The organism is Chromohalobacter sarecensis, from assembly GCF_023061135.1.
Classification (GTDB): Bacteria; Pseudomonadota; Gammaproteobacteria; order Pseudomonadales; family Halomonadaceae; genus Chromohalobacter; species Chromohalobacter sarecensis.
Map to the genome: position 1 here is coordinate 286,878 of NZ_JAKGAN010000003.1, position 57,671 is coordinate 344,548.

The 57,671-nt window shown below is 60.4% G+C and carries 50 protein-coding genes and 4 tRNA genes (2 of these 54 cut by a window edge); 38 read left to right on the top strand and 16 right to left on the bottom strand.

The genetic code is table 11. The features are described 5' to 3' along the window. The 5 genes from L1071_RS07135 to L1071_RS07155 form a co-directional block, all read left to right on the top strand. Nucleotides 1–495, top strand: the 3' portion of a protein-coding gene (locus L1071_RS07135) for a carbohydrate ABC transporter permease (protein ID WP_246970643.1). 384 nt of this gene lie to the left of the window's left edge; 495 of the gene's 879 nt are visible here — the last part of the coding sequence; its start codon lies beyond the left edge, outside the window; its stop codon occupies nt 493–495. A 1-nt stretch (nt 496) separates the two neighbouring features. Next, entirely contained in the window at nt 497–1,393 is an 897-nt protein-coding gene (locus L1071_RS07140; RefSeq protein WP_425531233.1) for a carbohydrate ABC transporter permease, read from the top strand. Nucleotides 1,394–1,405: 12 nt separating this feature from the next. Then, nucleotides 1,406–1,678 (top strand): DUF2160 domain-containing protein, encoded by a 273-nt coding sequence (locus L1071_RS07145; protein ID WP_246970645.1) that lies wholly within the window; start codon nt 1,406–1,408, stop codon nt 1,676–1,678. A 57-nt stretch (nt 1,679–1,735) separates the two neighbouring features. Then, nucleotides 1,736–3,478, top strand: a complete 1,743-nt coding sequence (locus L1071_RS07150; RefSeq protein WP_246971157.1) for an ABC transporter substrate-binding protein — start codon at nt 1,736–1,738, stop codon at nt 3,476–3,478. 290 nt (nt 3,479–3,768) lie between these two features. Then, nucleotides 3,769–5,010 (top strand): uracil-xanthine permease family protein, encoded by a 1,242-nt coding sequence (locus tag L1071_RS07155; RefSeq protein ID WP_246970648.1) that lies wholly within the window; start codon nt 3,769–3,771, stop codon nt 5,008–5,010. 3 nt (nt 5,011–5,013) lie between these two features. On the opposite strand, the gene L1071_RS07160 is transcribed toward L1071_RS07155, so the two are convergent. From L1071_RS07160 to L1071_RS07170, 3 genes are read right to left on the bottom strand one after another with little or no spacing between them, the layout of a single operon-like run. After that, a complete protein-coding gene (locus L1071_RS07160; RefSeq protein ID WP_246970651.1) occupies nt 5,014–5,601 on the bottom strand; it encodes a cupin domain-containing protein in 588 nt (195 codons plus the stop codon). A 58-nt stretch (nt 5,602–5,659) separates the two neighbouring features. Further along, entirely contained in the window at nt 5,660–7,756 is a 2,097-nt protein-coding gene (locus L1071_RS07165; protein ID WP_246970658.1) for a sensor histidine kinase, read from the bottom strand. Next, a complete protein-coding gene (locus L1071_RS07170) occupies nt 7,753–9,114 on the bottom strand; it encodes a sigma-54-dependent transcriptional regulator (RefSeq protein ID WP_246970661.1) in 1,362 nt (453 codons plus the stop codon). Before L1071_RS07170 ends, L1071_RS07165 begins: the two co-directional genes overlap by 4 nt. 205 nt (nt 9,115–9,319) lie before the next feature. Here L1071_RS07170 and L1071_RS07175 point away from each other — a divergent pair, with 205 nt between their 5' ends. From L1071_RS07175 to L1071_RS07220, 10 genes are all read left to right on the top strand, one after another. Next, nucleotides 9,320–10,168, top strand: a complete 849-nt coding sequence (locus L1071_RS07175) for an ABC transporter substrate-binding protein (RefSeq protein ID WP_246970664.1) — start codon at nt 9,320–9,322, stop codon at nt 10,166–10,168. Between the two features lie 15 nt (nt 10,169–10,183). Further along, nucleotides 10,184–10,891 carry an ABC transporter permease gene (locus tag L1071_RS07180; protein ID WP_246970679.1) on the top strand — a complete coding sequence of 236 codons (708 nt, stop codon included), beginning with the start codon at nt 10,184–10,186 and terminating at the stop codon, nt 10,889–10,891. 29 nt (nt 10,892–10,920) lie between these two features. Continuing rightward, nucleotides 10,921–11,583, top strand: a complete 663-nt coding sequence (locus tag L1071_RS07185; protein ID WP_246970696.1) for an ABC transporter ATP-binding protein — start codon at nt 10,921–10,923, stop codon at nt 11,581–11,583. Between the two features lie 96 nt (nt 11,584–11,679). Then, on the top strand, nt 11,680–12,279 hold the full coding sequence (gene mobA / locus L1071_RS07190; protein ID WP_246970713.1) for a molybdenum cofactor guanylyltransferase MobA: 600 nt from the start codon (nt 11,680–11,682) through the stop codon (nt 12,277–12,279). Nucleotides 12,280–12,424: 145 nt separating this feature from the next. Next, entirely contained in the window at nt 12,425–12,991 is a 567-nt protein-coding gene (mobB, locus tag L1071_RS07195; protein ID WP_246970733.1) for a molybdopterin-guanine dinucleotide biosynthesis protein B, read from the top strand. Further along, nucleotides 12,988–14,259 (top strand): bifunctional molybdopterin-guanine dinucleotide biosynthesis adaptor protein MobB/molybdopterin molybdotransferase MoeA, encoded by a 1,272-nt coding sequence (locus L1071_RS07200; RefSeq protein WP_246970749.1) that lies wholly within the window; start codon nt 12,988–12,990, stop codon nt 14,257–14,259. The genes mobB and L1071_RS07200 overlap by 4 nt, the downstream gene beginning before the upstream one ends. Then, complete coding sequence (gene moaC, locus L1071_RS07205; protein WP_246970765.1) at nt 14,256–15,035, top strand: cyclic pyranopterin monophosphate synthase MoaC; 780 nt, start codon at nt 14,256–14,258, stop codon at nt 15,033–15,035. The genes L1071_RS07200 and moaC overlap by 4 nt, the downstream gene beginning before the upstream one ends. Before the next feature lie 10 nt (nt 15,036–15,045). Further along, complete coding sequence (gene moaE / locus L1071_RS07210; protein WP_246970768.1) at nt 15,046–15,504, top strand: molybdopterin synthase catalytic subunit MoaE; 459 nt, start codon at nt 15,046–15,048, stop codon at nt 15,502–15,504. Beyond that, the gene (gene moaA / locus L1071_RS07215) at nt 15,501–16,490 is read left to right on the top strand and encodes a GTP 3',8-cyclase MoaA (RefSeq protein WP_246970771.1); all 990 of its coding nucleotides are present in this window, start codon (nt 15,501–15,503) and stop codon (nt 16,488–16,490) included. Before moaE ends, moaA begins: the two co-directional genes overlap by 4 nt. A gap of 176 nt (nt 16,491–16,666) precedes the next feature. Then, nucleotides 16,667–16,966, top strand: a complete 300-nt coding sequence (locus L1071_RS07220; RefSeq protein WP_246970773.1) for an H-NS family histone-like protein — start codon at nt 16,667–16,669, stop codon at nt 16,964–16,966. Nucleotides 16,967–17,027: 61 nt separating this feature from the next. Here L1071_RS07220 and L1071_RS07225 read toward each other — a convergent pair whose 3' ends face one another. After that, nucleotides 17,028–18,710, bottom strand: coding sequence for a ribonuclease J (locus L1071_RS07225; protein ID WP_378110408.1), 1,683 nt, complete (start codon nt 18,708–18,710; stop codon nt 17,028–17,030). Nucleotides 18,711–18,880: 170 nt separating this feature from the next. On the opposite strand from L1071_RS07225, the gene purU reads away from it, so the two are divergent. Next, nucleotides 18,881–19,735 (top strand): formyltetrahydrofolate deformylase, encoded by an 855-nt coding sequence (gene purU / locus L1071_RS07230; protein WP_246900668.1) that lies wholly within the window; start codon nt 18,881–18,883, stop codon nt 19,733–19,735. A gap of 7 nt (nt 19,736–19,742) precedes the next feature. On the opposite strand, the gene dinB is transcribed toward purU, so the two are convergent. Both dinB and lexA read right to left on the bottom strand, forming a co-directional pair. Further along, nucleotides 19,743–20,789: a DNA polymerase IV gene (dinB, locus tag L1071_RS07235; RefSeq protein WP_246970789.1), complete on the bottom strand. Its 1,047-nt coding sequence runs from the start codon at nt 20,787–20,789 to the stop codon at nt 19,743–19,745. Nucleotides 20,790–20,807: 18 nt separating this feature from the next. After that, on the bottom strand, nt 20,808–21,446 hold the full coding sequence (gene lexA / locus L1071_RS07240) for a transcriptional repressor LexA (protein WP_246970798.1): 639 nt from the start codon (nt 21,444–21,446) through the stop codon (nt 20,808–20,810). A 194-nt stretch (nt 21,447–21,640) separates the two neighbouring features. Here lexA and L1071_RS07245 point away from each other — a divergent pair, with 194 nt between their 5' ends. The 6 genes from L1071_RS07245 (at nt 21,641) to L1071_RS07270 (ending at nt 27,025) form a co-directional block, all read left to right on the top strand. After that, a complete protein-coding gene (locus L1071_RS07245) occupies nt 21,641–22,300 on the top strand; it encodes a TetR/AcrR family transcriptional regulator (protein WP_246900675.1) in 660 nt (219 codons plus the stop codon). Next, nucleotides 22,300–22,818 (top strand): L,D-transpeptidase, encoded by a 519-nt coding sequence (locus L1071_RS07250; protein WP_246971163.1) that lies wholly within the window; start codon nt 22,300–22,302, stop codon nt 22,816–22,818. Before L1071_RS07245 ends, L1071_RS07250 begins: the two co-directional genes overlap by 1 nt. Nucleotides 22,819–22,901: 83 nt before the next feature. Then, nucleotides 22,902–23,924, top strand: coding sequence for a beta-N-acetylhexosaminidase (gene nagZ / locus L1071_RS07255; protein WP_246970801.1), 1,023 nt, complete (start codon nt 22,902–22,904; stop codon nt 23,922–23,924). Nucleotides 23,925–23,975: 51 nt separating this feature from the next. Further along, nucleotides 23,976–25,289, top strand: a complete 1,314-nt coding sequence (locus L1071_RS07260) for a mechanosensitive ion channel family protein (RefSeq protein ID WP_246970805.1) — start codon at nt 23,976–23,978, stop codon at nt 25,287–25,289. Continuing rightward, nucleotides 25,282–25,863, top strand: a complete 582-nt coding sequence (locus L1071_RS07265; RefSeq protein ID WP_246970807.1) for a hypoxanthine-guanine phosphoribosyltransferase — start codon at nt 25,282–25,284, stop codon at nt 25,861–25,863. The genes L1071_RS07260 and L1071_RS07265 overlap by 8 nt, the downstream gene beginning before the upstream one ends. 58 nt (nt 25,864–25,921) lie before the next feature. Further along, a complete protein-coding gene (locus L1071_RS07270; protein WP_246970810.1) occupies nt 25,922–27,025 on the top strand; it encodes an enoyl-CoA hydratase/isomerase family protein in 1,104 nt (367 codons plus the stop codon). Nucleotides 27,026–27,051: 26 nt separating this feature from the next. Here the strand turns inward: L1071_RS07270 and ppsR are convergent, their stop codons facing one another. Further along, nucleotides 27,052–27,885, bottom strand: a complete 834-nt coding sequence (gene ppsR, locus L1071_RS07275; RefSeq protein WP_246970813.1) for a posphoenolpyruvate synthetase regulatory kinase/phosphorylase PpsR — start codon at nt 27,883–27,885, stop codon at nt 27,052–27,054. A gap of 266 nt (nt 27,886–28,151) precedes the next feature. Between ppsR and ppsA the strand changes: the two genes are divergently transcribed. Then, on the top strand, nt 28,152–30,542 hold the full coding sequence (gene ppsA / locus L1071_RS07280; protein ID WP_246970831.1) for a phosphoenolpyruvate synthase: 2,391 nt from the start codon (nt 28,152–28,154) through the stop codon (nt 30,540–30,542). A 115-nt stretch (nt 30,543–30,657) separates the two neighbouring features. On the opposite strand, the gene L1071_RS07285 is transcribed toward ppsA, so the two are convergent. The 4 genes from L1071_RS07285 to acnB all read right to left on the bottom strand — a co-directional run bounded on the left by L1071_RS07285 (nt 30,658) and on the right by acnB (nt 36,860). Next, nucleotides 30,658–32,472 (bottom strand): glycerophosphodiester phosphodiesterase, encoded by a 1,815-nt coding sequence (locus tag L1071_RS07285; protein WP_246970834.1) that lies wholly within the window; start codon nt 32,470–32,472, stop codon nt 30,658–30,660. Nucleotides 32,473–32,704: 232 nt separating this feature from the next. Next, complete coding sequence (gene rraA, locus L1071_RS07290; RefSeq protein ID WP_246970850.1) at nt 32,705–33,193, bottom strand: ribonuclease E activity regulator RraA; 489 nt, start codon at nt 33,191–33,193, stop codon at nt 32,705–32,707. 162 nt (nt 33,194–33,355) lie between these two features. Next, nucleotides 33,356–33,958, bottom strand: a complete 603-nt coding sequence (locus L1071_RS07295) for a porin family protein (RefSeq protein WP_246970853.1) — start codon at nt 33,956–33,958, stop codon at nt 33,356–33,358. 298 nt (nt 33,959–34,256) lie between these two features. Next, nucleotides 34,257–36,860 (bottom strand): bifunctional aconitate hydratase 2/2-methylisocitrate dehydratase, encoded by a 2,604-nt coding sequence (gene acnB, locus L1071_RS07300; protein WP_246971179.1) that lies wholly within the window; start codon nt 36,858–36,860, stop codon nt 34,257–34,259. 266 nt (nt 36,861–37,126) lie between these two features. Here acnB and L1071_RS07305 point away from each other — a divergent pair, with 266 nt between their 5' ends. Genes L1071_RS07305 through L1071_RS07315 form a run of 3 tightly spaced genes read left to right on the top strand, consistent with a single transcriptional unit; the run spans nt 37,127 to nt 42,174 of the window. Next, nucleotides 37,127–37,594, top strand: a complete 468-nt coding sequence (locus tag L1071_RS07305) for a DUF1289 domain-containing protein (RefSeq protein ID WP_246970856.1) — start codon at nt 37,127–37,129, stop codon at nt 37,592–37,594. A 34-nt stretch (nt 37,595–37,628) separates the two neighbouring features. Beyond that, nucleotides 37,629–38,255, top strand: a complete 627-nt coding sequence (locus L1071_RS07310; protein ID WP_246897861.1) for a MiaE family protein — start codon at nt 37,629–37,631, stop codon at nt 38,253–38,255. Nucleotides 38,256–38,298: 43 nt separating this feature from the next. Further along, nucleotides 38,299–42,174, top strand: a complete 3,876-nt coding sequence (locus L1071_RS07315; RefSeq protein ID WP_246970859.1) for an ATP-binding protein — start codon at nt 38,299–38,301, stop codon at nt 42,172–42,174. 17 nt (nt 42,175–42,191) lie between these two features. Here L1071_RS07315 and L1071_RS07320 read toward each other — a convergent pair whose 3' ends face one another. Continuing rightward, entirely contained in the window at nt 42,192–42,920 is a 729-nt protein-coding gene (locus tag L1071_RS07320) for a UDP-2,3-diacylglucosamine diphosphatase (RefSeq protein WP_246970862.1), read from the bottom strand. A gap of 83 nt (nt 42,921–43,003) precedes the next feature. Further along, complete coding sequence (locus L1071_RS07325) at nt 43,004–43,498, bottom strand: peptidylprolyl isomerase (RefSeq protein ID WP_246970865.1); 495 nt, start codon at nt 43,496–43,498, stop codon at nt 43,004–43,006. 167 nt (nt 43,499–43,665) lie between these two features. On the opposite strand from L1071_RS07325, the gene L1071_RS07330 reads away from it, so the two are divergent. Both L1071_RS07330 and cysS read left to right on the top strand, forming a co-directional pair. Continuing rightward, complete coding sequence (locus L1071_RS07330; protein ID WP_246970868.1) at nt 43,666–45,345, top strand: glutamine--tRNA ligase/YqeY domain fusion protein; 1,680 nt, start codon at nt 43,666–43,668, stop codon at nt 45,343–45,345. Between the two features lie 12 nt (nt 45,346–45,357). After that, a complete protein-coding gene (gene cysS / locus L1071_RS07335) occupies nt 45,358–46,743 on the top strand; it encodes a cysteine--tRNA ligase (protein WP_246970871.1) in 1,386 nt (461 codons plus the stop codon). Between the two features lie 101 nt (nt 46,744–46,844). Here cysS and mtnN read toward each other — a convergent pair whose 3' ends face one another. From mtnN to folD, 3 genes are read right to left on the bottom strand one after another with little or no spacing between them, the layout of a single operon-like run. Beyond that, on the bottom strand, nt 46,845–47,552 hold the full coding sequence (gene mtnN / locus L1071_RS07340) for a 5'-methylthioadenosine/S-adenosylhomocysteine nucleosidase (protein WP_246970887.1): 708 nt from the start codon (nt 47,550–47,552) through the stop codon (nt 46,845–46,847). Nucleotides 47,553–47,579: 27 nt separating this feature from the next. After that, nucleotides 47,580–48,047, bottom strand: a complete 468-nt coding sequence (locus L1071_RS07345; protein ID WP_246970905.1) for an S-ribosylhomocysteine lyase — start codon at nt 48,045–48,047, stop codon at nt 47,580–47,582. Nucleotides 48,048–48,107: 60 nt separating this feature from the next. Then, nucleotides 48,108–48,971 carry a bifunctional methylenetetrahydrofolate dehydrogenase/methenyltetrahydrofolate cyclohydrolase FolD gene (gene folD / locus L1071_RS07350; protein ID WP_246970924.1) on the bottom strand — a complete coding sequence of 288 codons (864 nt, stop codon included), beginning with the start codon at nt 48,969–48,971 and terminating at the stop codon, nt 48,108–48,110. A gap of 209 nt (nt 48,972–49,180) precedes the next feature. Between folD and L1071_RS07355 the strand changes: the two genes are divergently transcribed. From L1071_RS07355 to L1071_RS07400, 10 genes are all read left to right on the top strand, one after another. Continuing rightward, nucleotides 49,181–49,257, top strand: a tRNA-Pro gene (locus L1071_RS07355). A 56-nt stretch (nt 49,258–49,313) separates the two neighbouring features. Next, nucleotides 49,314–49,390 (top strand) — tRNA-Arg (locus L1071_RS07360). Nucleotides 49,391–49,455: 65 nt separating this feature from the next. Beyond that, nucleotides 49,456–49,530 (top strand) — tRNA-His (locus L1071_RS07365). Between the two features lie 33 nt (nt 49,531–49,563). After that, nucleotides 49,564–49,638: transfer RNA gene (locus tag L1071_RS07370), tRNA-His, on the top strand. Nucleotides 49,639–49,931: 293 nt separating this feature from the next. Next, complete coding sequence (gene tig, locus L1071_RS07375; RefSeq protein WP_246970940.1) at nt 49,932–51,284, top strand: trigger factor; 1,353 nt, start codon at nt 49,932–49,934, stop codon at nt 51,282–51,284. A 96-nt stretch (nt 51,285–51,380) separates the two neighbouring features. Then, nucleotides 51,381–52,001, top strand: a complete 621-nt coding sequence (gene clpP / locus L1071_RS07380; protein WP_246970943.1) for an ATP-dependent Clp endopeptidase proteolytic subunit ClpP — start codon at nt 51,381–51,383, stop codon at nt 51,999–52,001. A gap of 89 nt (nt 52,002–52,090) precedes the next feature. Further along, nucleotides 52,091–53,371 (top strand): ATP-dependent Clp protease ATP-binding subunit ClpX, encoded by a 1,281-nt coding sequence (gene clpX, locus L1071_RS07385; protein ID WP_246970946.1) that lies wholly within the window; start codon nt 52,091–52,093, stop codon nt 53,369–53,371. Nucleotides 53,372–53,543: 172 nt separating this feature from the next. Then, nucleotides 53,544–55,952, top strand: coding sequence for an endopeptidase La (gene lon, locus L1071_RS07390; protein ID WP_246970959.1), 2,409 nt, complete (start codon nt 53,544–53,546; stop codon nt 55,950–55,952). A gap of 176 nt (nt 55,953–56,128) precedes the next feature. Next, nucleotides 56,129–56,401, top strand: coding sequence for an HU family DNA-binding protein (locus L1071_RS07395; RefSeq protein ID WP_246897884.1), 273 nt, complete (start codon nt 56,129–56,131; stop codon nt 56,399–56,401). 232 nt (nt 56,402–56,633) lie between these two features. Continuing rightward, nucleotides 56,634–57,671: the 5' portion of a SurA N-terminal domain-containing protein gene (locus tag L1071_RS07400; protein ID WP_246970976.1), read on the top strand. It continues 771 nt past the right edge of the window; the window shows 1,038 of its 1,809 coding nt (coding positions 1–1,038); it begins with the start codon at nt 56,634–56,636; the stop codon falls past the right edge of the window.

A 57,671-nucleotide genomic window follows, 5' to 3' on the forward strand; every position in this document is an offset into this window, starting at 1 on the left:
GGCTTGATGGGCTGGAGCCTGCGCGAGCTCGGCTATGGCTACAACATCACTGCTAACCCGGTGGATGCTTGGGCGACAATCATCCTGATGGATGTCTGGCACTGGACGTCGCTCATTGCCTTGCTCTGCTACAGCGGCCTGCGCTCGATTCCGGATGCTTACTATCAAGCCGCCCGCATCGACCGCGCCTCGAAATGGGCTGTGTTCCGTTATATCCAACTGCCCAAGCTTACCAACGTACTGGTGATTGGGGTGCTGCTGCGCTTCATGCACTCGTTCATGATTTATGCCGAGCCTTTCGTGCTGACCGGCGGTGGTCCGGGTAATTCCACGACCTTTCTGAGTCAGTCGCTGACGACCATGGCCATTGGCCAGCAGGACCTCGGGCCATCGGCGGCGTTTTCGCTTATCTATTTTCTGATCATTCTACTGGTCACCTGGGTGTTCTACACCGCGATCATGAACATGCAGAAAGACAACAACAAGGGGGCGTGAGATGAGTGCTTCGTCATTGCCGAAAACACCTGAAGAAGTGCGTCAGAGCGCCGCAGCTGCCGATAATCGGCGTCGACGAAAGGCTCGCTCGGCTCCCCGTCAATGGCGACGCCGGGGGCTGATGCTCGCCTACATCGTGTTCGTACTGCTGCCGATCTATTGGCTGCTCAATATGTCTTTTCAGTCCAATACCGAGATTCTCGGCGGGCTGACTCTGTGGCCGCAAGACTTTACCGTCGAGCACTACGCCAAGATATTGACCAGTTCCAGCTGGTACATGGGCTACATCAATTCGATCACCTACGTGTTGATGAACATGTTGATCAGTATCGTCGTTGCTCTGCCGGCGGCCTATGCCTTTAGCCGCTATCAGTTTATCGGCGACAAGCATCTTTTCTTCTGGTTATTGACCAATTTGATGGCGCCGCCGGCGGTTTTCTTGCTGCCGTATTTCCAGCTGTATTACACCGTCGGACTTTTCGATACCCACGTGGCGGTGGCGCTAGCGCATTGCCTTTTCAATATTCCGCTGGCCGTGTGGATTCTGGAAGGCTTCATGAGCGGTGTACCCAAGGAGATCGACGAGACTGCCTTTATTGATGGCTACAGCTTTCCGCGCTTCTTCGTGAAGATATTCATTCCTATGATCAGCTCAGGCATCGGTGTGACTCTGTTCTTTCTGTTCATGTTCTCTTGGGTGGAACTGCTACTGGCCAGCACTCTCACCTCTACGGGTGCCCAGCCCATCGCCTCGGTGATGACCCAGACAAAGGGCGCCTCGGGAATCGATTGGGGAACACTGGCCGCTGCCGGCACTCTGACCATTCTGCCGGGTATCGTGGTGGTCTATTTCGTTCGCAATCACATCGCCAAGGGCTTTGCCCTGGGCCGTACCTGAGGAGGTCGTGACATGGGATGGATGGTCTGGACGACACCCACGATGGTCTTCTTCGTGGTCATCGCCGCCATGTTGGCGGTGATGACGAGCTGGGAGGTTATTTCACCGACGGTTGAGCGCAAGGGCTTCTTGCCGATCTCGACCACCCGTGGCGATCGGTTCTTTATCGGGCTTCTATCGGCGGCTTATATCCACCTGATCGTCGTGGGCTTTACGCCGTTCAGTATCTGGCTGGCTCTGGGGGCATCGGTACTGTGGTTATTGGTATTGATGCGCTGGGGCTGAAAGAAAGGGATGGAGCTAAATGTCCAGGGACGGACGACAACAACCAAAGAGGTCAATATGAAAACGACAACAATGCGGCTCTCTCTACTCGCAGCCGGTGTCATGCTGGCATGCGGTGCTGTGCACGCCGATGAAAAAGATACTCGAGCTATCGCCGAGCGATTGGTAGATGAACACTTTCAAGAATCGACACTGACACGTGAGCAACAGATTGAAGAACTGATGTGGTTTGCCAAGGCGGCCAAGCCCTTTCAGGGAATGGAGATCAACACCGTCGCCGAGGGGCTGACCACGCATGTCTATGAGAGTGAGGAGCTCGCCGAGGCCTTCAGTGAGCTGACCGGCATCGAAGTGACGCATAACATCATTGGCGAGGGCGATGTCGTCAACAATATGCAGACCCAAATGCAGTCGGGTCGCAATATCTACGATGGGTACGTTAATGACACGGACTCCATCGGCACGCATATTCGTTATGGCACCACCGTCAATATTTCCGAGGCTATGAAGAACGAGTGGGCGGACTATACCCTGCCGACCCTGGACCTCGACGATTTCATGGGTTTGCAGTATGGCACGGGCCCTGATGGCAGTGTCTATCAGTTGCCTACCCAACAGTTCGCCAACCTCTACTGGTTCCGTTATGACTGGTTCCAGCGCGAGGATCTGCAGAAACAGTTCCGCGAACTCTATGGCTATGATCTGGGCGTACCGACCAACTGGACCGCCTACGAGGACATCGCTGAGTTCTTCACTGAGCATGTTGGCGAGATCGATGGCACCAAGGTATATGGCCACATGGATTACGGTCGTCGTGACCCCTCGTTGGGATGGCGCTTCCACGACTCCTGGCTCTCCATGGCGGGGATGGGGAGCCCCGGCGTACCATTTGGGAACCCGGTGGATGACTGGGGTATTCGCGTCAACGAAGAGAGCCAGCCTGTCGGGGCCAGCGTATCTCGCGGTGGGGCTACTAACTCGCCGGCCTCGGTCTTTGCCGTGACCAAGATGGTCGATTGGCTGAAAAAGTATGCCCCGCCTGAGGCGAGCGGCATGACCTTTGGAGAAGCTGGGCCGGTGCCGGCTCAAGGAAATGTCGCTCAGCAGATCTTCTGGTATACCGCTTTCACGGCGGATATGACCGACTCTGGTTTACCGGTCACCGACGAAGAAGGTAACCCGAAGTGGCGTATGGCGCCGTCACCGACAGGCCCTTACTGGGAAGAGGGCATGAAGGTGGGGTATCAGGACGTGGGGGCTTGGACTTTCTTCGACTCCACACCTGAAGACCGGCGCACGGCTGCCTGGCTTTTTGCACAGTTCACTGTTTCCAAGACGGTCTCGCTTGAGAAGTTGTTGGCGGGTCTCACTCCGATTCGTGAGTCTGATGTCTTCTCCGACAAAATGACCGAAATGGCCCCCAAGTTGGGTGGTTTGGTGGAGTTTTATCGCAGCCCCAACGCTGCCAATTGGACACCATCGAGCACTAACGTTCCGGACTATCCGCGCATGGCACCGTTGTGGTGGCAGAACCTGTCACCGGCTGTCAGCGGCGATATTTCGCCGAAGGAGGCGCTCGATAACTTGGCCGGCGATCTCGACAGCATCATGAGTCGCCTGGCTCGGGCAAAGGTCTTCGAGACGTACGCCCCCAACCTCAATGAGGAACGTGATCCCCAGTACTGGCTCGACCAGCCGGGTTCGCCCAAGGCGAAGCTGGATGATGAGATGCCGCAGGGGACCACCGTTCCCTACGAAGAGATGATGGAGGCGTGGATGGCCGCTGGTTCTCGCGAATGATCGGCGAGCGGGTCATCTGACTCGCCTACCGTTCCTCCGGGTCCGCCCGTGGCAGTGCAAGATCGTGTAGCCGGTTGCCTGAACGGGACCTGAGGCCCTGCTCGATGCATATCGAGCGGGGCCTTTCGCTTCGCAAACAAGGGCCAGACATGCAATTCAAAAAAGAACGAACTCCGTAGGTTTCCCGCCAGCGCTTTGATGCTTGGTGGCTGCGATTTAACGCTTGGGATTGCTAGAATACCGCGCGTTTTCTTTCTTACTTCCGCCAATGCTACTAGGAGTGGCTTTTCATGACCGACGAGAGGGTGGCTTCAGCCACGCCAGCCGATACCCCGCTGCGCACCCTGCTGGTAGGCGCACAGATGCTTTTCGTGGCGTTCGGGGCCCTGGTGCTGGTGCCGCTTTTGACGGGGCTGGACCCGAGTGTGGCGTTATTCACGGCGGGTATCGGCACGTTGATCTTTCAGTTCGTCACGCAACGTAGCATCCCGGTGTTCCTGGCATCCTCGTTTGCCTTCATCGCGCCCATTCAAGGCTCGGTGGCCAGCTATGGCATTCCCGCCACGCTGGGCGGACTGTTCGTTGCGGGGCTCGTTTATGTGGTGATCTCGCAAATCGTGCGCATGAAAGGCACCGCCTGGTTGCATCGCTTGCTGCCGTCGGTGGTGGTGGGGCCGGTGATCATGGTTATCGGTCTGGCATTGGCGCCCGTCGCGGTGGATATGGCGACGGGCGAGAATAGCGACATGGGATACGCTCAGGCCATCACGCTGTCGATGGTGAGCCTGCTGGTGACGCTTATATTGGCAGTCTTCGGGCGTGGCCTGATTCGCCTGATCCCGATCATGGGCGGGGTCGTCGTGGGCTATGCGCTGGGACTCGCGATGGGCGTGGTCGACCTGACACCGGTACAAGGCGCCGCCTGGCTGGCATGGCCCGAATTTGTGGCGCCGACGTTCAGCATGGCGGCGATCCTGTTCATGATCCCGGTGGCCATCGCGCCGGTGATCGAACACATCGGCGACATGGTGGCCATCGGTTCGGTGACGGGGCGCAACTATCTTGAAAAACCAGGGTTGAAACGTACCTTGCTCGGAGACGGCTTGGCGACTTCCGTGGCGGCGCTTTTTGGGGGGCCGCCGAATACGACGTATTCGGAGGTCACCGGGGCGGTGACGCTGACCCGCAATTTCAACCCGGCGATCATGATCGTCGCGGCCTGTACCGCCATCGTGCTGGCGTTCGTCTCCAAGCTCGGGATGTTACTGCAGACCATTCCCACGCCGGTGATGGGCGGCATCATGACGCTGTTGTTCGGTTCCATCGCGGTGGTGGGGATGAACTCCCTGGTGCGTGGTGGCCAGTCTTTGACCGCGCCACGCAATCTCGTGGTGGTATCGTTGATCCTGGTCTTCGGGATCGGTGGCATGCAGCTCGGCAGTGGCGAATACGCCTTGCAGGGCGTGAGCCTAGCGGCCCTGGTGGGCATTGTCCTCAACTGGGTCTTGCCGCCGGCCGCCGAGCATGAATGACGCCTAGCGGCGATGATGAGTGCTCGCGCCGCCCTCGGAGAAGCCCGGTGGGGTGTTGGCGCTGACGATGACACAGTCCGCGTCGCCGGTATTGCGAAAGCGGTGTGGCAATCGCGAGTCGAAATAATAGGCGTCGCCCGCGTGAAGGCATTGCGTGTCGTTGTTGACGGTAAGCTCGATCGTGCCGGTAATGACGACGCCACCTTCTTCGCCCTCGTGTTCGAGCATGTCTTCGCCGGTATCGGCGCCCGGTGGGTAATGCTCGTGGATGATCGACATGCCACGACTGGGGTGGCGTGCGGCCACCAGGCGCCAGGAAAGGTTGCCGTCGCCGATTTCCGTCAATTCCTCGGCTCGATAGAAGACCTTTTCCTGGGGGCTGATTTCCTCACCGGCGAAGAACTCGCTGATCGAGACCGGCATGGCGTCGAGGATCTTTTTCAGCGAGCTCACCGAAGGGCTCACGCTATTCTGCTCGATGAGCGAAATGGTGCTGTTGGTCACGCCGGCACGTTTCGCCAGCTCGCGTTGCGATAAGTCACGCAACGTGCGCAATTGCTTGAGACGTGCGCCGACGTCGAATCCGCTCATGGATGATCCTTTGTGATGAGAGGTTATCGCGCCATGATAGCGCCTCGGCGCGGCGATCTTAACCGCCGCGTGAGGAAGGTGAGGTCATGTCGCTGAGCGACGCGATCAGTTTGCGCGTGGTGGCTTCCTCGGCGCCGCTAGGGAATGCCCGGCAGGGCAGCCAGACGTGGAAGATCGTGCCGCGACCGCGTGCCGAGACGACCCACATCTCACCGCCGCTGCGGCGTACGATGCCTGCGCTGATAGCCAACCCGAGCCCGGAACCGGCTTCGCGCGTGGTGAAAAATGGATCGAAAATTCGGTCGCGTAGCTCGGGCGGAATGCCTGGCCCTCGATCGGCGACGCGAATTTCCACGCCGTCGAGGCAGCCGTGCCCTGGGATTTCGCGTACGGCGTCGCGTGTCGCTAGATGAATGCTCATCGGCGAGGTGCTGGCTTGGGTGGCATTGAGCAGCACGTTGATCAGCACCTGCTGCAGTTGGCCGCGGTGACATTCGGCGCGCCGGGTGGCGTGCAGCGAACTGATCAGCCGATGATCGTGCTTGTCGAGGGCGTGGCGGATCAAGAGTTCGGTGCCGGCGGCAATGGCGTTGATGTCTTCGGCAACGAAAGAGGGCTCATTACCGCCAGCCCGGGAATATTGCAGCAGGTTGTCGATCAGCGCACGAATACGCTCGACCTGGGCGATGATGGTGTCGATTTCGCCGCGCACGGGGTCTGCATCGGGGCCGAGGCTGTCGGCGAGCAACTCCACATGGCCAAGGATCACGGCGGCGGGATTGTTGATTTCGTGCGCGATTCCGGCGGTCATCTCCCCCAGAGCGGCGAGCTTTTCCTGAGTCATCAGGCTTGCGCGAGCCTGCTTGAGCAAGGCCACGTGTTCTTCGAGTGCACGCGTTTTCTCGGTCAGTGACTGGGTGCGTGTTTCGACACGTCGTTCGAGGGTCTGGGCGGCACGTTGCAGTTCGTTCTGATGGGTATCCAAACGGTCGAGCATGGCATCGAATTCATGTGCTAGCTCGGCCAGTTCATCTTGGCTATCCAGATGACCGATGCGTAGATGACGACCCTCGCGGATGCCATGTATGACGCGATGCATCCGGCGCACCGGGCTGGCAAGTGCATCGACGCCGCGAATTACCATCAACCCCGAAATCAGGATGATGATGAGTAACACCGCGCCTATCTGCAGCAGTGTGTCTCGGTAGAGAGCTTGATAGGGCGCCAAGGGAAAACCGGCGTAGATCATGCCGATACGTTGGCCGGTCAATGACTCGAGCGGGGCATAGGCGGCGACGTACCAACCACTGACCACGAAGGCGTTGTCGATGAAGCGCTCGCCGCGTCCCAGAACCTGGCGACTGACCGGTTCGGAGACGCGTGTGCCGAGGGCGCGCTCGCCGTTGGCCAGATGCACATTGGTGGCGATGCGCACGTCATCGAGGAATAAGGTGACGCTTCCGGTGCTGCCTTGGGGAAGCGTGCCCGGTCCATAGACTAGATCACGAATGTCATCCACCGGGTCGGCAGTGCCGTTGAGCAAACGTCCGCCATCCAGGAGCAGGCGCAGGTTGCCTTGTTCATCATGGATGGGATAAAGAGTGCGCATTACCATGCCGCGCGTCTCGCGCTGTCGATCGCTTGGGGCCGCTTGCGGTGTGTCACGCAGTGGCAGGCGTGCCCGTCGAGCAAGTTCGGGGGCCAGTGTTTCGAGTTGCGATGCCTCGAGCACATCCAGGCCGGACACGCCTTGGTCGTCGCTTGGCGATAGCAATCGTCGTTGTAGCTCGGGAGTGTCGTCTAGCGAAGCGGGCGGTACCACGCGCAACCAATCCAGCTGCATCGCGTTTTGCGTTTCGTCGAGCAGTGCGTCAAGGGATTGCGAGCCTTCGCCATGCAGTGCCGAGGTCAGCGCTTGGCTGTGGGCCAATTCCTCGAGGCGCGCTTGTTGTTGCTGGCTCACACCGTCCAGCACGCGTGAAGCGACGGCCAAGTCGGCGCGCACTTTCATGTACAGCTGGCGGTCGTTGTATGTCGAGGTCCAATACGCAGTAAGTCCCGCCAAGGCGAGTATCAGCAACGCCAGCGGGGCGAAAGCGAGCCACAACAGTCGGCGTCGAATCGAGGCGCGCAACCAGCGGCGTAGGCCTTTCATGCGTCCAGGTCTTGCCAGGCGTTGAGCTTACGATCGAGTGTCTTGCGCGACACGCCCAGCACGCGGGCGGCGCTGGATTTATTGTGACCGTGGGCTTCGAGCACCTCCAATATATGCGCGCGCTCGACGGTTTCCAGTGGCCAGTCGCAGGGGTAGCCATTTGCGGCAACGGTAGTGGGCGCGGTCGTCGCCTCGTCGAGCATGTCGCTCGGGAGTTGACCGAGCAGAATGCAGCGCTCGATGAAATTCTTGAGCTCGCGGATGTTGCCGGGCCAAGGGTAATGCGTCAGGCGCTCGAGGTCGGCATGTTGCCATGGCAGGGCGGCGAGCCCCAGATCGCGAGACAGCTGCCGAGAGAAATGATGGGCCAGGGCAGGGATGTCTTCAGGGTGTTCGCGCAATGCGGGAAGCGTCAAGGTGAGGACGTTGAGGCGAAAATACAGATCCTCGCGGAAACGGCCCTCGTTGACTTCTTGCTGCAGGTTACGGTGAGTGGCGGCGAGGATACGCACATCCACGGGCTGCTCTTGTTCGCTGCCCACCGGGCGAATGCGCTTGCTTTCGAGCACGCGCAGCAGTTTGGCTTGCATTGCCAACGGCATCTCGGCGATTTCATCAAGGAATAGCGTGCCGCCATCGGCATAGGTGAACAGCCCTTCGCGGGTCTTGACCGCGCCGGTGAACGCGCCTTTGACGTGACCGAAGAGCTCCGATTCCAGCAGGTCGCCGGCGATGGCGCCACAATTGAGGGGCACGAAGGTACCGAATCGCCCCGAGAGGCGGTGCAGGTCGCGCGCCACGAGTTCCTTGCCGGTGCCCGATTCGCCATGGATCAAGACCGCCGAGGGTGTCGGCGCGACGCGCTCGGTGATCGTTCTGACCTGCGCCATGGCATGGCTATCCCCGATCATGCTCTCGTCGGGGCGGTGCAAGCGCTGGGTCTCACGTTTGAGCACGAAGTTCTCGCGCGCCAGGCGACGCTGGGCGAGACAACGGTCGACGGCGCTTTGCAACTGCTCGAGACGAAACGGCTTGATGATGAAGTCGCTGGCCCCGGCACGTAGTGCTTTGACTGCCATATCGAGGTCAGCGTAGGCGGTCATGAAGATGATATCGCTGCGTCGTTCGGGGCCGAGTGCTTCGTGCCATTCGATGCCCGAGCGGTCAGGAAGCCGGATGTCGACCAGTAGAAGATCGAAGTGCAATCGCTGACGCAAGGCTTCTGCGGCGCTAAGTGAGTCGGCGACCTCGACCAGCGCGAAGCGCGATGCCAGGGCCTTGGCAAGATAGCTGCGCATGCCGGGTTCGTCATCGACAATCAGCACGGAGGCGGTCGGCAGTTCGGTGGATGCGGTCATGAGTGACGTTCCCTGCGTAGCGGGACATAGTGTCCCGCCATTGGGTCAATTTGTTACATTCGTTGCGCACCTGGATTATTTTCATGGTAAAAGGCGCGATGCAATCCGGCAATTGTCACCGTTTTTGGCCGCGCGGTCACGTCAGGCATGCCAATTGCAAGAAGAGTTGGGTACGTCCATGACTCGACAATAATGAGGGGTTCCCATGTTGACACGCCGTCTCTCGCTGTTCGCCACCCTGGCGCTATCGTTGCTGTTGGTATCCGGGGCGCAGGCGGCCGATACCGTCCGTTTGGCGACCACCACCAGTACTTATAATTCTGGGTTGCTCGACTACCTGTTGCCCAAGTTCGAAGAAGATCATCCCTACCAGATTCAGGTCATCCCCGTGGGCACCGGCAAGGCACTACGCCTGGGGCGCGACGGTGATGTCGACCTGGTGTTGACGCATGCGCCCGCTGCGGAGAAAGCCTTCGTGGACGCTGATTACGGCGTCGAACCGCATGGCGTGATGTACAACGATTTCGTGATAGTGGGGCCGTCCGACGACCCTGCCGGGCTCGAGGGTGGCGAGGATGCCACTAACGCGTTTGCCACGCTGGCCGATGAAGGTGCGACGTTCATTTCACGCGGTGATGACTCCGGCACTGACAAGAAAGAGAAACATCTCTGGGAAGAGGCGGGTGTAACGCCTGATTTCAAGGGCTTTCGCGCTGCGGGACAAGGCATGGGTGAAGTGCTGAAAATGGCCAGCGAACTGCAAGGCTATACGCTGACGGATCGCGGTACCTGGCTGGCAATGAAAGATAAGCTCGATCTTGAGATTATGGTCGAAGGCGATACAGCGTTGTTCAACCCGTATCAGGTCATACTGGTCAATCCCGAACGCTATGACGGCCTCAATACCCAGGGCGCGCGGGCCTTGGCCGAGTGGCTGATTTCCGATGAAGGGCAAGACCTGATCGACGCTTTCCGGCTCAATGATAAGGCCTTGTTCCATGCCAGCGCCGGCGAGAAGATCGATCCCACGAGCGCCGTCCATGAAAGCGACTGACGCGCGGAGGCGTCGATGCACGAGCTCATGAACACCGCGAGAGAGGCGCTGCACTTGCTGATCTCCCTCGACCCGGCCTTGTGGGAAATCATCGGTGTCTCGTTTCGTGTTTCGCTGACGGCGATACTCGTGGCCTTGCCGCCTGCGTTGTTGATTGCCTTGTTGCTGGCGCGTGTTGCCTTTCCGGGGCGTTGGTTCGCGATATCGCTGGTCAATACGTTCATGGCCGTGCCCACCGTCGTGGTGGGGCTGGTGCTGTTCATGCTGCTATCGCGGAGTGGCCCGCTGGGGGAACTGCGCCTGCTGTTTACCCAGCGGGCCATGATCATCGGCCAGATCCTGCTGGCGATGCCGGTATTGACCGCGATGTTACATAGCACGCTGCAAAGCATCGATCAGCGTGCCTGGGAAACGGCGCGACAACTGGGTGCCGGATGGTGGCAGTCACTGTGGGTGTTGATCCGCGAAGCGCGCTTTGGGGTTATCGCCGCCGTGCTGGCTGCGTTCGGGCGTATCATCGCCGAGGTCGGCAGTGCGGTGATGATCGGCGGCAACATCGAGCATTTCACGCGTACTATCACCACGGCGATCGCCCTGGAAACGCTCAAGGGTGAATTCGCTCAGGGACTGGCTCTGGGGCTCGTCCTGTTGCTGCTGGCGCTGGTGCTCAATGTACTACTGGGCGTAATGCGCGGACGCGGTCATCAAACCGTGAGCGTCTGATTGCATAGCGTCCATCCAGGAGAATGTTCATGCTCGAGGTGAGCCAGCTCGCCCATGGCTTCGACCGCCAACCGGCGCTTTGGGAAATCCCCCACCTGCCGTGGCAGGGGCTTTCGTTGGTGCATCTGCGCGGCGATAATGGCAGCGGTAAAACGACGTTTCTGCGCCTGCTGGCGGGCTTGGAGACGCCTCGCCAAGGCAGCATACGCTGGACGCTGGGGGGCACGTCTGTATCGCCGCCATGCCCTGGGCACGTGCTTTATCTACATCAACAGCCCTATCTCTTCGATACCAGCGTCGCCGGCAATCTGCGCTATGTCGCTCGGTGGAACGGCTGGCGTGGAGCCACGGCGCGCGACCGCGTGGCGGCGATGCTGGAACGCTGCGGGCTGGCCGCCCATGCCCAGCAGCGGGCCCGCTCGCTGTCCGGGGGTGAGCGCATGCGGCTGGCGTTGGCGCGGGCCTGGCTATTGTCGCCACGTGTGTTGCTGCTCGACGAACCCACCGCTAGCCTGGATCGTCAAGCGATTGCCGATGTCAGCACATTGATCTCGTCGCTGCATGAGACGGGCTGCGCCGTCGTGCTCAGTGCCCATCAACCGAGTGTATTGACCGAGCGCTGCGACGAGTACTGGTGTCTCGAACAACGAAGTCTGCAGGTAAGTGTCTTCAAGCAGGGAGTGGCTGTGTGACGCGGTCATTGCCGTACGCACTTGGCAAGTGGCTCGGCGTGTGGGTCGAAGCCGAGTATGATGGTGGTAGTGACAGCCAGTGCGGGAGCGATAGGCATGCACGAGGACGAAGTAACCGCCGTGGTATTGGCGGGAGGAGAAGGGCGTCGCATGGGCGGCCGCGATAAAGGCTGGGAGTCGTTTGCGGGCGAGCCCTTGATTGCGCACGTGGTGAAGCGTTTGGCACCTCAGGTCGGGCGTATCGCGATCAACGCCAATCGCAGTTTGGAGCGCTACCGTGCGCTGGGCTACCCGCTGATCAGTGACCGCGAGGCCGGCTATCACGGGCCGCTTATGGGTATGTGGAGCGCGTTATGTGCCGTGGATACCCCTTGGGCATTGTTCGTACCCTGCGATTCTCCGGCGCTGCCAACCGATCTGGTGAAGCGTCTGCAGGAGGGACGCGGTGAGCAGCGTATCGCGGTCGCACATGACGGCCAGCGGGCGCATCCGGTAGTGGCCTTGATCGATACCGCGCTGCGCGACGATCTCGGCGCGGCCCTACGCGATGGTGAGCGCAAGATAGATCGTTGGTATGCGCGCCACCCTTGGTGCCATGTCGATTTTTCTGATCAACCCGAGGCGTTCGCCAACCTCAATTCCCCCAATGACCGTGACGTTATGGAGCGGCGCTGGCGCTCTGATGGGTCATTTTGACCCGGCGGCTGCCTTTCCGTGCGATTGTCGGAGAGCCAAGGCGATTCGCTATCGCGTCAATGGCGATTCCTCGGCATGTTTGTTGCGTCCTGTTATCTATTGAGGGTTCTCCCCTGACGACTTGGCATGAGGACGACGAGACGCGATGACCTTATCGCTCGATGCGCTAGACACGCCACTGCTGGGTATCGCCGCTTGGAGTGGGACCGGCAAGACGACGCTGCTTGAGGCACTTTTGCCCAGGCTGGCCGAGGCAGGCATGCAAGTGGCGGTGATCAAGCATGCCCATCACGCCTTCGATGTCGACCGTCCCGGCAAGGATAGCTACCGTCTGCGTCAAGCCGGTGCGACGCCGATGCTGGTGGCGTCGGGCAAGCGTTTTGCCTTGATGATGGAAACGCCCGAACGCGAGGAAGCCGATCTCGCGGCGCTGATTCCCCATGTCCTGCCCTTGGCGCCGGATCTGATTCTGGTCGAAGGCTTCAAAGCCTGGCCGCTGCCCAAGCTGGAGCTGCATCGCCAAGCAGTGGAAAAGCCGCTGATGGCGGCTGATGATCCCTGGGTACGCGCGGTGGCGACGCCCGACGATATCGCGCTGCCGAACGGTGTCGAGCGCTTGTCGATGGACGATCATGACGCCCTGATCGACTGGCTGCAGGCCTGGCCGCAACGTTGGTTCGAAATGCGTCGTGGCCCCCGGGAGACGTCATGACCTTATCCTGTTTTGAGCTAGGCGAGCGCATGCTCAGCGTCGACGAGACGCTCGAGGCCCTGGCGGCGATGACGCCGCCATCGGTCGCTACGCATCGAGTCAGCCTGGCGGCGGCTTGCGATCGGGTGCTGGCGGAGGATGCCGTCTCGCCGATCGACGTGCCGCAGAATACCAATGCCGCCATGGACGGTATCGCGCTGGCATGGCTCGACGATGTGCCAGCAGGCGATTTGTTCGTGGACGTGGTCGGCGATGTCCTGGCGGGTACGCGGTTGGCGACAGCGTTGGCGCCGGGCCAGGCGGTACGCATCACCACCGGGGCACCGCTGCCCGCTGGCGCGGATACTGTCATCATGAGCGAGCAGCTCGCTGATGCCGGCAGCCCAGAGCGTGTGCGTATCGAACGGTCCGAGCGGGTGCGGCGTGGGCAGAATGTGCGCCAGGCCGGCGAGGATATCGCGCGCGGCCAACGTGCCTTGAGTGCTGGGACACGCTTACGGCCGCAGCACTTGGGACTGCTGGCCTCGCTGGGGTACGCGGAGATCGAGGTGTTTCGTCCGCTGCGCGTGGCGGTTTTTTCCACCGGTGATGAAGTCACGGCGCCGGGCGAGGCGCTGCCGCCCGCCGGCATCTACGATACCAACCGTTTTTCGTTGCAGGGCCTGCTGAACCGCTTGGGCTGCGACGTTATCGACCTGGGCATTCTCCAGGATGATCTCGACAGTATGCGCGACGCCCTTGCGGCGGCGGCCCGCGAGGCGGATATGGTAGTGACCAGCGGGGGCGTCTCGGTCGGTCAGGCCGACTGGGTCAAGCCCGCGCTGACGGCCATCGGCGAACTGGGGCTATGGCGAATCGCCATGCGCCCCGGAAGACCCTTGGCGTTCGGGCGTATCCATCAAACGGATGGCGTGACGGTGCCTTTCTTCGGACTGCCCGGCAATCCCGTGGCGGTCATGGTGACTTTCCTGCAATTCGTGCAGCCGATGTTGCGGCGCATGCAGGGTGAACATGACTGGCAACCGTCACGTCTCACGGCGCTGGCCGCCGAGCCATTGAAAAGCCGCGAGGGACGCGTCGATTACCATCGCGGTGTCTATACCTGTGATGGGGCCGGCCAACTGTGGGTGCATACCACGGGCCGTCAAGGATCGGGCATTCTCAGCTCGATGGTGGCGGCCAATTGCCTTATCGAAATCGGTGACGGATGTGCCGCCGTCGAGGCGAGTGCGCCGGTGACGATACAACCGTTCGGTGACCTGACATGAGTTTGACCCATCTCAATGCACGTGGCGAAGCCCACATGGTGGATGTCGGCGATAAGGCCGAAACGCAGCGCGAGGCCGTGGCCAGCGGACGCATCATCATGCGCCCGGAAACACTGGCATTGCTGGCCGAGGGCGGCTTGCCCAAGGGCGATGTGCTGGCGACGGCGCGCATCGCCGGTATTCAGGCCGCCAAGCGCACGCATGAATTGATTCCCCTGTGCCATGCGTTGCTGCTGTCCAAGGTGAGTGTCGATTTTCGCCTCGATGAAGCGGCATCCTGTGTGCATGTCGAATCGCGTTGCCGTCTGGCGGGACGTACAGGTGTGGAGATGGAGGCGCTGACCGCCGTCTCGGTCGCGTGCCTGACCCTCTACGATATGTGCAAGGCGGTCGACAAGGACATGACGATCGAAGGCGTGCGTCTGGAACACAAGACAGGCGGCAAGTCCGGTGAGTGGCATCGCGCCTCTGCGGACGTATCCACGACGCGCGACGCGTCTGAACCCCCGTCCGTCGACAGCGCCGCCATACGCGTCAAGTTTCTCGCCGAATTGCGCGAGCGACTCGATATCGAAGAAATTGAAGTGCCGGTCGCAGCGCTGAAAAGCCCCGATGTCGCCAGTCTCAAGGCCGCGCTTGAGGCACAGGATTCTCGCTTTTCGGCCTTGTCGGCCGCGCGCATTCTATGCGCCGTCAACCATGCCATGGCGAATGAGGAAACGTCGCTCTCCGAGGGGGATGAAGTGGCGTTTTTTCCGCCGGTTACCGGTGGATGAGGAGGCAATCATGATCGATGTGCGTGTGCAGTCTCCGGTCTTCGATGTGGGCGAGGAGCAACGCCAATTGCTGGCGGGGCGTCGCGATATCGGTGCCGTGGTGACCTTCACCGGCTTGGTACGCGATTTCAATGAACGTCCGGACGTTCAGGCCCTGTCGCTGGAGCATTACCCCGGCATGACCGAAGCGGCGCTGCGTGACATTGCCGAGCAGGCGACGGCGCGCTGGCCGCTCGATGGGATACGCGTCGTGCATCGTGTCGGCCGCTTGTCGCCGAGCGACCCTATCGTCATGGTCATGGTCGCGAGTGCCCATCGGCGCGTGGCATTCGATGCCTGTGATTTTCTCATGGACTATCTCAAGACACGTGCGCCATTCTGGAAGAAAGAACACACTGCAAGCGGGACGTATTGGGTCTCGGCGCGTGACAGTGACGCGCGGGACGCGGCCCGTTGGGAGGAAGCATGACCGAGCTGATCGACAACTTTCAGCGCCAGATTCGCTATGTGCGTATCTCGGTGACGGATCGCTGTGATTTTCGCTGCGTCTACTGCATGAGCGAGGACATGACGTTTTTGCCGCGCGCACAGATATTGACGCTCGAGGAGATCGAGCAGGTAGCACGTGCGTTCGTCGAACTGGGCGTAGAAAAGATACGTTTGACCGGCGGAGAGCCGCTGGTGCGGCGTGGCATCGACGACCTGGTGTCGCGTGTCGGCGCGCTGCCGGGTCTCAAGGACTTCGCCATGACCACCAACGGCGCGGGATTGGTCAAGCATGCCAAGGCACTGCGCGAAGGCGGTATGCAGCGTCTCAATATCAGCATTGATTCACTCGATCCCGAGCGCTTTCGCAGTTTGACGCGCACCGGCGATCTCGAGAATGTCATCGCTGGTATTCGTGCCGCGCGCGATGCCGGGTTCGAGCGTATCAAGCTCAATGCCGTCGTGCTCAAGGGGCGTAACGACGATGAGGTTCTCGATTTGGTCGACTTCGCGCGCCAAGAAGGCGTGGATATCAGCTTTATCGAGGAAATGCCGCTGGGTGACGTTTCCGATCATTCGCGTGAAGAAACCTTTTATTCCAGTGATGATGTCCACGCAGCCATTGCTTCGCGTTATGCGCTGTTGCCGACGACGGAAAATACCCTAGGGCCATCACGTTATTTCCGGATGCCGGATAGCGATTCGCGCATCGGGTTCATTTCACCGCACAGCCATAATTTCTGCGACACCTGTAACCGCGTCAGGGTGACGGTGGAAGGGCGTTTGCTACTCTGCCTCGGCAACGAGCATTCGGTCGATCTACGCGAGGTTTTACGGCGTTATCCGGGTGATATGGAGCGTCTCAAGCAGCGCATCGTCGAGGCCATGCCCTTGAAACCCGAGCGCCATCATTTCCGTACGGATGGTGATGTCGATATCGTGCGCTTCATGAATATGACGGGCGGATAATGTTTTGTGCGTGCTCTTTATTCGCGGTAGCGTGATGCACCTCCTGACCATAAAGGTATAAGATTCAATTTGGATTGAGGAGATTATTTTCTTGCTAAACCAAGTTCGAGTCATATACTTTTCAGAAACGCCAAGGCGTTATGCTGCAGGTTGGTTATTTTAAATGGAGGAGGCGAATGTCCACTGATACTCTGGAGCGCATTGCGCGAAATAAAAACGTGGCTCGCGCTGCCGCGCGACAGCTCAGCATGGAGCAGCTCCACAAGCTGTCGGAAGTCATCGGTGAAGTGATCGAACAGAAGCAGCAGGAAGATCATAAGCGCCAAGCCGAAGAAGCCGATAAAGAGCGTAAGTTGGCGGAAATTCGTGAAGCGATGAGCGATGCCGGTCTTTCTTTGGACGACTTGATGTCCGAACAGCCCCGCAAGCGTCGCGGGCGCCCGCCGAAGAAAGACAAGGAACGCAGCAAGAAGTAAGTAAGTGCCGCATATAGAACGATAAAAAACGGACCTCAGGGTCCGTTTTTTTAATGCTGAATCATGAGTCGAGAGGCGATGTCTCTTCCGCCGCCATGATATGCAGATGGACATCGGGAAGATGACGCAGGTGCGCGTCGAGCCAACGCATCAAAGGGGCATGCAATTGTTGGCGTAACGTGGCGATGGTGTCCGCCTCATGCATGCCCAACTGATCATCGAGCCAATCGGCGAGAGCAATGTCGTCGAGTGCCAGGTTGTGACTGGTATCCCACAATAGGCGTCCTACGCGAGCCCACCCCGACGCCTGTCGAACGACCGGAAGCGTCAAACTCAAGATGCCGCTGCGGCGGTGCATGCTCGACATGGCGGGAGCGTGCAATCCTTCCAGCGGATGAATGCGGTTCTGGGTGACGATATGCGGTGCCAGAGAGTGTCGGGCAAGGCAGGTCAGACCTTCGTTATCGAAGCGGAGCATGTCGCCGTTGCGCGGGATCCAAGGCACCTCGATGCCCAGCGATTCCGCCAAGTCACGGTGCGCTTGTTGGTGTTGAAATTCGCCATGCACGGGCAGCAAGTGTTTGGGGGTAAGCCATCCATAAAGACGCTGCAATTCTTCCTGTGCGGGATGTCCTGAGGCATGCAGCTCGGGATGATTGCGTTCATCGTAAAGGGTGACGTGGGCGCGCTTGAGTCCCGCCTGTAACCGCTCGATCAGCAATTCGTTTCCCGGGATCGCCTTGGCCGAGAAAATCACGCTGTCGCCTGGCTGGAGTTCGAAATCGGCGTGCTGTCCCTGAGCCAGGCGGGACAGTGCGGAACGTGGCTCTCCCTGGCTACCGGTAGCGATGACCAACACCTCTTCGGGCGGCAAATAGCCAAGGTCGCGAACGGGGACCAGCGAGGGGAAGTCCTCGAGATAGCCAAGCCCTCGGGCGACATTCACCATGCGCTCCATCGAACGCCCCATGAGGCTGACGCGGCGTCCGCAAGCCTTGGCGGCACGGCCAAGTGCCAGGATGCGCGCCAGGTTACTGGCAAAGCAGCTGACGATCACGCGGCCGGAACAGGCGCCGATCGTCGTCTCGAGCGCGCGCGCGACGTCGCCTTCACTGCGGGAATGACCGGCGACAGGCGCATTAGTGGAATCGCCGACGACGAGGTCAATAGGCGCCAGTGCCTGGAAACGCTGCGGGGATACGGGGTCACCGATCAAGGGCTCGGGGTCGAGTTTCCAGTCGCCGGTATGCAGGATCCGGTGAGCGGGGGTCGCCAATAGTAGAGCACAGCTTTCAGGAATCGAGTGCGGCAGTGGCAAGAAGCGTATATCGAAAGGACCGCTTTGTGTGGCCTCATCGGGCGTGATGACGTGGATCGCATCGGTGGGCAGTTGCTGCTCGGCGAAGCGTAGGCGCAGCAAGCCGGCGGCCAGTGGCGTGGCATGGATGGGGCATTGCCAACGTGGCCACAGCCAGGCAATCGCGCCGATGTGATCTTCATGCCCGTGCGTCACGAGGATCGCCTGAGGGACGATACCCAGAGAAGGCAGGAGGTCGACATTGGGGACTTGCAAAGGCGCCTGCGGAAGATCCTGGCGAATCATCATGCCGCAGTCGACCACGATCCAGTGATCAAGGTGCCCGTAAAGAGTGAAATTCATGCCGATTTCACCGCAGCCACCGAGGGGCAGTATCTGAAGGGGCGGCTTGCGGCGGGGGCGTATCTGGATGCGTGGTTGGGACATCGTTATCCCTTAACGTGGAGATGCCCATTACTATACGGGATGCCCCGGCGCGGCCACAATCGAGGCTTCTTGTGGTGATCGAATTCGCTACAATAGACGCCCTCTGGTGAGACGTGCCGCCCTCAAGGGGCGCCGATCACCGCTTCATTTCAGGATTGATGGTAGCGCGCATGTCCCATTCTTATCGTCTTATTGTCTCGTGCCCCGACCGCGTGGGCATCGTTTCCCGTGTATCCAGTTATATTGCCGGTCACGGAGGCTGGATCACCGAGGCCAATCAGCACTCGGACTTGGCCACCGGGCGCTTTTTCATGCGCTACGAGATCAAGGCCGAGTCGTTGCCGCTGAGTATCGATGCGATGCGCGACGACTTTTCCACCATTGCCAGTGAGTTCTCGATGGACTGGGCACTGAGCGATACTGCGAAGCCCAAGCGCGTTGTCCTGATGGCCTCGCGTGCGTCGCATTGCCTGGTCGATCTGCTGTATCGCTGGACCGCGGGTGAACTCGATTGCGAGATCCCCTGTGTGATCTCCAATCATGAAGCGCTGCGAGCATTGGTCGAATGGCATGGCATTCCGTTTCACCATGTGCCGGTCGATGCGAACGACAAGGCGGCGGCATTCGCCCAGGTCGAGGCGCTGGTCGAAGAGGCGCGGGCGGATACGGTGGTGCTGGCGCGCTACATGCAGATTCTGCCGCCCAATCTGTGCCAGCGATACGCGGGGCGTATCATCAATATCCACCACAGCTTCTTGCCCTCGTTCGCCGGTGCCAAGCCTTATCATCAGGCCTACGCGCGCGGCGTCAAGCTGATTGGCGCGACGTGCCACTATGTGACCGAAGAGCTCGACGCGGGGCCTATCATCGAGCAGGACATCCAGCGCGTGACGCACTGCCATACCGCCGATGATTTGGTGCGTCTGGGGCGTGACGTCGAGAAAGCCGTGCTGGCGCGGGGACTACGTTGGCATCTGCAGGACCGGGTCTTGATTCATGGCAACAAGACGGTCGTCTTCGCTTGAAGCTAGGTCAGTCGAAAAGTGTCATCTGACGGCGCTGCGCCTCGGGCGTCAGGCGTACGCCGACCCCGAGTAGGCGAACGGGACGTTCGCCGCGTGCCCAGGCGCCGTCCAGCAAAGCCTGAAAGCGTGTGGCCAGCGCTTCGCGACCCGTGGTTTCCAGGGTCGTGCTGCTGAAGTCATCGAAGCGAACCTTGACGAACAGCTTGTGAATGGCCGGCGTACCGTGCCGCGTCAGGCGCGCCATCAAGCGCTCAACGAGCGGCGAGAGCGCGTCGTGACAGCTTGCCAGGTCGGGCAGGTCGCGGTGATAGGTCGTCTCCACGCTGACAGACTTGCGTTCACGCTCGATCTGTACCGGGCGTTCGTCGATACCTCGCGCCAGCTCGAATAGTCGACGTCCGAACTTGCCGAAGCGCTCGACCAGAGATTCGAGTGGCCATTCACGCAGGTCGCGGCAGGTGACGATGCCTAGGCCTTCGAGCTTGGCCGCCGTTGCCGGGCCGACGCCGTGCAGTTGCTTGACGGGCAAGGCGAGGAGAAAAGGCTCGATTTCGTCCGGCGCGATGACGCATAGCCCATCCGGTTTATCCCAGTCGCTGGCCAGCTTGGCGAGAAACTTGCTGGGTGCCGCGCCCACCGAGATGACGATACCCGTGCGTGCCAGCGCCTCCTGCTTGAGCCACTTGGCCATCCAGGTCGCGCTTCCCTGAAAGCGTGTGACCTCGCTGACATCTAGATACGCCTCGTCGAGAGACAAGGGCTCCACCAGTGACGTCAATTCATGGAACAGCGCCTGGATGCGCGCCGAAACGGCGCGATACTTGTCGAAGTCCGGGGAGAGCCGTGTCAGATGCGGACACAAGCGCATGGCGCGCGCCATGGGCATCGCCGAATGGATGCCGAAGGCGCGCGCGGGGTAGTTGCAAGTGGCGACGACGCCACGCGTTTCGGGGCTGCCGCCGATCGCCAGGGGAATGTCACGTAACGCTGGATCGTCGCGCATTTCCACGGCGGCATAAAAGCAGTCGCAATCGGCGTGAAGGATCTTGCGCATGATGAACGGCGTGTCGGCTCAGTGCAGGCCGTTGCCGCCGCCGCCACGAATCACGCCGACGCCGAGACCTTCGATCTCGAGTTCCTGGTGGCGTAGATCGACCTCGATGGGTGAAAAATCCTCGTTTTCGGCGAGCAGCCAGACATGATGGCCTTGACGCTTGAAGCGCTTGACGGTGACATCGTCTTCCAGGCGAGCGACGACGATCTGACCATCGCGAATCTGTTGAGTGCGATGCACGGCGAGCAGGTCGCCATCGAGAATGCCGGCATTTTTCATCGAGAGCCCGCGAACGCGCAGCAGGTAATCGGCGCGAGGGGTGAAATAGTCGGGTGCGAGAGGGCAGTGCCGGTCGATGTGTGCCGCGGCGAGGATCGGGCTACCGGCGGCGACCTCGCCCACGACCGGCAGGCCGTCGCCGTTGGCCGAAGCGCTATCGTCCTCCCCGGTGAGGCGGATGCCGCGTGAAGTGCCAGGAATCATGCGAATGACGCCCTTGCGATCGAGCGCGCGAAGATGTTCCTCGGCGGCGTTCGGCGAGCGAAAGCCCAAGGCCCGGGCGATTTCGGCGCGCGTCGGTGGGTAGCCAAGCTCATTCATGGTCTTGACGATAAAATCAAAGACGTGTTGCTGGCGCGAAGTTAACGAGCGAGACATGGGGCCTCCGGCAGGCACTGACGTGTTCAAGCATACAGTATGTGATTGTATCCAGTCTTTGGCGTGGTGCAACCATTCGCGCCGTCATTCTCACAGGGGCATGGCGTTTCAAACGTGGAGGATTTGTCGTTATCGACGACAAGGCTTAGAATCGAAATGTTTTAAACATCCGTTTATTCCACGCGGGGCGCCCCATGGCTCAGACAGATACAGTGACGCGCATTCTCGATACCGCCGAGGTCCTGTTCGCCGAGCGGGGGTTCGCCGAGACCTCGCTACGGACCATCACCAGCAAGGCCAAGGTCAATCTGGCAGCCGTCAATTACCATTTCGGGTCCAAGAAGGCGCTCATTCAGGCGGTCTTCGCGCGCTATCTCGATCCCTTTTCCGAGCGCTTTCACCAAGCCCTGGATGAGCTCGAGGTGCAATACCGGGACGAGGCCATTCCCCTCGAGGTGTTGTTGGAGACGCTGGCGCGCACGGTGTTGGAAGTCCCCGCCGAGCGCAATAGCCTGAAGGTGTTCATGCGCTTGCTGGGGCTCGCCTATACCCAGGCCCAGGGCCACTTGCGCCGTTACATCCAGGAACACTATGGCAATGTGTTCTCGCGCTTCAGCGACCTGGTGCGTCGTGCCACGCCGGAACTGCCCGAGGCGGAACGCTTCTGGCGGTTACACTTCATGCTGGGCACGGTGATCTTCACGTTGTCGGGTCTCGATGCCTTGCGCGATATCGCCGACAAGGATTATCACGAGCATGTCAGCGTGCGCGATTTGATTCGGCGTCTGCGCCCGGTGGTCGTGGCCGGCATGCAGGCGCCACTGCCCGATGATGCGCTGAAGGTGGCGGGATGATGCGAACGCCACAACTCGCCGATCTGCCCCCCGAACAAGGTATCTGGCTGGACATCGATCTCGGCGCGCAGTCGCTGACGATCCGTGAAGGGGACGCGTGCCGCGAGACGTTCGCGATTTCCTCGGGCGCTCATGGTGTCGGGCAGCACGAGGGCAGCGGGCAAACGCCTGTCGGTTGGCATTACGTGCGCGCGGTTATCGGTAATGGACTGCCACCCGGCAGTGTCTTTCGCGGACGGCGTCCCACCGGCGAGGTGTTGACGCCCGAACTGGCCCGTACTCACCCTGAGCGGGATTGGATATTGACGCGTATCCTGTGGTTGTGTGGTCTGGAAAGGGGCGTCAACCGCGGGGGCGATGTCGATAGCCAGCGCCGTTATATATACCTGCACGGCACGCCCGCCGAGGAGCCGATGGGGACGCCGGCCTCGCACGGCTGTATTCGGCTGCGTGACGAGGCATTGCTGACTGTATTGGAAGCCGCGCCGGCCGGCACGCCGGTCTGGTTGCATGACTGAAGAGGGTGTTTACACAGGGGCTGCGCTCGACGTCATGCCGCTCACCGCATAGAATCCTTCCTCCATTTGCCAGGAGCGCGACGATGACCCAACCTCTCGGCCCGGTCATGCTGGACATCGAAGGTACCCAACTCAGCGACGATGAACGCCGTCTTCTGGCTCGCCCCGAGATCGGTGGGGTAATCCTCTTCCAGCGCAATACGCATGATGCCGAGCAAGTGCGAGCCTTGACCCGGGCGATTCGCGACGTGCGCCCGGATATGCTGCTGGCGATCGACCAGGAAGGTGGGCGTGTCCAACGCCTACGCGATGGCGTGACGCGGTTGCCGTCCATGGCGACGCTGGCAGCCGGGTATGCCGAGATGCCCGATGCGGCGCGCGCCCTGGTCCACGAAACCGGCTGGCTGTTGGGCATGGAGATGGCGGCCTGCGGTTTCGACATTACCTTCGCCCCGGTGCTCGATGTCGACGATCAGCATTCGCCGGCTATCGGTGATCGTAGTTTTTCCGCCGATCCCGACATCGTCACGGTGCTTGGCGAGGCCTTCATCGATGGGTTGCACGAGGCCGGCATGATCGCCGTGGGGAAGCACTTCCCCGGGCATGGCGGCGTCAGTCTCGATTCACATCATGCTTTGCCCGAGGACACGCGCTCACTATCCGCGTTGCGCGAGCATGATCTGGTGCCCTTCAAGACGCTCTCCGGCAAGCTGGATGCCGTGATGCCGGCGCATGTGGTGTATACCGCGTTCGATTCGCGCCCGGCGGGCTTTTCCCCTTCCTGGCTAGGTATGTTGCGCGAGGAACTCTCCTTCAAAGGCGTGGTCTTTTCCGATGACCTGAGCATGGCCGGCGCCCACGTGGCCGGGTCACCCTCGGCGCGTGCCGAGGCCGCCTGGGCGGCAGGGTGTGACATGGTACTGGTGTGTAATGATCGTTCTGCGGCGCTCGAAGTGCTCGATGTGGCGGCCGGGCATTCTTCCAAGCGTCTGGGCAAGTTGCGTTACGGCCGGGCCCGCCCCGAGCTTGAGACGCTGCCGGCGTTGGCGCGTTGGCGTCGTGCGCATGCCCGTCTCGAAGCACTCTCGGAAACGCCCTCGCACTGACCCCGCCACTGACTACCAGCGTAGCCACCTGTACTAGAAGGAAGGATCTTCGTGTTTGATTTTTTCTCTCCCGTGATGGATTGGGTTCAAACCACTCTCGGCATGCCGCTGTGGGTGGCGGCGATTGGTTTGGTTATCGCCCTGACGCTGATCGTCGACCTGGTGAGCTGGGTTGTCATCTGGCGTCTCGGGCCGTTATTGGAGAAGACCAACAATCGTTGGGCAGACATCCTGATCAAGGCACTGCGACGCCCGTTGCGCCTCTGGATCTGGCTGATGGGTGTCACTCTCTGCCTGACCGTGGTTCGTTATCACTGGGAGATCGAGTGGGCGGAGGGGCATCTGACCCAGGCGCGCGCCGTCATTACGTTGCTCTTGCTGGCCTGGGCGGGGCTCAGGGCCGTGAAGCTTCTCGAAAAACGTCTGGTGTTTCCGCCAGCGGGGCATCGTGGCAAGTCCATGGATGCCGATACGGCATCGGCCGTGGCCAAGATATTGGGCGCGGTGGTCGTCGTCATCATCGGGTTGTTGATTCTCACGAGCTTGGGTGTCTCGCCTTCGGGTGTGGCCGCCTTCGGTGGGGCTGGCGGGCTGATCATCGGCTTCGCCGCCAAAGATATGCTGGCCAATTTCTTGGGTGGATTAATGATTCACCTGGACAAGCCGTTTCGCGTCGGCGACTGGATCAAATCTCCAGATCGCGATATCGAAGGGGTCGTGGAAGATATCGGCTGGCGCTTGACGCGCATCCGCACCTTCGCGTCGCGTCCGATCTATATCCCCAACTCCGCCTTCAGCAGCCTGGTGCTCGAGAACCCCTCACGCATGTGGAATCGGCGCCTATACGAAACCATCCGGGTGCGTTATACCGATATCGAGCGTGTGTCTGACATCGTCAAGGCAATCCGCTCAATGCTCGATGCGCATGATGACGTGGATACCGATGAGCAAACTCTGGTGTACTTCCAGAGCTATGGTGAACATGCGCTGGAGTTGATCGTGTATGCCTTTGCCAAGACCACTGACTGGGCCGAATTCCAGTCGATGAAGCAGGACATTCTGTTGCGTGTCTACGATATCGTTCGCGAGCATGAAGCACGTCTGGCATTGCCCGCTTCCGAATTGCATATTGCTGGCCCGGTGGCGATCACCGACGAAACGAGCGGTGATAGTGTGCAGAACGAGGCCGGCAATAATGACGCCGATGCCGGTGACGATCAGAACGCGACATCCGGTACCACCCACTCGCAAGCGGCGTCCGACCGCGAGGCGCCCTATACATCGTCTCGCCAGCGTTCGCGCAATGCCGGACGAGGCGAAGTGAATGAAGCTTCCCAGGATCACGACCAGGAATCCGATGCCTAACCAATCTACTCCCGTGTGCCAGGAATCACTGGCGACCATGCGCGATGTCATGGCGCATGCCGATTGCCTCATTTCGCAGCAGGAAGTCGAGCGTGCGCTCGATCGTATGGCGGAAGAGATCACCCAAGACCTGGGCGACAAGCTACCGGTTTTCTACTGCGTGATGAACGGCGGTCTGATCACCACCGGGCATCTACTGACACGGCTCGGCTTCCCGCTGGAAGTTGATTATCTACATGCGACGCGCTATCGGGGCGGTGTGCGTGGAGGCGAGCTTTTCTGGCGCGTTTCACCCGAGATTCCCATGGCCGATCGCCATGTGGTGATCGTCGACGATATCCTCGATGAAGGCACGACGCTGGCGGCGATTCTGGACTATTGTCGTCGAGCGGGGGCGGCGAGTATTGCGACGGCGGTACTCGTCGACAAGCGTCACGACCGTAAGGCCGTACCGGATCTCCAGGCGGATTATTGCAGCCTCGAAGTCGTCGATCGCTATGTGTTCGGCTTCGGTATGGACTATAAGGGCTACTGGCGCAATGCGCCGGGGATCTTCGCGCCGCGCGGTATGTGAGTAAGCGCTCTGCCGCCATAAAGCCATCGTCTTTTCGCAGCACAAGGTGAGGGGGGTGATGACGGAATCCGAGGTAACCTTCGAAGAGCAGCCCACGCGTGACGGCGGGCGCATCGGTATCGCCACGCTGAATGCGCCCGGCAGTCTCAATGCCTTGTCACTGGCGATGATCACCTCGCTGCATGCCAAGCTCGACGCCTGGGTGGACGATGTATCGGTGCACGCGGTGTGGCTGCAAGGCGCGGGCGATAAGGCATTCTGCGCGGGCGGCGATGTGGTCGCCTTGTACCGCGCTATGACGCAGTCGTCCGGGGGCGAGGGAGAGGCCGCTCAGGCTTACTTCGAGGCCGAGTATCGCCTCGATCATTGCCTGCATCATTATCCCAAACCGCTCATCGTCTGGGGCGATGGCGTTGCTATGGGCGGTGGCCTGGGGCTCTTGGTCGCCGCCGATCAGCGTATCGTCACCGAGACCAGCCGCCTGGCCATGCCGGAAATCAGTATCGGTCTATATCCCGATGTCGGCGCCAGTTGGTTTTTCCAGCGTATGCCGGCAGGGGTGGGACTTTACTTGGGGGTGACCGGTGCCCAGCTCAATGCGCGCGATGCCCTCGAGCTGGGGCTCGCGGATCGCGTCATCGCCAGTGAGGCGCGGCAAGACGTGCTCAAGGCCCTGGAGCGTGCCGATTATCGCTACCCTCACCAAGCGGTCAGGGAGATCCTGCGTGGTTTCGAGACCCGGACGCTGGCGCCGCAGGCCGAGGTCATGCCGCGTCTTGATCATCTGCAGTCTCTATGTGATGCGGCGGATATCACGCAGGTGGTACGTCGCATCCTCGACGATCCGCGTGAAGATGCCTGGCTGGCCGCCAATCGTGCACGTCTGGCGGCGGGTTGCCCTGCCACCGCGCATCTGGTGTGGCGCATGCTATGTCGGCATCGGCATGGCAGCTTGGCGGAGACGTTTCGCGATGAGCTGATGCTGTCAGTGCAATGCTGTCGGCATACCGAGCTCGCCGAGGGCATTCGCGCGCTATTGATCGACAAGGACCGGGCGCCGCAATGGGCCTACAAGGATGTCGCCAGCGTGCCCGCGAGCTACATCGATGGCTTTTTCATGCCGCTGTGGGATGCCGAGACGCATCCGCTCGCCGATCTTTGAGCGTTCCGGTTCCGGCGGGTTGAGCATCAACGCGGGCTGAAACGACGTGTCAGGTTGGTCTCGGCGATCATGCGCGTGGAAATCTCCTCGATGGAAAAGCGCGTGGTGTCGATATAGGGAATATGGTAGCGGCGAAACAGTGCCTCGGCCTGCTGCAGTTCCTGCATGCATTGATCCATTGAGCAGTAGCGACTATTGGGGCGACGCTCGCTGCGAATCGCCGCGAGCCGGCGTGGGTCGATGGTCAAGGCGAATAGCTTGTGGCGATGGGGCGCCAATGCCTTGGGCATGCTCAGCATGCCGTCTTCGTCCAGGTCGTCCTCGGTCAGGGGATAGTTGGCGGCACGAATGCCGAATTGCAGCGCCAGATAGAGCGAGGTGGGCGTCTTGCCGCAACGCGAGACGCCCACCAGGATGACATCGGCCTGATCGTATTGGTGCGTGCGTGCGCCATCGTCGTTGTCGAGAGCGAAGTGCACGGCGTCGATACGGTGCATGTAGACATCGTCGCGACCGATGGCATGGGTGCGTCCCACGGTATACGTGGAATGGGTCGCCAGTTCTTCTTCGAGCGGGGCCAGGAAGGTCGAAAAGATGTCTACCTTGAAGCCCGGCGCATCGGCAATGATGGTGCGAATCGCCTGATCGACGATGGTGTCGATCACGATGGGGCGGGCGCCGTCACGTTCGGCGGTCTGGGCAATGATGGCCGCCAGGGTGTGGGCTTTTTCCAGCGTATCGATATAGGGCTTGACCACCAAATTGAGTTCGACGCCTTCGAATTGGGCGAGCAGGCTGCGGCCCAGGGTTTCTGCGGTAATGCCGGTACCATCGGAGATGAAGTAAGCGGTGCGGGGCATGGCAATGTCCGAACGTGGCGAAAATTTTACGTCTATTCTCTGGCCCCTTGCTGGCAAGCGCAAATAGGCGTTCGTCGCGCTGGGCACGGCGACTACAAGAATCCTCGAAAATGCCGTGTTGTTGTAAAAATACTCCACCCCCTTCGCTATTAGACCAATGGTGAATAGTAGGGCCCCTTGATAGGGTACGAGCATCCGCTGCGCCCTGCGCGGTACTGGCTGTGACGACGTCGTCATCGCCACCGTCCTGACTCGAGGGGGTTCTCTTGGAAGAGTATATCGTTTGGTTCGATCAGCTTGGCATGGATGATGTCGAGCGGGTGGGTGGCAAGAACGCGTCGCTCGGGGAGATGATCTCCAACCTGGCGGATGCCGGCGTCACGGTACCCGGCGGGTTTGCCACCACCGCCGTCGCCTATCGTGAATTCCTCGCGCACGAGGGACTCAACGAGCGCATCAACGAGGCGTTAGCGCGCTTGGATGTCGACGATGTCACGGTGCTGGCCGAGACAGGGGCGCGGATTCGTCAGTGGGTCATCGATACGCCATTGCCGCCGGCTTTCGAGCGGGTCCTGGCCGAGGCCTATGGCCAATTGCAGGATAAGCATCCTCACCTCAAGGCGGCGGTACGCTCCTCCGCGACGGCGGAGGATCTACCCGACGCGTCGTTCGCGGGGCAGCAGGAAACCTTCCTCAATATCGAAGGCTTCGACAACGTCAAACGCGCCGTGCACGAGGTCTTCGCTTCATTGTTCAACGATCGCGCCATTGCTTACCGCGTGCATCGTGGCTATCCCCACGAGAACGTGGCGCTTTCCGCTGGCGTGCAGAAGATGGTGCGTTCCGAAACGGCGGCCAGTGGCGTGATGTTCACGCTCGACACCGAATCCGGGTACCGCGATGCCGTGTTCGTGACGGGTTCCTGGGGACTGGGCGAGACGGTCGTCCAGGGCGCGGTCAACCCCGATGAATTCTATGTGCACAAGCCGACGCTGGCGGCAGGGCGTCCGGCCGTGCTGCGGCGAACACTGGGCTCCAAGCTGATCAAGATGGTCTATGGCGAGGAAAGTGCCGCTGGCCGCTCGGTGAAGACCGTGGATGTACCGCACGCCGATCGCCAGCGTTTTTGTCTCGGCGACGACGAGGTCATGGCGTTGGCTCGGCAAGCGGTGACCATCGAGGAGCACTATGGACGCCCGATGGACATCGAATGGGCGCGCGATGGCGACGATGGCAAGCTGTACATCGTTCAGGCACGCCCTGAAACCGTGGTCTCCAACGTGGAAGGCGGCAAGCTTGAGCGCTTTCAGCTCAAGGAAAAAAGCCGTGTACTGGTAGATGGTCGAGCCATCGGTCAGCGCATCGGCCAGGGCGCAGTCAAAGTCGTGGCCAGTCCCGAGCAGATGGATAAGGTGCATGACGGTGATGTGCTGGTGACCGACATGACCGATCCCGATTGGGAGCCGATCATGAAGCGCGCCTCGGCGATCGTCACCAACCGGGGCGGGCGTACGTGCCATGCGGCGATCATCGCCCGCGAACTGGGCATCCCCGCCGTGGTGGGCTGTGGCGATGCGACCCAGGCGCTTGCCGATGGCCGCGAGGTGACCGTGTCCTGTGCCGAGGGTGACACTGGCCATGTCTACGATGGCCTGCTGGATTACGACTGTCAGACCACGACGGTCGACAACATGCCGGCGCTGCCTTTCGATATCATGATGAACGTCGGCAATCCTGACCGTGCTTTTGGCTTTTCCAGCTTGCCCAATGCGGGCGTCGGGCTGGCACGCCTGGAGTTCATCATCAATCGCATGATCGGCGTGCATCCCAAAGCATTGATCGATTACGCCACGCTACCCGCCGACCTGCAGCAGACCATCGATCTGCGGACCGCTGGGTACGATGACCCGGTCAGTTTTTACGTCGACCGGTTGGTGGAGGGCATTTCCACCCTGGCGGCGGCGTTCTATCCCAAACGCGTCATCGTGCGGCTCTCCGATTTCAAGTCCAACGAATACGAGAATCTCATCGGCGGCAAGCTCTACGAGCCCGGTGAAGAGAACCCGATGCTGGGGTTCCGCGGCGCCTCGCGCTATATCTCCGAGACGTTCCGCCCGTGCTTCGAGCTGGAGTGCCGCGCCTTGAAGCGGGTTCGCGATGTCATGGGGCTCGATAATATCGAGATCATGGTGCCTTTCGTGAGAACGCCGGAAGAAGGGCGTGAGGTCGTTTCCCTGATGGAAGCCAATGGGCTCAAGCGAGGGGCCTCTTCCTCTCCTCAGGGCCAGGGCCTGAAGATCATCATGATGTGCGAATTGCCGGCCAATGCGCTCTTGGCGGACGAGTTCCTGGAGCATTTCGATGGCTTCTCCATCGGCTCCAATGACCTGACGCAGTTGACGCTGGGGCTGGATCGCGACTCGGGCATCGTCGCCCATCTCTTCGACGAGCGTAATCCGGCGGTCAAGAAACTGTTGGCGATGGCCATCCAGGCGTGCCGGGCACAGGGCAAATATGTCGGCATCTGCGGTCAGGGACCGTCGGATCATCCCGAGCTCGCGAAATGGCTGATGGAGCAGGGCATCGATTCGGTGTCATTGAATCCCGATGCGGTGCTCGAAACCTGGTTCATGCTGGCCGGTGAAAAAGTCGGCTGAATCGGCTGCTTCTCGAAAATTGACCTTGGAAAATGGAAAGGCGCGCCGAGAGGTGCGCCCTTTTTCGGAGACGGTGCATATGTTGCGGGTGAGCGCTTGCTTCTATTAGCTCCATTCACTGATGCACCCAGTTGCGTAGTTTGACTAGCAGCAGCTCGCCATCGCTGAGGGTGGCGCGTTCGTTGAGCAAGTCGATCAGCGTCGCGGGTCGGTCGGTGATGATATTGTCGACGCCCATATCGATGTAGCGCGACATGTCACGGGTGCTGTTGACGGTCCAGACATGCAATTCGCGGCCGCTGTCATGCACCATGCTGATGGTGCCGGTATCGGCGCGAGTGTGACGCAGGCCGATGATATCAGCCGGGGTCGAAGACAAAGCCCCAGGTAGCAGGAATTGGACGAAGAGCGCGGTATCGATGTCGGGGGCGTATTCCGCGACGTCCCGAATCACCCTCGGCGATAGCGAGGCGATTACGGCGCTGTCGGCGATGCCGTAACGTCGCAAGCGTTCGACGACTGCTTCGATGAGTGCCTGCTCGTTGCCGGGAATTGGTTTGAGTTCGACGTATAGGCGCGCCTTGCCATGCGCCAGGCCAATCACTTGGTCGAGCGTTGCCAAGCGTTCATCGGAAAAGTCCGCATCGAACCAGCTACCGATATCGATATCGCGCGTTTCCTCTAGCGTCAGGTCGTTGATATCCAGTGCTTGCCCGGTAAGGCGTTCCAGCGTGCGGTCGTGCGAGAGGACGACATTGCCGTCGTGCAGTAGCCTGACATCCAGTTCCAGGTAGTCGGCGCCTTCCTGAATGGCCTGACGCATCGATGCCAGGGTGTTTTCCGGTGCTGCCATCGAGCTGCCGCGATGGGCGGTGACGGTAATATCGTCGCGCAGTTGGAAGTCGCTCAGCACCCACCCCGCTTGGAGCAGCGCGAAGACCAGCAAGACGGCCTCGGCGGTCCAGGCCCACCAGCCCGATTTCTGGGGCGCCGGCGCGTCCGCGACACCGAGTATGCCGCCCCCCAAGCGTCGATAGAGATTGGCCACCAGTAGACTATTGGCCACGACCCCCAGAAACGTCACGGCGATGATCGACAGCGTATAGGCCGCCACGTAGACCAGCATGACAGGAATCAGCAGCGAGATACGATCCGGTAGGTGGCTGATCAGCGGCGAAGCCAGGCTATTGAACAGGATGCTGAATAAAACCGGCAGTGCGGCGACCCCTAGGGCGAATACCAGTACCAGTGCCGTGATACGGGTGTGTCGTCCCCGTGTCAGCGCACGACTGCGTGTCAGCGCCTGGAGAGGGGAAAGACGGTCCAGCACCAGGGCGGGTAGTGCCAGGAACCAACGCGCATAAAGCAGTGCTTGTAGCCATAGTGCGATGAGAGCGAGGCCACCGCCGAGCATGGCGAAATACCAGAAGGTCGGGGGTTTCATACGCATCACGACGTACAGCTCGGTATCGCCAAGCAAGGCATCGTAGCAATAGCCGATCAGCAGCACGAACGGGGCGACGAGCAGCAAATGGGCGCCGACCTGGAGAAATGTGAGCCCGGCGATATCCGGAAAGCGGCGACCGATTTGCCACAGCGTGTTCATCGTCGCCCGGTAGCGTCCCGGACCGGGCGCGGCGACCAATCGCATCATGCCGCTTTGCTGCAGGAAAATCAGCAGAAAACTCAGGCCCAGCGCCACCAGACCCCAGGCAAGGCCCAAGGGGGAAAGCGCCATGTCGGCGATCTGGGCATTGCTGAGCGCGGGACGATGGAAGGCATGCAGCAGGCTGGTCAAAGTCCAGGTCGTCAACGGCACCAATACGGCCGTAGCGAGGACAGTGAAGAATAGATGAAAAACCAGTAGCGCTCGTCCCTGAGCGCGCAATTGGGTCGCAATGTCACCCAGCAACGTGCGGGTGGCGAGCATGACAACTCCTTCGTTTCCTATCTGGATGTTGCTAGCCTCGTCTGAAAAGTCGACGAGCGATGATCAGACAAGGCAAAAATTGGCGAAAAGACGGACTGGGCTCGCACCCGAGTTTACAGGTCGTAAATGAGTACTTTGAGCCCATTTTTAACGCCGTATGGTCGAGCGCAGGCACTTTTCAGATAGTGCCTAGGCTCGCATCGTCGCTCGCTGCAGGCAAATATCAGCGCCATCAGTCATCTAGCGTTAACGCCTCATGAGCAATCACGATGCCGTTGTTGTCGGCGTAAAGCCACTGCCCCGGTGCGATCGTCACGCCGCCGAATGTGACGGGAATATCGCGCTGGCCTTCGCCACGTTTCTCGCTCTTGCGAGGGTGCGTGCCGAGCGCCTGAATACCGATCGGGGTCTCGTTGAGGATATCGACATCGCGCACGCAACCATGGACGATGATGCCGGCCCAGCCATTGTCGACGGCCTTGGCCGCCAGCATGTCGCCCAGCAGCGCGCAACGCCAGGAGTCACCGCCGTCGACGACCAGGACGGCACCATCGCCGGATTCGTTGACCGCTTCTTTGACGCGGGAATTGTCCTCGAAGCACTTGACCGTGCGCACCGGCCCGTAGAAGGCGTCGTGTCCACCGACATTGGCCAGCGATGGTTCGATTACCTTAACGTCGGGATAGGCGTCACAGATATCGGGGGTGATAATAGTGGGCATGCTGTCTCCTCGCCTGTGCGGCATTCACTGAAACAGATGCCATCATGTCATGCCTTGAGCATCGCGCCATTGCGGCCTTGGGGGGAGAAGAGCTAGCAAAATGACAGAAAGACGCCGGGCAAGGCCCGGCGTCTTGTATAGCGCTGCACGCCGAGGCGTTGTTTAGAACTGCCAGCCCACAGATGCGGAGAAGGAATCGATCTGGTAGTCGCTGTCGAAGTCGTAGCGCTCGTATTCGGCGCGCACCAGGAAGGGATTGAAGTTGAACTGCGCACCGGCACCGTAGACCGGGTCTACGCCATCGTTGTCCTTCAGGTCGGTGCTCGCACCACCGAGATTACCGTCGACGTCGGTTTCCCACTTCGCCATGCCCGCCTTGGCGAACAACTCGAACCAATGGGTGATGGGTAGTTTGCCGACCAAGCTGACGCCGTAGGCTTTCGACTCGAGGTCGGTATTGGCCGTGTCGTTGCCCTTGAGCTCGACACGTCCGAGGTCCGCATAGAACGCCTCGGTGGCGAAGTAGCGGTTGAAGTTGTAGCCGACGAAACCCTTGAAGACGTTGTCGTCATCGTCGGTGTCGAAGTCCTCGCTACCCGACTCGACGAAATCGTCAATCTCGCCGTCATCGTTTTCCAGCGAGCTAAAGCCGGTCCCGACGCCGAAGTATAAGCCTTCGGGGTTAGGGGCGGCCATGGCGTTGGGGGCGAGGACGAGCAGACTCGACGTGGCCACGGAAGCGGTGAGCAAAGCTTTGATTTTCATGGGGTTCTCCTTGATTTTCTCATTACGGCGCACCCTTGTTTGCCGGTCTTCGAGGCGCAGCATCGGGCGGCCGGAATGTCATGGCATCCTGCCGTCTCATCCCATAGCCGTATGGCACGGGGACGCGAACGAGCGTTTCATATCTAAGCGTCTGTCCGGCTCATTGACAAGGCGAACAGTGTTAAAAAACGTACTCGGGCGTTGGCATTTGGCGACGCTTATAAAAAACGCCCCGCGCTGGCGGGGCGTTTCGGTGACCTGCACTCTTTCTCAATAGGCGAGCATTGGAGACGAGTGGTCAGGCTTCCTCGGCGACCGGAATCACGTTCGCGGCCGCGTTCTGGAACTCTTCGATTTCATGGAAGTTCATGTAGCGGTAGATTTCACCCGCCATGGCGTTGAACTCGCTCATGTAACCTTTGTATTCCTCGACGCTCGGCAAGCGTCCCTCGACGGCTGCGATGGCGGCCAACTCGGCGGAGGCAAGATAGACATTCGCGCCATCGCCTAGACGGTTGGGGAAGTTGCGCGTGGAGGTCGAGACCACGGTGGACTTGGGCGCCACGCGTGCCTGGTTGCCCATGCACAGCGAGCAGCCCGGCATTTCCATGCGTGCGCCGGCGCGCCCGTAAATGCCGTAATAGCCCTCTTCCGTCAACTGATGTTGGTCCATCTTGGTGGGCGGTGCAAGCCACAGGCGGGTCTTCAGGCTACCGGGGGGCTGTTTCTCGAGCAGTTTGCCGGCGGCGCGGAAGTGGCCAATGTTGGTCATGCACGAGCCGATGAAGACTTCGTCGATCTTCTCGCCGGCGACCTCGGAGAGCAGGCGCGCGTCATCAGGATCGTTGGGCGCGCACAGCACGGGCTGGTCGAGTTCGCTCATGTCGATCTCGATGACGGCGGCATACTCGGCATCGGCGTCGGCGCGCATCAGGCTGGGGTCGGCCAACCACTCTTGCATGGCCTGAATGCGGCGCTCCAGCGTGCGGGCGTCGCCGTAGCCGTTGCTGATCATCCACTTGAGCAGGGTGATGTTGGAGTTCAGATACTCGGAAACCCGCTCCTCGCCCAAGGTGATCGTGCAGCCAGCGGCGCTGCGTTCGGCGGAAGCGTCGGAGAGTTCGAACGCCTGCTCGGCGGTAAGGTCCTCGAGGCCTTCGATTTCCAGAATACGGCCCGAGAAGAAGTTCTGCTTGTTCGACTTCTCGACGGTCAAGAGGCCGTCTTTGATAGCGTAATAGGGAATCGCATGTACCAGATCACGCAGCGTGATGCCGGGCTGGCGCTCGCCCTTGAAGCGCACCAGCACGGATTCCGGCATATCCAGCGGCATGACGCCGGTGGCGGCGGCGAAAGCGACCAGGCCCGAGCCCGCCGGGAACGAGATGCCCATCGGGAAGCGGGTGTGCGAGTCGCCGCCGGTGCCGACGGTGTCCGGCAGCAGCATGCGGTTGAGCCACGAGTGGATGATGCCGTCACCCGGACGCAGCGAAACGCCGCCGCGGTTCATGATGAAGTCAGGCAGGGTGTGATGGGTCTCGACATCGACCGGCTTCGGATAAGCCGCCGTGTGGCAGAACGACTGCATCACCAGATCGGCCTGGAAACCGAGACACGCCAGATCCTTGAGCTCGTCGCGGGTCATCGGGCCGGTGGTGTCCTGAGAGCCCACGGTGGTCATCGTGGGCTCGCAGTACATGCCCGGACGCACGCCCCCCATGCCGCAGGCCTTGCCGACCATCTTCTGCGCCAGGGTGAAGCCCTTGCCGGTATCGATCGGCTGTTCGGGCTTACGGAAGACGTCGGAGGTGTCGAGGCCGAGTTCGTTGCGCGCTTTCTCGGTCAGGCCACGGCCGATGATCAGCGGAATGCGGCCGCCAGCGCGCACTTCGTCGAGGATGACCTGGGTCTTGAGCTCGAAGGTTGAGACGACTTCGTCGCTGCCGTGGCGCGTCACCTTGCCCTCATAAGGATAGACATCGATGACATCGCCCATCTCGAGCTTGGAGACATCCATCTCGATAGGCAGGGCACCGGCATCTTCCATGGTGTTGAAGAAGATCGGGGCGATCTTGCCGCCGAACACGAAGCCGCCGGCACGCTTGTTGGGCACGTTGGGAATGTCGTCGCCGAAGAACCACAAAACGGAATTGGTGGCTGACTTGCGCGACGAACCGGTGCCCACGACATCGCCGACATAGGCGACCGGGAAGCCTGTCGCCTTGACCTCGTCGATCTGTGCGATGGGGCCCTTGTTGCCCGGCGCTTCCGGCGTAATGCCCTCACGCGGATTCTTGAGCATGGCATTGGCGTGCAGCGGGATATCCGGGCGCGACCAGGCATCCGGTGCCGGCGAGAGATCGTCGGTGTTGGTTTCGCCCGGTACCTTGAACACCGCGATACTGATCTTCTCGGGCAGGGCCGGCTTGGCCAGGAACCACTCGGCTTCGGCCCAGGATTCGAGCACGGCCTGGGCGATGGCGTTGCCGTTCTTGGCGCGTTCGGCAACATCGTGGAAGGCATCGAACATCAACAGGGTGCGCTTGAGCTGTTCACCGGCTTCCTGGGCGAGGGCGTCATCGTCGAGGAGTTCGACCAGGGTGGCGATGTTGTAGCCGCCTTGCATGGTGCCCAACAGCTTGACCGCGTGCGTCTTGTCGATCAGCGGAGAAGTGGCCTCGCCCTTGGCGATGGCGGTCAGGAAGCCGGCCTTGACGTAAGCGGCTTCGTCCACGCCGGGCGGGACGCGGTTGGTGAGCAGATCGAGAAGCGTTTCTTCCTCGCCGGCGGGCGGCGCCTTGAGCAACTCGATCAGTTCGGCAGTCTGCTCGGCGTTGAGCGGCTGGGACGGCACGCCTTCGCGCGCGCGCTCCTCGGCATGTTGGCGGTAGGCTTCAAGCACGTTGGGACCCTCGTCAGTCATCGAAACCAGGGCGGGGCGGTGCGCGTGGCGATGATCACTTCCACTCTCGCGCACGGCGGGCACGACCTGGGGCAGGTTGTCACCGGTCTAAATAGGCAGCGAGATTCTACTCGAAACTGTCGACAATGTTAAGAAGGCCTTCTATGACGGGCGCTGAGAGGATGGTCAAAGGCATGCCGATGCATGACGGTCGCTGTAGCGGCGCGCTCGCGATACCATGCGTGCTTGGGCAAAAGGGAGGTGAGATGGTCGCCAACGAGAGCAAGGCAAAGCGTATCCAGTCGCCATGCGTGGGATTGTGCTCGACGACCGTCGGTGATCGCGTATGCCGTGGTTGCCAACGCACGGAAGACGAAATTCGCGACTGGTTCACGCTCGACGCCGAGGCTCGGGCAGCGCGCATACAGGCATTGGATGCGTTGCGTGTGCGGGTAGCCTCGCGCTTCTTGCATGTCGACGATCCGGCATGCCTGGAGGCGCAATTGATACGCCATCGAATTCGCTTTCGCAGCGAGCAGCCATCGTTGTCACGTGCCGTGGAATTGCTGCGCGTAGGGCGTACGCGCATGCAGGACTTGAGTCGCTATGGACTACGCCTACATGCAAGCGTCGCTCGACTCGCGCCCGATACCTTGTACGCGGCGCTGCAAGAAGCGTTGATGCAGGAAGCGCTCCAGCGCCTGACGACAGCACCGACCGAGCCTTCCATTTAACTTTCATGACCCTCTCAATGGATAGAAGAAAGCCATGTCCACTGACGCGAACGCCTTGCTACCCCAGGAACTAGTGAACTTCTTGCCGTGCGCGACCCCGGATGCCTGGGTTCAGGCAGCGCTAGCGCATCCGTCGCTGTTGCTCATCGATCACGCGCAATGCGAGAAAAAAGCGGCCTCTACGGCGATGAATCTGATGTATCGCTATGTCGAGCATACCGAGTTGCTGACCAAGATGTCGCAGCTGGCCCGCGAGGAGCTTCTGCATTTCGAGCAGGTGGTGACCTTGATGCGCGAGCGTGGCGTGCGCTATCGCCAACTCAGCGCTTCGCGCTACGCTGCAGGGTTGCGCCAGCATGTGGGTAAGGACGATCCGCAACGCCTGGTCGATACCCTGATTGTCGGCGCCTTCATCGAGGCGCGTTCGTGTGAACGCTTCGCGTCTCTGATCCCTTTTCTGGATGATGAGCTTGCCAAGTTCTACCGCGCTCTGGTTAAGTCGGAAGGACGCCATTACGAAGATTATCTGGCGCTGGCGCGGCAGTACGCCACGCAGGATATCGCGCCGCGTATCGCGTTTTTCGCCGAGCGTGAGCGCGAGCTGATCGAATCACCGGATACCTGCTTTCGCTTCCACAGCGGTGTGCCATCGGCAGCGTGATCGCGCTCGCCGGCGGTAGCGGCCCAATCAGGGTATGACGACGATGACTCAGGAAACCCCGGCACCGCCTCGATTGACGCTGTTCGGGCATTTTTCGATGACACTGGGGGACGCCACGCTCACCCAGTTCAGCTATGACAAGGTCAAGGCATTGTTGGTCTACCTGTTGCTCAACGAGCAGGCGGCCAATCGTGCCGGGCTGGCGGAAATGCTGTGGCCCGACCAAGGCCTGTCGTCGGGGCGCACCAATTTGCGCCATGCGCTGCATTGTCTGCGGCAACGTCTCGGCGATGAGGCCGAATCGGCTCTGACGGTTTCGCGTCAAAGCATCGAATTGCGTCTGGCATCGCATTGGGTGATAGATGTGCGTCGCCTCGAGACGTTGCTGCAAGCGCCGCCCGAGATCGGTGCCATCGACGAGTTGCTCACCTTGTATTGCGGCGACCTGGTCGAAGAACTGCACTTGCCGCAGTGCAGTGATTTCCAGCGCTGGCTGATCAAGGTACGCGGCGAATGGCGCCAACGCATGATCGCCTATATCGAATGTGCGTTGGACGGCGACGATAACGTCTCCGAGGAGGTATTGCGTCAGTTGGTGAGCCGCTTCTCGGGGTATGGTCCCTTTCATGAACGCCTGGTGCACCAACTGGCCGAGAAGGGACAAATTGCCGCCGCGCATGAGCAGTTCAATGCCTATCTGGAGCTTCTGGCGCTTTCCGGCCAGCAGCCCGAGGCCGAATTTCTGCAATTGGCGCGTTACTGGTCGGGCGGCGCGCAGCCAACGGCGCCCACCTCGCCCCAAGGCGCTTTTTCGCGGACCGTGGCGCTGGACAGTGCCCCCATACGTGAAGACGAGATCGACTACCGACAGCTATCGGTGCTGGCGATTCGCTTGCACTTGCAGGGCGACTGGCAGGAGCGTGCTCAAGGGCACGCCTGTCTGCTCCTGCAAGTAGAGTTGATGCGTTGGCTTGAGCGTCAATGCCATCTACTGGGCGGGTTCTGGCTGCCTGGTGCCACCGGCGGGCTGGGGCTGGCCTGCTTTGGTACCCATGGTCCGGCGCACCAATTGGCCGAGCTGGTGGCGTTGTACGAGCATTGCCGTCGCCAGCTCCCCGAAGAGGTTCAGCGTCACTGGTCGGGGGGCGATCCGGCGCCGCGTTTCGAGCTGGCGGCGGGGCTCAACAGTGGGCGTGGGTTGTATCTACCCGAACGCCGCCTGGCCGACCCCCTGGGGCAAGTGACGCAACCGGCGCTCGAGCTCATGAGCGCCGCTCAGGGCAGCGAGTTGGTGATTTCGCAGGAGGCGAGCCAGCACATGCCCCCCGCGCTGGATCTGCAGCCGCGCCTGACGACACGCTTGCTGGCCGCCGACGGACGGGTGCGCCTTCGTGCGTTGGTGCTAGGGGTCGACGAAGGCGGACGCGATGCCACGCCGCCGAGCTTGATCGGACGCGAAGCGGCACTGCGCCAGTTGCGTGATGCACTGGCCCGGGTGGTTATCGGGTTGCGCCAAAGCGTGCTGGTGCAAGGCGCGCTGGGTATGGGGAAATCGGCGTTGCTGGTGAGCTTTCGGCAACTGGAGCAAAGTCAGGAGATCGCCCTGTGTTGGCAGCCGACGACGCGATTGTCGAGCCAGACGCCTTACGGCGTGGTGCGCGCATTGTTGCGCTGGTATCTCGACCGCGACGTCGATGGCTCGACGCTGGCTGCCTGGTTGGCCAATGAATCGGCACTGGAAGAATCGCGGCGCGAGGTGCTCTACCACGCGCTGAGCGATGGCGGTGACGGCGACATCGGTGAGAGCCTCGAACCGGTCACGCAACTCTTTCACTCGCTTATCGAGCGCATCACCGCGAATCGCCCGCTAGCCTTGGTCATCGATGACCTGCAATGGCTGGATGAGCTCTCGCTCAAGGTGTTGCTGGCATTGCAGGCACGCTTGCCGATCAACGTCCCCTTCATGCTGATTGCCAGCCACCATGGGCGCGAGGCGTTGCCGGTGCGGCTCAACTGGGACCAGCACATCGTGCTGGGGCGCTTGGACAGTACGCAGTCGTCACGCTTGCTGGTGCAACTCGCCAAGCATTATCGGCTGCACATCACCCCGCGTCTTCGTGAGCAGCTCATTGAGCGTTGCGATGGGGTGCCGCTTTACTTGCAGGAAATTTGTCGGCGTCTCGACTTGGATCGCCGCGAAGGGCGTCGCGTGCAAGTGGATGAGTTGCCACGCGGGTTGCTGGGGCTTCTTTCCAGCCGCATCGAGCAGCTCGATGCCGACCGCGATGTGGCGCATGTCGCGGCGGTGCTCGGGCGTCAGTTCCGAGTCGCCTTCCTGCGCGAATGCACCGGGCTCGGTGAGACGCGCCTCAAGCAAGTGCTCGATCACATGCAGCGCCTGGAAATCATCGAGCCCTGCCATGGCGACAGCCCGTTCGACTACCAGTTCGTTCATCAATTGTTGCAGGAAGCCGCGTACCTTTCCTGTCCTCGCGATGTCAGGGAGCGGCTACACCACCAGGTCGTCACGCTCATCGAGGATCGCTTCCCGGCCTTGATTGGCCAGCATCCGGGATATTTCGCGTCGCACTTGCGGTGCAGCGGTGACCATGCGCGCGCGGCGCGCTACTTCGAGCTTGCCGCGCGGGCCGCCCTCAAGTTGAGCGCCAACCGCACGGCGCTAAAGATGGCCGATTCGGGGCTGGAGTGCCTGCAAGATCTCGCGTTGCAGGAAGAGCGCTATATCAGCCTGTTGACGGTGCGCGGCCAGGCCGCCTTTGCGCTCGAGGGCCACGGTTCACCCACGGCGCATGAGAGCTTCGTGCGCGCCAAGGAGATGCTGGGAACGCTGGAGGCGCGGCGTGATGAAGACGACGAAGCGGATGATGAGCAGCCATTCCTGGTGACCTGGGGGCTATGGGTCGGCTGCAGCCAGCGCCACGCGCATGCCGATGCGTTTGCCTTGGCGGCACGCTTGTCGGCGTTCGCCGAGCGCCTCGTCGATCCGCGTTACCAGCGCCTGGCGGATTACGCACGGGCGCATTGCGAATATTGGGCGGGGCGTGTGCGCCATGCTTTCGAGCATCTCGAGGAAATCGATCCGCTGCATCAGCCGATGGTGCTCGATTGGTTACCGTTTTCCGATCATCCGCAGGTCGCTGCGGCTTGTTACCATGCCTGGGCCTTGTGCCTGCGCGGCGATTATCTGCGTGCCGAGCAGCAGATCGAGGCGGCGATACGCTTGGCCGAGTCGATCAAGCATCCTGGCTCGTTGGCGCTGTCGCTGATTTTCGCTGCGGCGTTGTATCGCCAGCTCGGGCATGTGCACATGGCGGCGACACGCGCCGAACGCGCACACGAGGTGACGTCGACGCCCGATCTGCACCTCTGGCATTACGCGGCGCAGGGCATTCTCGGCTGGTACAAGGCGATGAGCGGTGATCCGCAAGGCCTGGCGCTTCTCGAAGAGAGTATGGAGCGAGTGGCCGAGGCCACGGGGCAGGATCGTTATCAGCGTCCTTTGCTGTGGTACGGCGATGCCTGCCTGGCGCTGGGAGAATATGCCCGGGCCGAGGACTATTTAGACCAGTGCTTGATGGTCGCGCGTGAACGCGGTTCGCTGTATTTGCCGGAGTTGACCCTGCAAATGGTGCGTGTTCGCCATGCGTTGGGATATGCGCCCCAGGAAGTGCGTCGCTTGGCCGAACAGGCCTGTCGCGTGGCGAGCGAGCAGGAGAATCGGCATCACCAGATCTATGCCTGCGAGATATGGCTAACGCTGATCGACCCCGATGATGACGATATGCGGCAACGCTTCCGCCAATTGCTGGGGCAGGTCTCGTTGACCGACGCCCCGATGCTGGTGCGCTGGCGCCTGCAACTGGATCGTGCCTTCGAGCCGCAGCACGAGCGCTCATGATGGCAGGCTCAGCGTCGTCAGATCGCGAATTCGCGTAACTGCGGCTCGGCGCCGTCCTCGACACGTATTTCCCAGCCGCTGCCGGGTCGCCAATCGCCGAGTACGATGCGCTGGGCAGGCTGACCGTCGAGGTCGACGTCGTGAACTGCCGGGCGATGCGTGTGGCCGTGAATGAGCGTGGTGACGCCGTGCGTGCGCATGGCCGCTTCGACTTCCGCCGGCGTCACGTCCATGATCGCGTCGGCTTTTTGCGTGTTGGCATCCGCGGATTGCAGGCGCAGGCTCTTGGCGAGCTCCAGGCGTTGCTCGACGGGCAGGGCGAGAATCTGAGCTTGCCATTCGGGATCTCGCGACATAGCACGAAACTTCATGTACTCCTCATCGCCGGTGCACAGGCTATCGCCGTGCATCAGCAGCACGCGCTTATTGCCCAGGGTCACCAGGCTCGGGTCATCGAGCAGGGTGGCGCCGGCGGCATCGGCGAAGGCGTGACCGACGAGGAAGTCTCGATTGCCATGCATGAAATAAATCTGGGTGCCGGCATCGCTGAGGCGTTTCAGCGCATCGATGACTTGGCGCTCCAGGTCACCGAGATAGTCGTCGCCGATCCAGGCTTCGAAGATATCGCCGAGCAGGTAGAGCGTGTCGGCGTGTCGCGCCTCGGTTTCCAGGTAGTTCAGAAAGCCGTGGGCGATGTCCGGCTGGCCTGCGTGGAGGTGCAGATCGGAAATCAGCAGGGTGGTCATCGTGCTGGCGTCCTCATGGGCGTGCGTGTGGCGATCGTCAGATTCGGCAGCGCCGCGCCGAATCGGCGCGGCGTCGCGCCTTATCAGTCTTCGACGGAGGCGCGCTCGAGAATGACGTCCTCGGCGGGCACGTCGGCGTGCATGCCACGGCGCGTGGTGCGCATGTTCTTGATCTTCTCGACCACCTCCATGCCCTCGACGACCTCAGCGAAGACGCAATAGCCCCAGCCTTGCATGGACTTGTCGCGGTGGTTGAGGAAGTCGTTGTCGGCGACGTTGATGAAGAACTGTGCACTGGCGGAGTGCGGGTCCTGGGTGCGTGCCATGGCCACGCTGCCCTTGACGTTCTTCAGACCGTTGTCCGCTTCATTGTCGATCGGCGCGCGGGTGGGCTTTTGTTCGAACTGGGTGTCGAAGCCGCCGCCCTGGACCATGAAGCCATCGATGACGCGATGGAACAGGGTGTCGTCGTAATGGCCGTCGCGCACGTATTGCTCGAAGTTGGCCGCAGTCTTGGGCGCGTTTTCATGGTCGAGGCGCAGACGAATGCTGCCGTAATTGGTTTGCAGAACGATCATGGACGTATCCTGGCGAAGAGAACTGAGCGCGACTTGGCGTCGCGCGCTGGCGTCGCGCTATAATAGCGGCTTTGCACCCGCGGGCGAAACCGTGTCGAGGCGCCAGTCGGTGCTTTGACGTGCCCTCCGGCCACTCCGCGAACGAACAGAGGTTCTGTAGACAGCCCATGAGCGTAGATAGCCACTCCGCCCCGAATTTCATCCGCAATCAGGTTCGCGAGGAAATCGAGGCCGGTCGCCAAGATGCCATCGTCACTCGGTTTCCGCCGGAACCCAACGGATTCCTGCATATCGGCCATGCCAAGTCGATCTGTCTGAATTTCGGGCTTGCCGAGCAGTTTGGCGGTCAATGCCATCTGCGTTTCGACGACACTAACCCCGCCAAGGAAGAGCAAGCCTATATCGATGCCATCAAGGCCGATATCACTTGGTTAGGGTTCGAGTGGGACGGGGCAGTGCGCTATGCCTCGGATTACTTCGATCAGTTGTATGCCTGGGCGCAGCATTTGGTGCGTGAGGGCAAGGCGTATGTCGATGACCTGTCCCCCGATGAGATTCGTGAATATCGCGGCACCTTGACTGAGGCCGGCAAGCCGAGCCCGTATCGCGATCGTACGCCCGAGGAAAATCTCGATCTGCTCGAACGCATGCGCAAGGGCGAGTTCGCCGAGGGCGAGAAGGTGTTGCGTGCCAAGATCGACATGGCTGCGTCCAACATCAATCTGCGTGATCCGATCCTTTATCGCGTGCGACATGCCCACCACCATCAGACGGGCGACAAGTGGAAGATCTACCCGTCCTACGATTTCACGCATGGCCAGTCGGATGCGCTCGAGGGTGTCACGCACTCCATCTGCACGCTGGAGTTCGAGGATCATCGTCCGCTTTACGAGTGGTTCCTGGAGAACCTCCCGGTACCGGTCAAGCCGCGTCAGATCGAATTCGCACGTCTCAATCTCGCGCATACGGTGACATCCAAGCGTAAGCTCAAGCTGCTGGTCGACCAGGGTATCGTGGATGGCTGGGACGACCCGCGTATGCCGACGATTTCGGGCATGCGTCGGCGCGGCTACACGCCGGGTTCGGTGCGTAAGTTCTGCGAGATGATTGGCGTGACGCGGGCCGATGGCGGCATGGTGGATATCGCCATGCTCTACCATGCGATTCGCTCCGACCTGGAAGACAACGCGCCACGCGCGATGTGCGTGCTCAAGCCGCTCAAGGTGGTGTTGACCAATCTCCCCGAGGATCATGAGGAAACCTTCGAAGTGGCCGGCCATCCGGCGCGTGATGACATGGGCGTGCGCCACCTGCCGTTGACGCGCGAGGTATGGATCGACCGTGACGATTTCATGGAAGAGCCGCCCAAGAAGTTCTTCCGCCTGGCGCCAGGCAAGGAAGTGCGCCTGCGCAATGCCTATGTGATCCGCTGCGACGAGGTCATCAAGGACGCCGATGGCGAAATCCAGGAGCTACGCTGCAGTGTCGATTTCGATACCCTGGGCAAGAACCCCGAAGGGCGTAAGGTGAAAGGCGTCATCCATTGGGTGAGCACCGCGCACGCCGTGCCGGTGGAAGTACGCCTGTACGATAATCTGTTTCAGGTCGAAGCGCCGGACCGTGATCGCGACGGCGATTTTCTCGAGCACTTGAATCCCGAATCGCTGCGTGTCGTCGAAGGTTACGCCGAGCCGAGCCTGGCCGACGTCGATCCCGAGAGCCGTTATCAGTTCGAGCGCGTGGGCTATTTCTGTGCTGACCGTTACGCCTGTCGCGATGGCAAGCGGGTCTTCAATCGTACGGTGGGGCTCAAGGATGGTTGGGCCAAGGCACAGAAGAAAGGCTGAGAGGGGTTCGTCGTGCAGATCTACAATACGCTGACGCGTCGCAAGGAAACGTTCACGCCACTCGATGTGAGTCGAGTACGCATGTACGTCTGCGGGATTACCGTCTACGACTACTGCCATATCGGCCATGCCCGCGTCATGGTCGCCTTCGACATGATTACTCGCTATCTGCGTTGGCGGGGGTTCGAGGTCGATTACGTGCGCAATATCACCGATATCGATGACAAGATCCTCAAGCGGGCCGAGGAGAATGGCGAGCCGATTGCGGCGCTGACCGCGCGGATGATCGACGCCATGCACGAGGACGAAGGGCGCCTTGGGGTTTTGCGTCCCGATCGTGAGCCACGTGCCACGGCGCATGTCGACGATATCATCGCCATGGTCCAGCGTTTGGTCGACAAGGGGTATGCCTACCCAGCCGCTAACGGTGACGTTTATTATCGCGTGCGGCGTTTCGAAGGGTACGGCAAGCTCAGCAATCGTGATCTCGATGACATGCGCTCGGGCGCGCGTATCGAAGTCGAGGCCGCCAAGGAAGACCCGCTGGACTTCGTGCTGTGGAAGGCTGCGAAGCCGGGCGAGGAGAGCTGGCCATCACCATGGGGTGAGGGCCGGCCAGGTTGGCATATAGAGTGCTCGGCGATGTCGACGTGCTGCCTGGGCGATACCTTCGATATTCATGGCGGTGGCCCGGATCTCGTGTTTCCACACCATGAAAACGAGATCGCGCAGAGCGAGGCGGCGACCGGGCAAGCCTACGTCAACACCTGGATGCATGCCGGGGCGGTGCGGGTCGATCACGAGAAGATGTCCAAGTCCTTGGGCAACTTTTTCACGATTCGCGAAGTGTTGGAGGCGCATGCTCCTGAAGTCGTGCGTTATCTACTTCTGGCCAGCCACTACCGTAGCCCCATCAATTATGCCCCCGACGCGTTGGGCGAGGCGCGCCGTTCGCTGGAGCGTTTCTATAACGCCCTGCAGGGCGTGACGCCGGCTGAAGGTGAGGTGGCAGCGCATTATCGCGAACGTTTCGTGGCCGCGATGGATGACGATTTCAATACCGCTGAGGCGTTGGCGGTGTTGTTCGATCTCGCGCGCGAGTTGAACCGCACCAAGCAGGAGGCCCCGCAGCGTGCACCCGCATTGGCTTACGAGCTCATATCGCTGGGCGGTGTGCTGGGGCTCTTCGGGCAAGCGCCTGCCGATTTCCTGCAGGCAGGGGCGGGGCAGCTGCCGATGACCGAGGAAGAGATCGAGGCGCGTATCGAGGCGAGGGCGCAGGCCAAGAAGGCCAAGGACTTCGCTACCGCCGATGGCATACGCGATGAATTGGCGGCGCTGGGGATTGTGCTGAAGGATAGCCGCGAAGGCACGACTTGGGTGATCGAAGGCAGTTAAGCGCTGTCTGCAGCGTCGGCGAGCGTAGAAGGTCCATAAACGACAAAGCCCGCGTTCGGTCGCGGGCTTTGTCGTTGGGTCGGATGCGTGTCGCGGTCGTCTCAGACAGGTGTTCCCAGACGCTTGACCATGGCTTCGACCATCATTGCCGAATGCGTGGCGGCTTTATCGATGAAGGCCTTGAAGGACAGGTCGGACTCCTTGCCGGCGATATCGGAAAGCGCACGAATGACGACGAACGGACAGTCGTAGAGGTGGCATGTCTGGGCGATGGCTGCCGCTTCCATCTCGGCGGCCAGCATGCTCGGAAAGCGCTCGCGTGCCTGCGCCACCATGGCCTCCTCGGCCATGAAGATGTCACCCGTGCAGATGAGGCCTTCCGTGACACGTAGTTCGCCAAGCCCTTCGATGCATTCCCGGGCGGCTTCGACCAAGCGAGGGTCGGGGAGATAGGCGGCTGGCATCTGCGGCACCTGGCCGTACTCGTAGCCGAAGACCACAGCATCGACGTCGTGGTGACGCACCTCGCTGGAGATGACCACGTCACCGACTTCGAGGTCGGCCCCGAAGCCGCCCGCCGAGCCGGTGTTGATGATTACGTCGGGCTGGTGGAGCTCGAGCATCTGAGTGGTGCCAACGGCGGCATTCACCTTGCCGATACCCGATTGCAGGATAACGACCTCGACACCGTGCAAGTAGCCGGTGTGAAAGGTCGAGCCGGCATGCTGGCGGGTCTGGCCGTTTTCCAGGTGCGAGGCGAGCAGTTCGACCTCCTCGGCCATGGCACCGATGATGGCGATCTTGCGCATGTGGGGTGGGATCCCTCTATCCATCGATCAGGCGAACACCTGGTTCCATTCGTTGCGTTTGGCCAGCAGGTCGCGAGCCAGGGCTTGCGCGCCTTCCAGGCTGTGGCTGGCGGCCCAGCCGCATTGCATTTCATTGCAGGCCGGCACGTCTGTGGCGACGAGGACGTCGTTGAGGGTCTTGTCGATCAGGTCAAGCACGTCGTCATAGTCGTCGTGATTGATCAGGGTGACATAAAAGCCGGTCTGGCAGCCCATGGGGCTGATGTCGAGAACCTTGTCGGTATGATTGCGCGACAGTTCGGCCATCAGGTGTTCCAGAGAATGTAGCGCGGGCATTTCCATGTGCGCCTTGTTGGGCTGGCAGATACGCAGATCGTACTTGTGAATCGCGTCGCCATGCTCGCCGCTCTTGATGCCGGCCAGACGCACATAAGGTGCCTTGACCTTGGTATGGTCGAGGTTGAAGCTTTCGACGTTCATTTCCTGGTCGCTCATCTATCGACTCCTTTTCGCTATCCGAATGTCGGTGTAGACGCTCATTGTAACGTCTGTCTGTCAGGCATGCATGTCGTCGTGGAGTTCAGCGGCAAGCAGGGTGTTTTCCAGCAGCGAGGCGACTGTCATGGGGCCCACGCCGCCGGGTACGGGCGTGATGAAACTGGCACGCTCGGCGGCGGATGCGAACTCGACATCGCCCGCGAGCTTGCCATCGGCTTGGCGGTTGATGCCCACGTCGATGACTACAGCGCCTTCCTTGATCCATTCACCCTTGATGAAACCGGGCTTACCGACAGCCACGATGAGCAATTCAGCGCGTCGAACATGGGATTCGAGATCGCGGGTAAATCGATGGCAGATGGTCGTGGTGCTGCCCGCGAGCATCAACTCCAGCGCCATGGGGCGCCCGACGATATTGGAGGCGCCGACGATGACGGCATCCAGACCGCGTGCCTGGATGCCGCTCTCCTGCATCAACGTCATGATGCCCTTGGGGGTGCAGGGGCGCAGCGTAGGGAGGCGTTGAGCGAGGCGGCCGAGATTGTAAGGATGAAAACCATCGACGTCTTTATCGGGGCGGATGCGTTCGAGAATCGGGCGTTCGTCGAGATGCTCGGGCAGGGGGAGTTGTACCAAAATGCCGTCGATATCGGCATCTGCGTTCAGCGAGTCGACCAATGCCTCGAGTTCCGCCTGAGTGGTCGTGGCAGGAAGCTGGTGCTGCACCGAATGCAGACCGGCTTGGTCGCAGGCGCGGTGCTTGTTGCGGACATAGACTTCGGAAGCGGGGTCTTCGCCAACGAGGACGACCGCGAGCCCTGGGGCGCGCTTACCATCATGGCGGCGCGCCTGAACTTGACGAGATACCTGTTCGCGGACGTTAGCGGCAATCACCTTGCCGTCGATCAACTGAGCGGTCATCGACTCGTTCCTTTGACATGCGTAGCCCGGTACCGGGCGGCGTTAGTAGAGAGGCGCAATTTTCGCACGCTGGGAGGTGCAGTCAATGTACTCCTCGTATGAATAGGGCGGAAGGTGGAACGTAAGGGCTTGACCTGGCAAGGAAGATGCGTAGAATACGCTGCGCATCGACGGGCTCGATTGGCCATGCCCAAGCGGTCTCGGGGCGACGGGGTATAGCGCAGTCTGGTAGCGCGCCTGCTTTGGGAGCAGGATGTCGGGGGTTCAAATCCCTCTACCCCGACCAGTATCCGGATCCTTTCGAGGGTCGGTTCAATGTTGAGTCTGTGCCGGCGTTATCAAGCGCTCATAGCTCAACCGGATAGAGCAACGGCCTTCTAAGCCGTAGGTTGCAGGTTCAAGTCCTGCTGGGCGCGCCAAGTCTAGGTTTGAAGCCAACAAGAGTGTCGATGTCGGGATGGACTCCCGTGCGTTTCAGGTTATGGTGGATGTAGCTCAGTGGTAGAGCCCCGGATTGTGGCTCCGGTGGTCGTGGGTTCGATCCCCATCATCCACCCCATGCTTGAACGTGTCGCAACAATTCGTCGTCGTGGTGGATGTAGCTCAGTGGTAGAGCCCCGGATTGTGGCTCCGGTGGTCGTGGGTTCGATCCCCATCATCCACCCCAGCGATGACTTTCTCCTTCATGATATTCTCCTCTTGTTGTTCTCTCTTATTTGTTTTTATCGGCGTATTCTCCGTCTTTACGGGGGCGCTCAGCACGCCTGTACTCAGGTGCCTCGTTAGACTTTCTTATATCGTTACGATGGCTTTTCGCCCTTTTTTCGTGTCTTTTCCCTTGTAAGATAAGGCATCCAGCCCCATAAACCACGCATTGCGCTTGCCAGCGCGGATGGGGATTCATAGAATCCACGTCTTATTACGCTTTTTCAGAACGCCCCAGTCGGTAGAGGATCATTCATGCAAGTTTCCGTTGAGTCGACTTCCCAGATCGAACGTCGTGTCACCGTCCAAGTGCCGGCGACCGAAGTCGATCAAGCCGTGGCTACCCGCCTGCAGGAAACCGCCAAGAACGTGCGGCTGAACGGCTTTCGGCGTGGCAGGATTCCGATGACGGTCGTACGTCAACGTTTCGGCCAAGAAGTCCGTAACGAAGTAGTGGGCGAAATGATGCGCCAGCACTATGTGCAGGCGATCACCCAGGAAAGCCTCAATCCGGCGGGTTCTCCCCAGGTTGAGCCGACCGTCGATGAAGACGGTAAGGATCTGGAGTTCGTCGCTATCCTTGAGGTGTATCCCGAGTTCGAGCTCAACTCGATCGAGAATACCGAGATCGAGCGCCCCCAGGCGGAAGTGACCGAGGCCGATGTCGATCAGATGATCGATACCCTGCGCTCGCAGAATGCCGAGTGGGAAGAAGTCGATCGCGCGGCGGCCGATGGCGATCAGGTAACCATCGATTTTCAGGGTTTCCTGGGCGATGAGCCGTTCGAAGGCGGTGCTGCCGAAGGCCACGAACTGGAGTTGGGCTCCAACAACTTCATCCCAGGCTTCGAAGAGCAACTGGTAGGTGCCAAGGCCGGCGACGATCTCGAGATCAAGGTGACCTTCCCCGAAGATTATCAGGCGGAGCACCTGGCCGGCCAGGAAGCCAGTTTCAAGGTGAAAGTTCACAAGGTGGCCGGCAAGCAATTGCCTGAAGTCGACGAAGAGTTCATCAAGCGCTTCGGTATCGAAGAGGGCGGTGTCGCTGCCTTCCGTGCCGACGTGCAGAAGAACATGGAGAACGAGCTTTCCCAGGCGGTGACCAATCGCGTCAAGCAGCAGGCGCTCGAAGCGTTGCAGCAGGCCAATGATATTCCGGTCCCGCAGGCATTGATTCAGCAGGAGACCGAAGGGCTCAAGCGTCAGGCCGCGCAACAGTTCGGCCTGGGTGAGGACTTTGATGTCTCCCAACTGCCCGATGAACTGTTCGCCGATCAGGCGAAGAAGCGCGTTCAGGTGGGCCTGCTGCTAGCGGAAGTCGTCAAGGTCAATGAGCTCGATGCCAGCGACGATGAAATCAAGGTGCGCGTCGAAGAGTTGGCACAGCAATATCAGCAGCCTGAGCAGGTGGTTGAGCATTACCTCAAGAACGAGGAGATGAAGAACCAGGTCAAGTCCTCGGTTCTTGAAGATAAGGCGGTTGACAAGTTGCTGGAGCAAGCTCAGGTTAAGGATGTCGAAATGTCCTACGAGCAGGCTTTGCAAGCGGCCCAGCAGCAGCAAGAAGCAGATGATGAGGACGAAGCGCAGGAAGAGACCAACGCTTAAGCGTTCTTTCGCGTGTCGTCGCAAGTGCCTGGACCCGGCTACGGCCGGGTCTCTAGTCACTGGAGCAATCAGTCACCGGATTAAGGAAGCCACGCAATGGGCAATGAGTTCGATATCAGCAACGCCGGCGGTTTAGTCCCCATGGTGGTGGAGCAGAGCGCGCGTGGCGAGCGGTCCTACGACATATACTCTCGCCTGCTCAAAGAGCGCGTTATCTTTCTGATTGGCCCAGTCGAAGACTACACGGCCAATCTGGTGGTGGCTCAGATGTTGTTTCTCGAATCCGAGAACCCCGACAAGGATATCCACCTGTACATCAATTCGCCGGGCGGTTCTGTGACAGCGGGGATGTCCATCTACGACACCATGCAGTTCGTCAAGCCTGACGTCTCCACCGTGTGCGTTGGCCAGGCTGCGAGCATGGGGGCATTGCTGCTTGCCGGTGGCGCCGAGGGCAAGCGCTACTGCCTGCCGCACTCACGGATGATGATTCATCAGCCGTTGGGCGGTTATCAGGGTCAGGCGGCCGATATCGAGATCCACACCAAAGAAATTCTCAACATCCGCCAGCAGCTCAACGAAATTCTCGCCCGGCATACAGGCCAGGATGTGGAAACGGTTGCACGAGATACGGATCGCGATAATTTCATGAACGGCTCACAGGCGGTCGAGTACGGCCTCATCGATGCCATGCTGGATAAGCGCCCGGTATCCTGATAGCGTTTGACCAAACATGGTAGCGATTAGCCAGACATGCATTTATTACCGGCGGCTCGTCAGGGCCGCCGCTATCACGAGGTACACGAATGGCTGACGGCAAAGGCAAAGACGAGAGCGGTAAGTTGCTGTACTGCTCGTTCTGCGGCAAGAACCAGAACGAAGTGCGCAAGCTGATCGCGGGTCCTTCCGTCTACATCTGTGACGAATGTGTCGATTTATGCAACGACATCATTCGCGAAGAAGTGCTGGAGGCCGATGCCGAGGGCGATGACGAGCGTCTGCCGGCACCGCGCGAGATCCGCTATACACTGGATGATTATGTCATCGGGCAGGACCGTGCCAAGCGGGTGCTTTCGGTGGCGGTCTACAATCACTACAAGCGTCTGCGTGCCGATGTGAAGACCGACGATGTCGAACTCGGCAAGTCGAACATTCTCCTGATCGGCCCGACCGGTAGTGGTAAGACCTTGCTGGCCGAGACCATGGCCCGGCTGCTTAACGTTCCGTTCACGATCGCCGATGCGACGACCCTGACCGAAGCTGGTTATGTGGGTGAAGACGTCGAGAACATCATCCAGAAATTGCTGCAGAAGTGCGAGTACGACGTCGACAAGGCGCAGCGCGGGATCGTTTATATCGACGAAATCGACAAGATTTCGCGTAAGTCGGACAATCCGTCGATTACGCGCGATGTCTCCGGTGAAGGCGTCCAGCAGGCCTTGCTCAAGCTGATCGAGGGCACTACGGCCTCGATACCGCCACAAGGTGGTCGCAAGCATCCTCAGCAGGAGTTTCTGCAAGTCGATACCACCAATATGCTGTTCATTGTCGGTGGGGCGTTTGCAGGGCTGGAGAAGGTGATCCGTGATCGTATCGAGAAAGGTGGCATCGGCTTTAACGCTGAGGTGAAGAGCAAGGACTCCGAAAAATCGATGGGCGATGTCCTCGCGGGCGTCGAGCCTGAGGACCTGGTCAAGTTTGGCTTGATTCCGGAGTTCGTGGGCCGTGTGCCGGTCATCGCGACGCTGACCGAGCTCAGCGAAGAAGCCTTGATCCAGATCCTCACCGAGCCCAAGAACTCGCTGATCAAGCAGTACACGCACCTGTTCTACATGGAAGGTGTCGAGCTGGAGTTTCGCGAGGATGCCCTGCGAGCCGTGGCGCATAAGGCCATGGAACGTAATACCGGGGCACGTGGCTTGCGTTCGATCCTCGAATCCGTGTTGCTTGATACCATGTACGAGGTGCCATCGCTCGAGGATGTCACCAAGGTGGTCATCGACGCTTCGGTCATTACCGGGGACAGCGAGCCGCTGCTGATTTACTCTCAGCAGGAAGAAAGCAAGGTGGCTGGCAAGGACGGCTGAGATCCGGCCTGAGTCACCGTGGGGGCCTAAGGGCCCCCTTTTCGTATGCGCCCTGCCTCGAGCCATGAAACCGACGGGCTGCACGGTTGCATCATGCTGGATGCGCCCCCATTTCTCTGGCATTAGTGCCGTCTCGCGGCCCATCCACCGAATTTGTTGAGGAACGTCTGCGATGGAGCAGAACGCTGAACAGACCTTGAGTCTTCCCCTTTTGCCGCTGCGCGACGTAGTTGTCTATCCGCAGATGGTGATTCCGCTGTTCGTGGGGCGCGAGAAGTCGATCCGCGCGCTCGAGACGGCCATGGAAAACGACAAGCGGATATTGCTCGTCGCCCAGCGCGAGGCCGGTCAGGACGACCCTGAATTCGGCGATCTCTTCGAGGTCGGCACGGTAGCCGAAATCATGCAGTTGCTGAAGCTGCCCGACGGCACCGTCAAGGTCTTGATCGAAGGCGATTATCGCGCCGATATCCGCGATATTCATGAAGATGACGCGGGTTACGTCTCGGCGGAAGCGTTGCGCCGCGAAAGCGAGACGTTGACCGAACGCGAGCAGGAGTCGCTGGTGCGCGTGCTGCTCAATCAGTTCGAGCAGTACGTCAAGCTGTCCAAGAAGGTGCCCAACGAAGTCCTTAACTCGTTGTCCGGCATCGAGGATCCTAGCCGCTTGGTGGATACCATCTGTGCCCATTTGTCGCTCAAGATCGGCGACAAGCAGGAACTGCTCGAGATGGATCGTGTGCGTGATCGCATCGAGCACCTGATGGCACTGATCGAATCCGAGATCGATTTGCTGCAGGTGGAGAAGCGCATTCGTTCGCGGGTCAAGGAGCAGATGGAGAAGTCGCAGCGCGAGTACTATCTCAACGAGCAGATGAAAGCCATCCAGAAGGAAATGGGTGAGCTCGAGAATGCGCCTAACGAGACCGACAAGTACGAGCAACTGATCGAATCCACGGGCATGCCCAAGGAAGCGGCCGAGAAGGCACGTCAGGAGCTAGGCAAGCTCAAGATGATGGCGCCGACCTCGGCAGAGGCGACAGTGGTGCGTTCGTATCTTGACTGGTTGGTGGCGGTGCCCTGGAAGAAGCGCTCGCGCGTCAAGCACGACTTGGTGAATGCGCAGAAGGTGCTCGATGAAGACCACTATGGCCTGGAAGAGGTCAAGGAGCGGATTCTCGAGTACCTGGCCGTCCAGAAGCGCGTCAAGAAGCTCAAGGGGCCGGTGCTGTGCCTGGTAGGCCCGCCGGGGGTTGGCAAGACCTCGTTGGGGCAATCGATCGCGCGCGCCACCAACCGGCGCTATGTGCGCCTGGCGTTGGGCGGGATTCGCGATGAGTCGGAGATTCGTGGTCACCGGCGTACCTATATCGGTTCACTGCCAGGCAAGATGATCCAGCGCATGAGCAAAGCTGAAGTGCGCAATCCGCTCTTTCTGCTCGACGAAGTCGACAAGATCGGTATGGATCATCGTGGCGATCCCTCATCAGCGCTTCTCGAAGTGCTCGACCCGGAGCAGAACAACAGCTTCAGCGACCATTATCTGGAACTGGACTACGACCTGTCCGATGTCATGTTCATCTGTACCGCGAACTCGATGAACATCCCCGAGCCGCTGCTCGATCGCATGGAGATCATTCGTCTGCCCGGTTACACCGAAGACGAGAAACTGGCGATCGCCAAGCGCTATCTGGTGCCCAAGCAGCTCAAGGCCAATGGGCTCAAGGATGACGAGCTCAGTTTCTCCGACGAATCGCTACTCGAGCTGGTGCGCTATTACACGCGTGAAGCGGGCGTACGCGAGCTGGAGCGTCAAATCGCCAAGGTCAGCCGCAAGGTACTGCGCGAGCGTGTCGAGGGTGAGAAGCAGCAAGCCGCGCAAGGCCCTCAACTGCTTGCTGCATCGGATATCGAAGCCTACGCCGGTGTGCGTCGCTTCAGTTATGGCTTGGCCGATCAGCAGGACCAGGTGGGGCGTGTCACTGGGCTTGCCTGGACGTCGGTGGGCGGCGAGCTGCTCAATATCGAATCGGTGGTATCCCCGGGTAAAGGCCGTCTCAACAAGACGGGATCGCTTGGCGATGTCATGAAAGAGTCCGTGGATGCCGCGCATACCGTAGTACGGGCTCGCGCCACGGCGCTGGACATTGACCCTGACCGTTTCGAGAAGGAAGACCTGCACATTCACGTGCCGGAAGGGGCGACGCCCAAGGACGGGCCCAGTGCCGGTGTCGCCATGGTCACCGCGATGGTGTCGGCGTATACCGGGCGTCCAGTGCGTTGTGACGTGGCGATGACCGGTGAAGTCAACCTGCGTGGCGAGGTCATGCCGATCGGCGGCCTCAAGGAGAAATTGCTGGCAGCGCGACGCGGTGGTATAAAGACGGTGCTCATACCGGAGGAAAACCGCCGGGATCTCAAGGAAGTGCCGGACAATATCAAGGATGCGTTGGATATCCGGCCCGTCAAATGGATTGATGAAGTTCTCGACGCGGCGCTGGTCGGAAAGGCAGAGGTTGAAACCGGTGATTCCTTAGCGGAAACTAGCCAACCTTCGCGTTCTAATATCAGCACGCATTGACAGAATTTAGCGGCCATGTCGTGGTATGAACCCACGCATGGCGCGGCTCGGCGCGAAGCTTTCTTGACAAGAGTTTCGTGGCATTGCTATAAATCCCAGCCTTTGTTGTGACGCTTCAGGAAGTGGAAGTTTCGCGCCGATTTCCAGTCATTACCGAAACAGTCAAGGGGTGAAGTGTGAACAAGTCTGAGCTGATCGAAGCCATTGCTGCATCTGCCGACATTCCCAAGGCGGCTGCAGGCCGTGCGCTCGACGCCATGGTCGATACCGTCTCCGATAGTCTGAAAAAGGGCGATTCCGTCGCACTGGTTGGCTTCGGCACATTCTCTGTCAAGGAGCGTGCCGCGCGCACCGGTCGTAACCCGCAGACCGGTGAGACGATCGAAATTAGCGCCGCCAAGGTGCCGACGTTCAAGGCAGGCAAGGCGCTCAAGGATTCGGTCAACTAAGACCGGTCGAGCGGGACCGAGGTGTTCGTCATGGGCGCGACGCATGAAGAAAGCCGTGTCTGAAACGAGATGTCGTGTCGATTCGGTCCAGCAAAAGAGGCGTATCGCGTAAGCGGTGCGCCTTTTTCATGCCGATAGCCATGCCGAAAGCGTGTCCCGTTTTGACCGGGACACACTCGTTGCCGGTATAATCCGTTCTAGTTTCAAGAATCTCCATCACGTCGAGGCAAGCATGCTGCAACGAATTCGAGAGGGTTCCCAAGGGTGGGCCGCCAAAGTGATCGTGGGTGCGATCATCGTGACGTTCGCACTCTTCGGGGCCGAGTCCCTGGTCGGGGTCTTCACCTCCGGCAGTGATGACGCCGCGACTGTGAACGGCGAACCGATCGGCAAGCGAGCGGTCGAGATGCAGGTACAACGTGCCATTCGTTCGGGGCAAGTACCGCCCGATCAAGAACGCGAGCTGCGTCAACAGGTCACCGATCAACTGATCTCTACGGAATTGCTTGATCAGTACGCCGAAGAGGGCGGCATGCATCTCTCCGATGCGCAGATCGATCAACTCATCGTCAGCCGTCCCGAGTTTCAGGATTCGGAGGGTAACTTTTCCCAAGAGCTCTTCTCCAACCGTCTTTCTCAAGCGGGCTATACACCCTTGTCGTTTCGTAGGGAACTACGCAGTGATATGAAGCGCCAGCAGCTTCAGCAGGGTATCGGACTATCGACCTTAGTGTTGCCGGGAGAAGCCAAACGCTTACAGGCCTTGGAAAATCAGACGCGTGATTTCCGCTATGCGGCGCTGACGGAAGATGATCTCGACACTCCGGTCGAGGTGAGCCAAGACGACATGCAGTCCTATTACGATGCGCATCAAGATCAATATCAGCGCCCCGAGCAGGTCAAGATCGAGTCGGTGGTACTGGATCAGGAAGATGTGGCTCAGGATGTCGAGGTCGATGAGCAACAATTGCGAGACGCTTACGCAGAAGAGCGGCAGGACGCGCCTCGCGAAGTCGCACACATCATGGTCGATTATGGCGATGAGCGTTCTCGCGACGAGGCCATGACGCGTATCGAGGAAGCTCAGGACAAGCTCGACGACGGTGAAGACTTTGCAGCGGTGGCGGCCGAATACTCCGACGACACGGCATCCGCCGACCAGGGCGGCGACTTGGGCGTGATCAATCGCGGCTTCTTGGGCGACGCGTTCGATGAGGCTGCTTTCTCGCTGAGCGAAGGCGACGTGTCGTCGGTCGTCGATGGTGGGGAT

Excerpts from the sequence above, each read along its gene's own strand:
- tig (WP_246970940.1), top strand. The coding sequence starts at position 49,932 with ATGCAAGTTTCCGTTGAGTCGACTTCCCAGATCGAACGTCGTGTCACC.
- ppsR (WP_246970813.1), bottom strand. The coding sequence starts at position 27,885 with ATGCCCCGCACCGCTTACTTCATCTCCGATGGTACCGGCATTACCGCA.
- L1071_RS07175 (WP_246970664.1), top strand. The coding sequence starts at position 9,320 with ATGTTGACACGCCGTCTCTCGCTGTTCGCCACCCTGGCGCTATCGTTG.
- L1071_RS07250 (WP_246971163.1), top strand. The coding sequence starts at position 22,300 with ATGCGAACGCCACAACTCGCCGATCTGCCCCCCGAACAAGGTATCTGG.
- L1071_RS07225 (WP_378110408.1), bottom strand. The coding sequence starts at position 18,710 with ATGTCCCAACCACGCATCCAGATACGCCCCCGCCGCAAGCCGCCCCTT.
- nagZ (WP_246970801.1), top strand. The coding sequence starts at position 22,902 with ATGACCCAACCTCTCGGCCCGGTCATGCTGGACATCGAAGGTACCCAA.
- L1071_RS07165 (WP_246970658.1), bottom strand. The coding sequence starts at position 7,756 with ATGAAAGGCCTACGCCGCTGGTTGCGCGCCTCGATTCGACGCCGACTG.
- rraA (WP_246970850.1), bottom strand. The coding sequence starts at position 33,193 with ATGCCCACTATTATCACCCCCGATATCTGTGACGCCTATCCCGACGTT.
- L1071_RS07310 (WP_246897861.1), top strand. The coding sequence starts at position 37,629 with ATGTCCACTGACGCGAACGCCTTGCTACCCCAGGAACTAGTGAACTTC.
- L1071_RS07295 (WP_246970853.1), bottom strand. The coding sequence starts at position 33,958 with ATGAAAATCAAAGCTTTGCTCACCGCTTCCGTGGCCACGTCGAGTCTG.
- L1071_RS07150 (WP_246971157.1), top strand. The coding sequence starts at position 1,736 with ATGAAAACGACAACAATGCGGCTCTCTCTACTCGCAGCCGGTGTCATG.
- L1071_RS07265 (WP_246970807.1), top strand. The coding sequence starts at position 25,282 with ATGCCTAACCAATCTACTCCCGTGTGCCAGGAATCACTGGCGACCATG.
- moaE (WP_246970768.1), top strand. The coding sequence starts at position 15,046 with ATGATCGATGTGCGTGTGCAGTCTCCGGTCTTCGATGTGGGCGAGGAG.
- L1071_RS07185 (WP_246970696.1), top strand. The coding sequence starts at position 10,921 with ATGCTCGAGGTGAGCCAGCTCGCCCATGGCTTCGACCGCCAACCGGCG.
- moaC (WP_246970765.1), top strand. The coding sequence starts at position 14,256 with ATGAGTTTGACCCATCTCAATGCACGTGGCGAAGCCCACATGGTGGAT.
- L1071_RS07325 (WP_246970865.1), bottom strand. The coding sequence starts at position 43,498 with ATGATCGTTCTGCAAACCAATTACGGCAGCATTCGTCTGCGCCTCGAC.
- L1071_RS07270 (WP_246970810.1), top strand. The coding sequence starts at position 25,922 with ATGACGGAATCCGAGGTAACCTTCGAAGAGCAGCCCACGCGTGACGGC.
- dinB (WP_246970789.1), bottom strand. The coding sequence starts at position 20,789 with ATGCGCAAGATCCTTCACGCCGATTGCGACTGCTTTTATGCCGCCGTG.
- purU (WP_246900668.1), top strand. The coding sequence starts at position 18,881 with ATGTCCCATTCTTATCGTCTTATTGTCTCGTGCCCCGACCGCGTGGGC.
- L1071_RS07200 (WP_246970749.1), top strand. The coding sequence starts at position 12,988 with ATGACCTTATCCTGTTTTGAGCTAGGCGAGCGCATGCTCAGCGTCGAC.
- moaA (WP_246970771.1), top strand. The coding sequence starts at position 15,501 with ATGACCGAGCTGATCGACAACTTTCAGCGCCAGATTCGCTATGTGCGT.
- L1071_RS07145 (WP_246970645.1), top strand. The coding sequence starts at position 1,406 with ATGGGATGGATGGTCTGGACGACACCCACGATGGTCTTCTTCGTGGTC.
- L1071_RS07180 (WP_246970679.1), top strand. The coding sequence starts at position 10,184 with ATGCACGAGCTCATGAACACCGCGAGAGAGGCGCTGCACTTGCTGATC.
- L1071_RS07160 (WP_246970651.1), bottom strand. The coding sequence starts at position 5,601 with ATGAGCGGATTCGACGTCGGCGCACGTCTCAAGCAATTGCGCACGTTG.
- L1071_RS07220 (WP_246970773.1), top strand. The coding sequence starts at position 16,667 with ATGTCCACTGATACTCTGGAGCGCATTGCGCGAAATAAAAACGTGGCT.
- clpP (WP_246970943.1), top strand. The coding sequence starts at position 51,381 with ATGGGCAATGAGTTCGATATCAGCAACGCCGGCGGTTTAGTCCCCATG.
- lon (WP_246970959.1), top strand. The coding sequence starts at position 53,544 with ATGGAGCAGAACGCTGAACAGACCTTGAGTCTTCCCCTTTTGCCGCTG.
- mobA (WP_246970713.1), top strand. The coding sequence starts at position 11,680 with ATGCACGAGGACGAAGTAACCGCCGTGGTATTGGCGGGAGGAGAAGGG.
- L1071_RS07170 (WP_246970661.1), bottom strand. The coding sequence starts at position 9,114 with ATGACCGCATCCACCGAACTGCCGACCGCCTCCGTGCTGATTGTCGAT.
- clpX (WP_246970946.1), top strand. The coding sequence starts at position 52,091 with ATGGCTGACGGCAAAGGCAAAGACGAGAGCGGTAAGTTGCTGTACTGC.
- L1071_RS07315 (WP_246970859.1), top strand. The coding sequence starts at position 38,299 with ATGACTCAGGAAACCCCGGCACCGCCTCGATTGACGCTGTTCGGGCAT.
- L1071_RS07320 (WP_246970862.1), bottom strand. The coding sequence starts at position 42,920 with ATGACCACCCTGCTGATTTCCGATCTGCACCTCCACGCAGGCCAGCCG.
- L1071_RS07345 (WP_246970905.1), bottom strand. The coding sequence starts at position 48,047 with ATGAGCGACCAGGAAATGAACGTCGAAAGCTTCAACCTCGACCATACC.
- L1071_RS07305 (WP_246970856.1), top strand. The coding sequence starts at position 37,127 with ATGGTCGCCAACGAGAGCAAGGCAAAGCGTATCCAGTCGCCATGCGTG.
- mobB (WP_246970733.1), top strand. The coding sequence starts at position 12,425 with ATGACCTTATCGCTCGATGCGCTAGACACGCCACTGCTGGGTATCGCC.
- L1071_RS07140 (WP_425531233.1), top strand. The coding sequence starts at position 497 with ATGAGTGCTTCGTCATTGCCGAAAACACCTGAAGAAGTGCGTCAGAGC.
- folD (WP_246970924.1), bottom strand. The coding sequence starts at position 48,971 with ATGACCGCTCAGTTGATCGACGGCAAGGTGATTGCCGCTAACGTCCGC.
- lexA (WP_246970798.1), bottom strand. The coding sequence starts at position 21,446 with ATGTCTCGCTCGTTAACTTCGCGCCAGCAACACGTCTTTGATTTTATC.
- mtnN (WP_246970887.1), bottom strand. The coding sequence starts at position 47,552 with ATGCGCAAGATCGCCATCATCGGTGCCATGGCCGAGGAGGTCGAACTG.
- L1071_RS07155 (WP_246970648.1), top strand. The coding sequence starts at position 3,769 with ATGACCGACGAGAGGGTGGCTTCAGCCACGCCAGCCGATACCCCGCTG.
- L1071_RS07245 (WP_246900675.1), top strand. The coding sequence starts at position 21,641 with ATGGCTCAGACAGATACAGTGACGCGCATTCTCGATACCGCCGAGGTC.
- L1071_RS07285 (WP_246970834.1), bottom strand. The coding sequence starts at position 32,472 with ATGCTCGCCACCCGCACGTTGCTGGGTGACATTGCGACCCAATTGCGC.
- L1071_RS07330 (WP_246970868.1), top strand. The coding sequence starts at position 43,666 with ATGAGCGTAGATAGCCACTCCGCCCCGAATTTCATCCGCAATCAGGTT.